At 31.8% G+C, this 57,671-nt stretch carries 56 protein-coding genes and 3 tRNA genes (1 of these 59 cut by a window edge); 32 read left to right on the top strand and 27 right to left on the bottom strand.

Features of this window, described 5'->3' with window-relative positions; all coding sequences use genetic code 11:
• Positions 1-68 precede the first annotated feature (68 nt).
• The 7 genes from B2U95_RS11595 (at position 69) to B2U95_RS11625 (ending at position 6,895) form a co-directional block, all read left to right on the top strand.
• Positions 69-851 carry a hypothetical protein gene (locus tag B2U95_RS11595; RefSeq protein WP_296316641.1) on the top strand — a complete coding sequence of 261 codons (783 nt, stop codon included), beginning with the start codon at positions 69-71 and terminating at the stop codon, positions 849-851.
• A gap of 426 nt (positions 852-1,277) precedes the next feature.
• Complete coding sequence (locus tag B2U95_RS11600; protein WP_296316643.1) at positions 1,278-1,802, top strand: ATP-binding protein; 525 nt, start codon at positions 1,278-1,280, stop codon at positions 1,800-1,802.
• Positions 1,799-3,301 carry a PIN domain-containing protein gene (locus B2U95_RS11605; protein ID WP_296316644.1) on the top strand — a complete coding sequence of 501 codons (1,503 nt, stop codon included), beginning with the start codon at positions 1,799-1,801 and terminating at the stop codon, positions 3,299-3,301. The genes B2U95_RS11600 and B2U95_RS11605 overlap by 4 nt, the downstream gene beginning before the upstream one ends.
• Entirely contained in the window at positions 3,279-3,650 is a 372-nt protein-coding gene (locus B2U95_RS11610; RefSeq protein ID WP_296316646.1) for a hypothetical protein, read from the top strand. Before B2U95_RS11605 ends, B2U95_RS11610 begins: the two co-directional genes overlap by 23 nt.
• Before the next feature lie 228 nt (positions 3,651-3,878).
• Positions 3,879-4,244, top strand: coding sequence for a hypothetical protein (locus B2U95_RS11615; protein WP_296316648.1), 366 nt, complete (start codon positions 3,879-3,881; stop codon positions 4,242-4,244).
• 200 nt (positions 4,245-4,444) lie between these two features.
• Positions 4,445-6,331 carry a CocE/NonD family hydrolase gene (locus B2U95_RS11620; RefSeq protein ID WP_296316651.1) on the top strand — a complete coding sequence of 629 codons (1,887 nt, stop codon included), beginning with the start codon at positions 4,445-4,447 and terminating at the stop codon, positions 6,329-6,331.
• A gap of 243 nt (positions 6,332-6,574) precedes the next feature.
• Entirely contained in the window at positions 6,575-6,895 is a 321-nt protein-coding gene (locus tag B2U95_RS11625; protein WP_296316653.1) for a YtxH domain-containing protein, read from the top strand.
• 134 nt (positions 6,896-7,029) lie between these two features.
• Here the strand turns inward: B2U95_RS11625 and B2U95_RS11630 are convergent, their stop codons facing one another.
• The gene (locus B2U95_RS11630) at positions 7,030-7,671 is read right to left on the bottom strand and encodes an alpha/beta hydrolase (RefSeq protein WP_296316655.1); all 642 of its coding nucleotides are present in this window, start codon (positions 7,669-7,671) and stop codon (positions 7,030-7,032) included.
• A 54-nt stretch (positions 7,672-7,725) separates the two neighbouring features.
• On the opposite strand from B2U95_RS11630, the gene B2U95_RS11635 reads away from it, so the two are divergent.
• The 5 genes from B2U95_RS11635 (at position 7,726) to B2U95_RS11655 (ending at position 12,436) form a co-directional block, all read left to right on the top strand.
• The gene (locus B2U95_RS11635; protein WP_296316657.1) at positions 7,726-8,151 is read left to right on the top strand and encodes a PaaI family thioesterase; all 426 of its coding nucleotides are present in this window, start codon (positions 7,726-7,728) and stop codon (positions 8,149-8,151) included.
• A gap of 3 nt (positions 8,152-8,154) precedes the next feature.
• Positions 8,155-9,270, top strand: a complete 1,116-nt coding sequence (locus tag B2U95_RS11640) for a chorismate-binding protein (protein ID WP_296316659.1) — start codon at positions 8,155-8,157, stop codon at positions 9,268-9,270.
• 31 nt (positions 9,271-9,301) lie between these two features.
• Positions 9,302-11,062, top strand: a complete 1,761-nt coding sequence (gene menD / locus B2U95_RS11645; protein ID WP_296316661.1) for a 2-succinyl-5-enolpyruvyl-6-hydroxy-3-cyclohexene-1-carboxylate synthase — start codon at positions 9,302-9,304, stop codon at positions 11,060-11,062.
• Between the two features lie 96 nt (positions 11,063-11,158).
• On the top strand, positions 11,159-11,497 hold the full coding sequence (locus B2U95_RS11650; RefSeq protein ID WP_296316663.1) for a DUF2853 family protein: 339 nt from the start codon (positions 11,159-11,161) through the stop codon (positions 11,495-11,497).
• Positions 11,498-11,605: 108 nt separating this feature from the next.
• Complete coding sequence (locus B2U95_RS11655) at positions 11,606-12,436, top strand: CvfB family protein (protein ID WP_296316665.1); 831 nt, start codon at positions 11,606-11,608, stop codon at positions 12,434-12,436.
• 2 nt (positions 12,437-12,438) lie between these two features.
• On the opposite strand, the gene B2U95_RS11660 is transcribed toward B2U95_RS11655, so the two are convergent.
• Positions 12,439-12,846 carry a hypothetical protein gene (locus B2U95_RS11660; protein WP_296316667.1) on the bottom strand — a complete coding sequence of 136 codons (408 nt, stop codon included), beginning with the start codon at positions 12,844-12,846 and terminating at the stop codon, positions 12,439-12,441.
• A 113-nt stretch (positions 12,847-12,959) separates the two neighbouring features.
• Here B2U95_RS11660 and B2U95_RS11665 point away from each other — a divergent pair, with 113 nt between their 5' ends.
• The 4 genes from B2U95_RS11665 to B2U95_RS11680 are packed head-to-tail and all read left to right on the top strand — an operon-like array spanning position 12,960 to position 16,172.
• A complete protein-coding gene (locus B2U95_RS11665; RefSeq protein ID WP_296316669.1) occupies positions 12,960-13,799 on the top strand; it encodes a 1,4-dihydroxy-2-naphthoyl-CoA synthase in 840 nt (279 codons plus the stop codon).
• A gap of 15 nt (positions 13,800-13,814) precedes the next feature.
• Positions 13,815-14,720 carry a 1,4-dihydroxy-2-naphthoate octaprenyltransferase gene (gene menA, locus B2U95_RS11670; RefSeq protein ID WP_296316671.1) on the top strand — a complete coding sequence of 302 codons (906 nt, stop codon included), beginning with the start codon at positions 13,815-13,817 and terminating at the stop codon, positions 14,718-14,720.
• Between the two features lie 36 nt (positions 14,721-14,756).
• On the top strand, positions 14,757-15,434 hold the full coding sequence (locus B2U95_RS11675; protein ID WP_296316673.1) for a metal-dependent hydrolase: 678 nt from the start codon (positions 14,757-14,759) through the stop codon (positions 15,432-15,434).
• Positions 15,435-15,464: 30 nt separating this feature from the next.
• Entirely contained in the window at positions 15,465-16,172 is a 708-nt protein-coding gene (locus B2U95_RS11680) for a TlpA family protein disulfide reductase (RefSeq protein WP_296316674.1), read from the top strand.
• On the opposite strand, the gene B2U95_RS11685 is transcribed toward B2U95_RS11680, so the two are convergent.
• The 3 genes from B2U95_RS11685 to B2U95_RS11695 form a co-directional block, all read right to left on the bottom strand.
• The gene (locus tag B2U95_RS11685) at positions 16,140-16,376 is read right to left on the bottom strand and encodes a hypothetical protein (protein ID WP_296316808.1); all 237 of its coding nucleotides are present in this window, start codon (positions 16,374-16,376) and stop codon (positions 16,140-16,142) included. The genes B2U95_RS11680 and B2U95_RS11685 overlap by 33 nt on opposite strands.
• 196 nt (positions 16,377-16,572) lie before the next feature.
• Entirely contained in the window at positions 16,573-18,192 is a 1,620-nt protein-coding gene (locus tag B2U95_RS11690; RefSeq protein WP_296316676.1) for a hypothetical protein, read from the bottom strand.
• A gap of 271 nt (positions 18,193-18,463) precedes the next feature.
• Positions 18,464-19,360, bottom strand: coding sequence for a sterol desaturase family protein (locus tag B2U95_RS11695; RefSeq protein WP_296316678.1), 897 nt, complete (start codon positions 19,358-19,360; stop codon positions 18,464-18,466).
• 147 nt (positions 19,361-19,507) lie between these two features.
• On the opposite strand from B2U95_RS11695, the gene B2U95_RS11700 reads away from it, so the two are divergent.
• Positions 19,508-20,191, top strand: coding sequence for a DUF2490 domain-containing protein (locus B2U95_RS11700; protein ID WP_296316680.1), 684 nt, complete (start codon positions 19,508-19,510; stop codon positions 20,189-20,191).
• On the opposite strand, the gene B2U95_RS11705 is transcribed toward B2U95_RS11700, so the two are convergent.
• Positions 20,192-20,386, bottom strand: coding sequence for a hypothetical protein (locus B2U95_RS11705; protein WP_296316683.1), 195 nt, complete (start codon positions 20,384-20,386; stop codon positions 20,192-20,194). It abuts the gene before it with no gap.
• 127 nt (positions 20,387-20,513) lie between these two features.
• On the opposite strand from B2U95_RS11705, the gene B2U95_RS11710 reads away from it, so the two are divergent.
• From B2U95_RS11710 to B2U95_RS11725, 4 genes are all read left to right on the top strand, one after another.
• Entirely contained in the window at positions 20,514-21,548 is a 1,035-nt protein-coding gene (locus B2U95_RS11710; protein ID WP_296316685.1) for an o-succinylbenzoate synthase, read from the top strand.
• Between the two features lie 2 nt (positions 21,549-21,550).
• Positions 21,551-22,510: a CPBP family intramembrane glutamic endopeptidase gene (locus B2U95_RS11715; protein ID WP_296316686.1), complete on the top strand. Its 960-nt coding sequence runs from the start codon at positions 21,551-21,553 to the stop codon at positions 22,508-22,510.
• The gene (locus tag B2U95_RS11720) at positions 22,511-23,593 is read left to right on the top strand and encodes an AMP-binding protein (protein WP_296316689.1); all 1,083 of its coding nucleotides are present in this window, start codon (positions 22,511-22,513) and stop codon (positions 23,591-23,593) included.
• An 89-nt stretch (positions 23,594-23,682) separates the two neighbouring features.
• On the top strand, positions 23,683-24,285 hold the full coding sequence (locus tag B2U95_RS11725; protein WP_296316691.1) for a hypothetical protein: 603 nt from the start codon (positions 23,683-23,685) through the stop codon (positions 24,283-24,285).
• A 60-nt stretch (positions 24,286-24,345) separates the two neighbouring features.
• Here B2U95_RS11725 and B2U95_RS11730 read toward each other — a convergent pair whose 3' ends face one another.
• The 3 genes from B2U95_RS11730 to B2U95_RS11740 all read right to left on the bottom strand — a co-directional run bounded on the left by B2U95_RS11730 (position 24,346) and on the right by B2U95_RS11740 (position 26,751).
• Positions 24,346-25,203, bottom strand: coding sequence for an OmpA/MotB family protein (locus B2U95_RS11730; protein ID WP_296316692.1), 858 nt, complete (start codon positions 25,201-25,203; stop codon positions 24,346-24,348).
• A gap of 105 nt (positions 25,204-25,308) precedes the next feature.
• Positions 25,309-26,301: a glycosyltransferase family 2 protein gene (locus B2U95_RS11735; RefSeq protein ID WP_296316694.1), complete on the bottom strand. Its 993-nt coding sequence runs from the start codon at positions 26,299-26,301 to the stop codon at positions 25,309-25,311.
• Positions 26,302-26,751, bottom strand: a complete 450-nt coding sequence (locus B2U95_RS11740) for a type I restriction enzyme HsdR N-terminal domain-containing protein (protein ID WP_296316697.1) — start codon at positions 26,749-26,751, stop codon at positions 26,302-26,304.
• 114 nt (positions 26,752-26,865) lie between these two features.
• Here B2U95_RS11740 and holA point away from each other — a divergent pair, with 114 nt between their 5' ends.
• The gene (gene holA / locus B2U95_RS11745) at positions 26,866-27,873 is read left to right on the top strand and encodes a DNA polymerase III subunit delta (protein WP_296316698.1); all 1,008 of its coding nucleotides are present in this window, start codon (positions 26,866-26,868) and stop codon (positions 27,871-27,873) included.
• A gap of 39 nt (positions 27,874-27,912) precedes the next feature.
• Here holA and B2U95_RS11750 read toward each other — a convergent pair whose 3' ends face one another.
• Positions 27,913-29,004 (bottom strand): T9SS type A sorting domain-containing protein, encoded by a 1,092-nt coding sequence (locus B2U95_RS11750; protein WP_296316700.1) that lies wholly within the window; start codon positions 29,002-29,004, stop codon positions 27,913-27,915.
• 141 nt (positions 29,005-29,145) lie between these two features.
• Here B2U95_RS11750 and B2U95_RS11755 point away from each other — a divergent pair, with 141 nt between their 5' ends.
• Positions 29,146-30,720, top strand: coding sequence for an NAD(P)H-hydrate dehydratase (locus B2U95_RS11755; RefSeq protein ID WP_296316702.1), 1,575 nt, complete (start codon positions 29,146-29,148; stop codon positions 30,718-30,720).
• A gap of 54 nt (positions 30,721-30,774) precedes the next feature.
• Here the strand turns inward: B2U95_RS11755 and B2U95_RS11760 are convergent, their stop codons facing one another.
• On the bottom strand, positions 30,775-31,815 hold the full coding sequence (locus tag B2U95_RS11760) for a TlpA family protein disulfide reductase (RefSeq protein ID WP_296316704.1): 1,041 nt from the start codon (positions 31,813-31,815) through the stop codon (positions 30,775-30,777).
• A 174-nt stretch (positions 31,816-31,989) separates the two neighbouring features.
• Between B2U95_RS11760 and hutH the strand changes: the two genes are divergently transcribed.
• Complete coding sequence (hutH, locus tag B2U95_RS11765; protein WP_296316706.1) at positions 31,990-33,519, top strand: histidine ammonia-lyase; 1,530 nt, start codon at positions 31,990-31,992, stop codon at positions 33,517-33,519.
• A 1-nt stretch (position 33,520) separates the two neighbouring features.
• Here hutH and B2U95_RS11770 read toward each other — a convergent pair whose 3' ends face one another.
• Both B2U95_RS11770 and B2U95_RS11775 read right to left on the bottom strand, forming a co-directional pair.
• Positions 33,521-33,895 (bottom strand): hypothetical protein, encoded by a 375-nt coding sequence (locus B2U95_RS11770; RefSeq protein WP_296316709.1) that lies wholly within the window; start codon positions 33,893-33,895, stop codon positions 33,521-33,523.
• An 83-nt stretch (positions 33,896-33,978) separates the two neighbouring features.
• A complete protein-coding gene (locus B2U95_RS11775; RefSeq protein ID WP_296316711.1) occupies positions 33,979-36,537 on the bottom strand; it encodes an ATP-dependent Clp protease ATP-binding subunit in 2,559 nt (852 codons plus the stop codon).
• A 260-nt stretch (positions 36,538-36,797) separates the two neighbouring features.
• On the opposite strand from B2U95_RS11775, the gene gyrA reads away from it, so the two are divergent.
• Complete coding sequence (gene gyrA, locus B2U95_RS11780; RefSeq protein ID WP_296316714.1) at positions 36,798-39,335, top strand: DNA gyrase subunit A; 2,538 nt, start codon at positions 36,798-36,800, stop codon at positions 39,333-39,335.
• Positions 39,336-39,362: 27 nt separating this feature from the next.
• Positions 39,363-40,655, top strand: a complete 1,293-nt coding sequence (locus tag B2U95_RS11785; RefSeq protein WP_296316716.1) for a tetratricopeptide repeat protein — start codon at positions 39,363-39,365, stop codon at positions 40,653-40,655.
• Between the two features lie 49 nt (positions 40,656-40,704).
• Here the strand turns inward: B2U95_RS11785 and B2U95_RS11790 are convergent, their stop codons facing one another.
• Together B2U95_RS11790 and B2U95_RS11795 are read right to left on the bottom strand one after the other, a co-directional pair.
• On the bottom strand, positions 40,705-41,454 hold the full coding sequence (locus tag B2U95_RS11790; protein ID WP_296316718.1) for a C40 family peptidase: 750 nt from the start codon (positions 41,452-41,454) through the stop codon (positions 40,705-40,707).
• A 9-nt stretch (positions 41,455-41,463) separates the two neighbouring features.
• Positions 41,464-42,642 (bottom strand): acetyl-CoA C-acyltransferase, encoded by a 1,179-nt coding sequence (locus tag B2U95_RS11795; RefSeq protein ID WP_296316720.1) that lies wholly within the window; start codon positions 42,640-42,642, stop codon positions 41,464-41,466.
• A gap of 114 nt (positions 42,643-42,756) precedes the next feature.
• Between B2U95_RS11795 and B2U95_RS11800 the strand changes: the two genes are divergently transcribed.
• Positions 42,757-44,808 (top strand): HD family phosphohydrolase, encoded by a 2,052-nt coding sequence (locus tag B2U95_RS11800; protein WP_296316723.1) that lies wholly within the window; start codon positions 42,757-42,759, stop codon positions 44,806-44,808.
• Between the two features lie 298 nt (positions 44,809-45,106).
• Here the strand turns inward: B2U95_RS11800 and B2U95_RS11805 are convergent, their stop codons facing one another.
• From B2U95_RS11805 to B2U95_RS11845, 9 genes are all read right to left on the bottom strand, one after another.
• The gene (locus B2U95_RS11805; RefSeq protein WP_296316726.1) at positions 45,107-45,670 is read right to left on the bottom strand and encodes a hypothetical protein; all 564 of its coding nucleotides are present in this window, start codon (positions 45,668-45,670) and stop codon (positions 45,107-45,109) included.
• 11 nt (positions 45,671-45,681) lie between these two features.
• Positions 45,682-46,092 carry a protein-export chaperone SecB gene (locus B2U95_RS11810; protein ID WP_296316728.1) on the bottom strand — a complete coding sequence of 137 codons (411 nt, stop codon included), beginning with the start codon at positions 46,090-46,092 and terminating at the stop codon, positions 45,682-45,684.
• 2 nt (positions 46,093-46,094) lie between these two features.
• Positions 46,095-46,367 (bottom strand): hypothetical protein, encoded by a 273-nt coding sequence (locus tag B2U95_RS11815; RefSeq protein ID WP_296316730.1) that lies wholly within the window; start codon positions 46,365-46,367, stop codon positions 46,095-46,097.
• A gap of 386 nt (positions 46,368-46,753) precedes the next feature.
• Complete coding sequence (locus B2U95_RS11820; protein WP_296316732.1) at positions 46,754-47,239, bottom strand: hypothetical protein; 486 nt, start codon at positions 47,237-47,239, stop codon at positions 46,754-46,756.
• Positions 47,240-47,375: 136 nt separating this feature from the next.
• Positions 47,376-47,606: a hypothetical protein gene (locus B2U95_RS11825; protein WP_296316735.1), complete on the bottom strand. Its 231-nt coding sequence runs from the start codon at positions 47,604-47,606 to the stop codon at positions 47,376-47,378.
• A complete protein-coding gene (locus tag B2U95_RS11830) occupies positions 47,603-47,887 on the bottom strand; it encodes a hypothetical protein (protein WP_296316737.1) in 285 nt (94 codons plus the stop codon). Before B2U95_RS11830 ends, B2U95_RS11825 begins: the two co-directional genes overlap by 4 nt.
• A gap of 422 nt (positions 47,888-48,309) precedes the next feature.
• Positions 48,310-48,383, bottom strand: a tRNA-Arg gene (locus B2U95_RS11835).
• 24 nt (positions 48,384-48,407) lie between these two features.
• Positions 48,408-48,482, bottom strand: a tRNA-Pro gene (locus B2U95_RS11840).
• Between the two features lie 23 nt (positions 48,483-48,505).
• Positions 48,506-48,589 (bottom strand) — tRNA-Ser (locus B2U95_RS11845).
• 208 nt (positions 48,590-48,797) lie between these two features.
• Between B2U95_RS11845 and B2U95_RS11850 the strand changes: the two genes are divergently transcribed.
• The 5 genes from B2U95_RS11850 (at position 48,798) to pdeM (ending at position 55,181) form a co-directional block, all read left to right on the top strand.
• Positions 48,798-49,391, top strand: a complete 594-nt coding sequence (locus B2U95_RS11850) for a hypothetical protein (RefSeq protein WP_296316740.1) — start codon at positions 48,798-48,800, stop codon at positions 49,389-49,391.
• An 80-nt stretch (positions 49,392-49,471) separates the two neighbouring features.
• Positions 49,472-50,497, top strand: a complete 1,026-nt coding sequence (locus tag B2U95_RS11855; RefSeq protein ID WP_296316742.1) for a ligase-associated DNA damage response exonuclease — start codon at positions 49,472-49,474, stop codon at positions 50,495-50,497.
• On the top strand, positions 50,494-52,083 hold the full coding sequence (locus B2U95_RS11860) for an ATP-dependent DNA ligase (protein ID WP_296316745.1): 1,590 nt from the start codon (positions 50,494-50,496) through the stop codon (positions 52,081-52,083). Before B2U95_RS11855 ends, B2U95_RS11860 begins: the two co-directional genes overlap by 4 nt.
• Positions 52,080-54,533: a ligase-associated DNA damage response DEXH box helicase gene (locus B2U95_RS11865; RefSeq protein ID WP_296316746.1), complete on the top strand. Its 2,454-nt coding sequence runs from the start codon at positions 52,080-52,082 to the stop codon at positions 54,531-54,533. Before B2U95_RS11860 ends, B2U95_RS11865 begins: the two co-directional genes overlap by 4 nt.
• Positions 54,534-55,181 carry a ligase-associated DNA damage response endonuclease PdeM gene (pdeM, locus tag B2U95_RS11870; RefSeq protein WP_296316747.1) on the top strand — a complete coding sequence of 216 codons (648 nt, stop codon included), beginning with the start codon at positions 54,534-54,536 and terminating at the stop codon, positions 55,179-55,181.
• Here pdeM and B2U95_RS11875 read toward each other — a convergent pair.
• The 3 genes in view from B2U95_RS11875 to B2U95_RS11885 are tightly spaced (at most 48 nt apart) and all read right to left on the bottom strand, a layout consistent with a single transcriptional unit that may run on beyond the window.
• Positions 55,171-56,349, bottom strand: coding sequence for a class I SAM-dependent methyltransferase (locus B2U95_RS11875; protein WP_296316748.1), 1,179 nt, complete (start codon positions 56,347-56,349; stop codon positions 55,171-55,173). The genes pdeM and B2U95_RS11875 overlap by 11 nt on opposite strands.
• Before the next feature lie 7 nt (positions 56,350-56,356).
• On the bottom strand, positions 56,357-57,445 hold the full coding sequence (locus B2U95_RS11880; protein WP_296316749.1) for an AI-2E family transporter: 1,089 nt from the start codon (positions 57,443-57,445) through the stop codon (positions 56,357-56,359).
• A 48-nt stretch (positions 57,446-57,493) separates the two neighbouring features.
• Positions 57,494-57,671, bottom strand: the end of a protein-coding gene (locus tag B2U95_RS11885) for a TrmH family RNA methyltransferase (RefSeq protein WP_296316750.1). 326 nt of this gene lie beyond the right edge of the window; only the last 178 of its 504 coding nucleotides appear in the window; the start codon falls outside the window, past its right edge; its stop codon occupies positions 57,494-57,496.

Raw genomic sequence — 57,671 nt, forward strand, 5'->3', positions numbered from 1 at the left:
ACTAATTTAGTTGCTTAACCACCCAATTAGCCATGCACCAAACGTTGTACACAATATAACCCAAGAGAATGCAAAGAAAAATAATTACACTTTTATTAATAGCAATGTTCATAAATTCTGGATATGCACAATCGGGAAAAATTAACATTAAAACAGACCATTTGATAGAGGCAAATTATCTAAAAATGGATGATTTTTATTTAACTCATTATTTATATATCGACTTGTTTTTAAGAGAAAACCTGTTTCCTGAAGCAAGCCCAAAAGATGTTTCATCAATTATCATAGCTCTTAAAAAGTATGTTTCAGTAGAAAACAAACTAGATGTTGAAATTGAAAAACCTGGAAAAAGAAATTATTTAATTCGATTTACAATTTTAAAGAAAGATGACGGAACTGAACTCTTAATTGCTTTCACAAATTGGAGTGTAAAGAAAAAGAAATTTGAAAAGGAAATTAAAACAGAAAATGATTCCTACACGAGATGGTATTTTCTTAATGGAAACAAAATGACTTATAGAAAAGATATGTCCAATGAAAATGATTATTCAACTATGAATAAATCTGACTTGGCTAACTCTTACCTATTTGATGAATTAACAGATAACGATTCCGAGATTAAAAAAACAATAGAGGAATATCTAAACCAAAGCAATTTAATTATTTCAGATAAAATAATGGCAAATTTAATTCTATTAAAATATCGAATTTTTAAAAAAGAGAGTGACAACGTGGAGAAGCAAACTGAATACTTAAATGAATTATTTGAAAAAAATAAGTCTGAATCTAATTTGAGAGGTTTAAAAGCAGCTTTTAATGCTACAAAGTTTCAAATAGAATTAGCGAAATAAATACGGGTTACAACACCGTATATAATTTATTGCTAGTCATAGCCTACTTACATAAGTCCTCGCACACTTTCTATCTGTGATTTGTTTACTTTACAACGCAACTAACAGACACATCACGTTCTAAAACATTAAAGTAAACCCTAATAATGAACATTATTTAAGCCATTACGGTAAAACATAACAAAACGCTTCTAAAATACTGTAATTTGCCTTCTTTTAACCTACAATGCGCTTTCATTTTAAAGCCATACTAGGTAATATAAAATACCTGCATACAATAGCACAGTATAGGTTTAATTAACTAAAATATACGTGATTACACGTATAGATAAGACTCATTTTAACGCTAGATTTGTTACTACAGTTATAACGTGGATATAGTTAATGACTATATTTAAATGTTGTGCAACATACTGAACCAACGTTATGAAAGATAGGAATATAATATTTATCGGAGGAATACACGCAGTTGGAAAAGGTACTGTTTGCGAAAAAATAACTCAAAAATTCAATTTTGAGCACTTATCCGCAAGTCAAGTTCTCAAATGGAATGAGATAAGCGATCTAAAGAATAAAAAAGTTGAAAATTTCAATACAACACAAGACAGATTACTAACTAATTTAGATAAAATTACACAGCCAAATAAAAGGTATTTGCTTGACGGACATTTTACATTACTAAACTCAAAAGGAGAGCCTGAAAAAATTGATGAATCTACATTTGTTGGAATCCAACCAAAATCAATAATACTACTTACTTGCGAGCCTAAAATAATCTTCGAAAGATTAAAAAAGAGAGATAACTCTACATACAAATTAGATGTTCTTGAAAAAATGCAAACAATGGAAATCGAACACGCCAAATACATTTCACGAAAATTAGATATACCCTTATTTACAGTTATCGACGGAGACACAACTTCAATTTTTGAATATTTAGAAAAATTATGAGAATACTTATTGACACTAACATAATAATTCATCGTGAGGCAAATCGTGTTTTCAACGAAGATATAGGGCTACTTTTTAACTGGCTTGATAAACTAAAATTTAATAAATGCGTTCATCCACTTTCAATTGAAGAAATATCAGGTTATCAGGATGAGGAAGTTGTTAAAACAATGAAAATTAAGATTGCCAACTACAATCTATTGAAAACTGAATCAGCCGATGACCAATTAATAACGCAAATTCGACAATCTGATAAATCACATAACGATTTTATAGATACGAGTATATTAAATGAAGTCTACAATAATCGTGTTGATTATTTAATAACTGAAGATAGAGGAATTCATAGAAAAGCCAACTATTTAGGTTGTTCGGAAAAGGTTTTCAAAATCGATGCATTTTTGGAAAAATGTATCGCTGAAAATCCCGAATTAAAGAATTATCAGGTATTAGCAGTAAAGAAAGAGTACTTCGGTAATATTAACATAGATGATACATTTTTCGACTCTTTTAAACAAGACTACGACGAATTTGGAAACTGGTTCAATAAAAAAGCTGACAACATTTCTTATGTGTGTATTACAGACGGAGACGTAAAAGCATTTCTATATTTAAAACAAGAGAACACCGATGAAATTTATAATGACATCGAACCTTCGTTTTCTCAAAAGAAAAGGCTTAAAATAGGAACTTTTAAAGTTACTTCAACTGGTTACAAATTAGGAGAAAGATTTATAAAAGTAATATTCGACAATGCTTTACAATATGATGTTGAAGAAATTTATGTGACAATTTTTGACAAAAGAGATGAACAATTAAGACTAATTTATTTACTTGAAGATTGGGGTTTTAAACATTGGGGAACTAAAACTACAGACAATGGAATTGAACAAGTCTTTGTTAGACAATGTAGACCAACACCTAACCTTAAGCAACCAAAATTATCCTTTCCGGCAGTTTCAAAAAGCACAACCAAATGGATTGTACCAATTTATCCAGAATATCATACCGAACTATTTCCTGATTCAATCTTAAATAATGAATCACCACAAGATTTTACCGAAAACGAGCCTTACAGAAATGCTATTAAAAAGGTCTATATATCACGTTCTTATAACCGAGGTTTGAATGGTGGCGATTTAGTACTTTTTTATAGAACAGGAGGACATTACGCTGGTGTGATATCAACGATTGGAGTCGTTGAAAACATAGTAACTGATATTCGGGACGAAAGCCATTTTATTGAACTCTGTCGTAAGCGTAGCGTATTTGACGATAAAGAATTAAAAAAATATTGGAATTGGAACAAAAATAATAGACCATTTATTGTTAATTTTTTATACATTGACTCATTCCCAATGCCAAAGGTTAATCTAAAGAAATTGAGGGATTTAAATATCATACAAAACGCACCACGAGGGTTTGAACCGATAAGTGATGTAAAATTTGAACAAATACTAAAACAAGCAAGAGCTAATGAAAGTTATATTATCGATTAAACCTGAATTTGCAAATAAGATTTTTAATGGAACGAAGAAGTTTGAATTTCGTAGAACCTTGTTTAAAAACAAAGAGGTTAAAATGATTATTGTTTATGCGTCTGCACCCATAAGTAAGGTAATTGGCGAATTTGAAATTGATAGAATTTTTCACGAAGAATTGGAATTACTATGGAACCAAACTTCTAAATTTTCTGGAATAACGGAAGATTATTATATGCAATATTTTAATGGTAAAGAAAATGGATATGCAATAGAAGTTAAGAATCCAAAAAAATATAAGACGAATCTTTGTATAAAACAGAATTATGGATTGAATCCACCACAGTCATTTGCATATTTGCGCTAAAGTACGTTGCACAACAATGTATATAAAACGTAGCTGTTACTGGATTTCCGAGAGGTTTTTGTGTATTTCCCAAGACCGCCAAATTTTTTAATTTGGCTTTTTAAGAAAATAAAATTAAAAGAAAATTAAAAAATTCAGCTCGTGTATAATCCGAAACGATAGCGTCTTTTTACACGCTACGTTTCATATACGGAGACGTTATATGCAATTTAAAAATTAAGTCTGATAATGAAAAAATATGCATTCATCATATTCATATCAATGTTAATTATTGGTTGTAATAATCAAGATAAACCGAATAAAAAAGTTTGGGTTTATCTTGAGTCACATAATATCATAAAAAATGATACAACAGCTCATTATAATTATGGTAAAATTCACCAAAGTGATCTGGATAAAATAAAATCTCAAAGCACTTCAAAAGGTTTGTTTGAATTAACTGATGGACGTTACCTAGATGACGATCAAAAAGTACATGATTATTCAGATGACATAGAAAATGGAGTTTTTTTCTTTCGATTTAAAGATGTGGTTTACATTGAAATTCAAAAATATGACCCTCTTAAAGCAAATACTGACACAATTACAGATTAAAAACTAAATACAACACGGTATATAATTAATTGCTTTGGCTAGTCCGTATTTGTTCACTAATTTAGTTGCTTAACCACCCAATTAACCATGCACATCACGTTATCCTTAATAATGACTAACAAATAATAAAATTCTTCAGAAGTACCCTAAAGTATTTTTCGATTTATAATAAATTTATTAAAACTAATAACTCTAACAAAATGAAAAAACGCACTATTTTAATTTCGTTTGTACTTGCTTATATCTTTGTAAGTAGTTTTAGCCTTCATGCACAAGAAAAAACCCTTCAAGAACAAGAAGACATTGCGATTGTAGATCAAAAAATAATGATGCCAATGCGCGATGGGATTCGTTTAGCAACTGATATTTACCGTCCTAAAACAGATAAAAAAGTGCCTATTATTTTTTCTCGTACTCCTTATAATTTCAATTCTTGGGGAGATGGAAAACAAAGAACAAGAACCGCGCAAAGAGCTTTAGAAGCCGTTAAAAGAGGGTATGCTTATGTGGTTCAAAATGAACGCGGACGCTATTTTTCAGAAGGTGAGTGGGATATTTTAGGAGTGCCACTAACCGATGGCTACGATGCCTTTAGTTGGTTAAAAGAACAAACGTGGTCTAATGGTAAAATTGGGACTTTAGGTTGTTCTTCTACTGCAGAATGGCAAATGGCTGTTGCAGCTTTAGATCATCCGTCTCATGCAGCAATGGTGCCTCAAGGGTATGGTGCTGGTGTTGGTAGGATTGGCAAAATTAATGAACAAGGCAATTGGTATCGTGGTGGTGTTGAGCAAATGTTATTTTTTTCTTGGTTATATGGTGTTGAGCATGATAAATTTAAACCTCGAATTCCGGCTGGTGCTACCCAAGAAGATTTAATAAGAATTTCAAGATTTTACGATTTAGCACCCGAAAATCCACGAGTAGATATGGCTGAAGCATTGAAGCATTTACCTATTCAGGATATCCTAAAAAACATCAATGGTAAAAATGAGATTTTTGATAAAATGATACGTCGTAAGCCAAATGATGAGGCTTGGTTTGAAGGAGGTATTTATCATGATAATATGGAAATTGGAGTTCCAAGTTTTTGGTTTACCTCGTGGTATGATGTGTCTATAACTCCGAATTTAGCTTTATTTAATCATGTGAGAAATAACTCTAAAGATGCCAACATTAGAGATAATCAATACTTGGTCATTGCACCAACGTTGCATTGTGCGTATACACGAGCAAGCGAAAATACTATTGTCGGTGAGCGCAGTGTTGGTGATGCGAGGCTTAACTATGAGGAGCAAATTTATGCTTGGTTTGACTTTTGGCTGAAGGGAGAAAAAAACGATTTTAAAGAGAAAACACCTAGAGTGCAATATTATACTATGGGAAGTAACAAATGGCAAGCCTCAGAAAGTTGGCCTCCAAAAGAAGCTAAATTAACAACCTATTATTTTAATAGTAATGGTGATGCTAATAGCTATTTTGGAGATGGAGAATTAACAACAGCAAAAGCAAATTCTGATAATGCAGATAGTTTTACTTATGACCCAATGAAACCAGTACCATCTTATGGAGGTAATGTGTGTTGTACTGGCAATGCAGTTAAAGGTGGTGCTTTCGATCAGCAACAAATGGAAACCAGAAATGATATTTTGGTGTACACCACAGATGTCTTAAAAGAAGGCGTAGAAATTTCAGGTTTTATTGAATCTACATTATATGTGTCATCAGATGTAAAAGACACTGATTTTACCATTAAATTAATTGATGTATATCCTAATGGTGAAGCCTATAATTTAGATGAAACGATACAACGTGTAAGATATCGCGAAGGTTATGATAAAGAAGTATTTATGGAGAAAGGTCAGGTCTATAAAGTAGATCTAACTCCGATGTCAACCAGTAATTACTTTAAGAAAGGACATCGTATACGTATTGAAATATCTAGCAGTAATTTCCCTCGGTTTGCTCGTAATTTGAATACTGGAGGTGATAATTATGATGAAAAAGAAGGAGTAACCGCTCATAATAAGGTGCATCATTCTTCAAAATTTACATCACAAATAAGACTGCCAATGATTTCTAATTAAAGTCTACCATCCTTAATAAAGACGACATTTTTTAAAACAGTTATTTTATGAAAAATGAAATAGCTCAATTTAAAAAAAGCATTGTTTTATAAGAAAACCTGTAAATTAGTAAGCTTTGATTTAGTAATTAATTTTACAATAATTGTAAAATACACATATTTGGTACTGCCTTTGTTTGTAACAAATCAGCAAGTTTTACGACACATAAATAGAATACGTTTAATTAAAAAAAAATAAAAAGTTATGATTCACAAAGGAGCCATAGTGCTAGGTTTAATTATAGGAGCAGGAGTTGGAGTATTATTAGCGCCAGAAAAAGGCAGCAGAACTAGAGATAATCTTAAAAAAGAAGGTAAAGACATAAAAGATCAATTAGTAACTGATTTTGCAGAAGTTAAAGATGACGTGTCTAAAGCTACCAAGTCTGCTAAAGAAAAACTAAAAGTAGAACTTAAGGATATTGCCTCTAAAACAAGTTATAAAACAGAGCAAGCCATTACGTTTATAGAAAAGCAATTAGCAATTCTTAAAGAAAAAAACAAAACGCTACAGCAGACAAGTTAAGAGTTTATAGAATTTGTCAGTTCGAGTGAATTTTACGATTGAAATGAGTAAAATTTGTATCGAGAACAAGAATTTCAGTTTAATTAGTTCTCGATACTATTTCTCGGACTTCGAAATCACTCGAACTGTCGTTATTACTTAACCAAATCATTTATATAACCTACATTAACAACATGCTTACCTTTAAAAGGAAGCACAGTCAATCTATTACCAAATAAGGCTGTTGCTCTCTCAGATTCTGCTAAAACTCGAGTATTATCTAAATACTCATCTTCAGTACCATAAATCAATTTCACTTTAGTGTTGGCATCTAAATAACTAAAATCATTAGCACTTAATTCTTTAGGGATTCCACCAGAATGTATAACCAACTGACTGCATTGTAATTGTCGTTTAGCCAAGTATCGCATCGCTACACTAACACCTTGCGAATACCCAAAAACAATAAGATTAACAGATTTAGGAATCTGCTCTGCATCTAGAATAGCATCAAAATAATTTAGAATATTTGCCATTCCGGCATCAGTGTTATTTCTAGTTAACCAATTGGCTCCAACATGCATTTTTGGTTGTATATAATATTTACTAGGTGCTTGTGGTGCTATGATGTAGTTTTCTTCAGAATTTAATGATTTAAAATATCTCAAAAAATACTGACTTAAATAGCCCATACCATGGCACACAAACCAAACAGTTTTAGTATTATTTGTAAGTGTATTTAAAGTAGAGTAGGAGTTATTAGTATGGTATGTGATTTCTTTTTCTTGTGAATTCATTATTCTAGGTCGTTTCAGTATCTTTGTATGAAACCATAAAACTACTGTTTTTCTATGCAAATGACTAAAGAAGAATTTCTACTAAAAGCGAACGCAGCTAGTAAAAATACATTGATGGAAACCTTGGATATAGAAATAATAGACTTTGGTGACGATTTTTTAATTGCAAGAATGCCAGTAACACCAAGAGTCCATCAGCCAGATGGTGTTTTACATGGAGGAGCTACTGCCGCTTTGGCAGAAAGCGTTGGGAGTTTTGCTTCACATATTTTTATTGATACCGAAAAATTATTTGTTAGAGGATTAGAGATTACAGCAAATCATTTAAAAAGCGTAAAAGATGGTTTTGTATATGCTAAAGCTACTTTTTTACATAAAGGACGTACAACACAACTTTTAGATATAAGAGTTACTGACGAGGCAGATAATTTGATTTCTATTTGTAGATTATCTACTATTTCACTTCCTAAAACTAAATAGAGAATGGATCTTAATTCATTTTTTGAGGCTTTAGAAAAACAATATGCCAATAAATTACCTTTTGTGGTGTATAGCAGACCTATTAATTCTATTATTAAATGCTGGTTGCAACAAAATGATGCGATGCATACCACAGATGCTTTTTCTGAAAGCGGCTTCGTGTTTGCTCCTTTTAATTTAAGTGATAAAAGTATTCTTTTGCCTCAAGACAAATGTGAGCATTATATTTTAGAGACTAATAAGTTAGAGGTTACAGAGCTTAATAGCCATTTTGAAATAGATACAAAAGATAGAGATGAGCATATTAACCTTGTTGAAAAAGGTATAGATAGCATAAATAAAGGGCAATTAGAAAAAGTTGTATTATCACGAAAGGTTGAGAAATCAACAGATGTGACATCTCCGTTAGACACTTTTAAAAGACTATTTAACACCTATGAAAATGCCATGGTCTATTGTTGGTACCATCCAAAAGTTGGACTTTGGTTAGGAGCTACACCAGAGCTGTTATTTAAAGTTGAAGGCAAACGATTAACGACAATCTCTTTAGCAGGCACACAACCCTATCAAGAACATAAAGATGTAGTTTGGACAAACAAAGAAATTGAAGAACAGCAAATTGTTACAGATTATATTACCAAACAAATAGAACCGTGTACCAAACAAGTCACTATTTCTAAGGTTGAAACTATTAGAGCAGGTAATCTCTTGCACTTAAAGTCGCGTATTATAAGTGTAATAGATGATAGCACAACTTTAAGAGCCGTAATAGAAGCGTTGCACCCAACTCCAGCTGTTTGCGGTTTCCCAAAGCAAGAGGCTAAGGATTTTATTCTAAAAAGTGAAAACTACAATCGCGAGTATTATACAGGGTTTCTAGGTGAGCTTAATCTAAAACAAGCCAAGACAAGAAATACGAATAGACGTAATGTAGAAAACAATGCATATGCAGTTGTAAAAACACAATCTAACTTTTATGTTAATTTACGTTGTACACAATTAAAGGATAATAAGGCTTTAATATATGTAGGAGGCGGTATTACCAAAGATTCTATTGCAGAAAATGAATGGGAAGAGACGGTTAACAAAACAAAAACTATTGGTAGTATCCTCAATTAGAAAGAAAGAGATTTCTTATCTTTGTCTTTAGATGAATCATTCCAAAATTCCCTTATCACAAACCGTAGTAATGTTATGCAAAGCGCATAATATTAGGCATATTGTAATTTCTCCAGGGAGTAGAAACGCACCTTTAACAATAGGTTTTTCTCACGATGATTTTTTTAATTGTTATAGCATTGTCGACGAGCGTTGCGCTGCTTTTTTTGCACTTGGAATTGCCCAACAATTAAAACAGCCAGTGGCTGTGGTTTGCACATCTGGTAGTGCATTGCTTAATTATTATCCTGCGATTTCTGAGGCTTATTACAGTCATGTTCCGGTTGTGGTTTTATCTGCAGATAGACCAAAACACCTAATAGATATTGGTGACGGACAAACCATAAAACAGAAGAATGTTTATGGGGACCATGTAATTTATAGTACAAATTTAAAATTAGATTTAAAGGATGAGCAAAAGTTGTCGTCTGATGAGGAATTACCAATTTTTAAAAATTTAGAACAGAAATTTGAACGCCTTTTAGGAATTCAAAAAGATATTCAGTCGTATAACGAATCAGAAATACATGATGCTTTAACCTTGTCTCACCTAAATTCAGGACCAGTTCATTTAAATATTCCATTTGATGAACCTTTGTATGAAAGGGTAGAAGAGTTAACGATTAACCCGAAACCTTTCAAAATTCAGAAAAGAATAGAAAAGATAGATAATTTTGAAATAAAAAGCGGCATTGATGTTTGGCAAAGTGCAAAACGAAAAATGATTCTTGTTGGTGCACTTCAACCAAATTCTATAGAAGAAAAGTGGCTACAAGAACTGGCAGATGACGATAGTGTTTTAGTATTTACAGAAACCACTTCTAATTTACATCACCAAGATTTTTTACCAGGTATAGATAAAATTATTGCTCCTTTGAATGAGGAAGATTTGAATGATCTTAAGCCAGATATTCTATTAACTTTTGGGGGTTTAATAGTCTCTAAAAAAATCAAAGTTTTTCTTCGCAATTTCCAACCAAAGCAACATTGGCATATTGATTTACATAGAGCAAATGACACGTTTTTTTGCTTAAGCAAACATTTTAAACTCACGCCAAATACATTTTTTAGTGCGTTTCTGCCTCAAGTAACGCATCATGCGAAGAGTGTTTATAAAACAACGTGGTTAGCGGTTAGACAGAAACGTCGTAAGCTCCACGAAGATTATTTAAAAACGATTCCTTTTTCAGATTTTATAGCGTTTAGTTTAGTAATAAAAAGTATACCTAAACAAAGTCAATTGCAAGTTGGTAATAGTTCTGCTATTCGTTACACACAATTATTTCAGTTAAGAAAAGATATAAAAGTATTTTGTAATAGAGGAACCAGTGGAATTGATGGAAGTACAAGTACAGCAATTGGTGCTTCAGTAGTTTCTAAAGAACGTGTAACTTTTATTACTGGTGATTTGAGTTTCTTTTATGATAGTAATGCACTTTGGAATAATTACATTCCTAAAAACTTCAGAATTATAGTTCTTAATAATGGAGGTGGTGGAATTTTTAGAATTTTACCAGGTCATAAAAACACAGAAAATTTCGATACTTATTTTGAAACCAAACATCATCTAACAGCTGTGCAATTGGCAGAAATGTATGATTTTGAATATCAAAAAGCATCTAATATCGAGTCTTTAGATAATACTTTAGATAGCTTCTTTAATGCATCTAAGCGACCAAAACTTCTAGAAGTGTTTACTCCATCTACATTAAATGACGAAATTCTTTTAAATTACTTCAACTTTATAAAATAAAGTGATTCTTAAAATGTGACCTACTCAGTTTTTATGTGTCTAAAAAATAATTACCTTTAGGAAGTAAATAAATTTTAATCATATAAAAACAAAACAATGAGTAAAAGAGACGACTTAATCGCAAAGTATGCGGCAGATTTAAAAGATAAGTGTGGCGTTAACCCAGATATGGATTTATTAACTAAAGTTACAGTAGGTTTAGGTCCTTCAATTTACAATGCAGACTCTTCTACAGTTTCTGGTTCTGATGATAAGGAGTTAGCTACAGTAAAGAACAATTATTTAATCAAAAAATTAGGATTAAGTGATAATGCTGACTTAGATAAAGCTATAGATTCTGTGATGGATTTGTACGGCCGATCTAACAGAAGTAAATATAGAGCAGTTGTATATTATTTGTTATGTGTACATTTTAAAAAATCATCTATATACTAGTATATAGATTTCAAACATAAAAAAGCGTTATAATGTATACAGTTATAGCGCTTTTTCTTTGTCTTAAATTGTTTTAGTATCTGATTAAAATATCAATATCTTTGCAGCATGATAAATTTAGGCGAATACAATACACTCGAAATTTTAAGAGACACAGAACCAGGATTATTCTTAGGAGATGGTGATGAAGGGGAAGTTTTATTACCCAACCGTTATGTGCCAGAGGTATTTGAGATTGGTGATAAATTAGAGGTATTTGTCTATTTAGATAATGAAGAACGACCAGTAGCAACTACAGACAGGCCTTTTATTAAAAACGGAGATTTTGCGCTACTGCGATGTAATCAGGTAACTGATTTTGGAGCATTTTTAGATTGGGGATTAGTTAAAGAATTATTTTGTCCATTTAGAGAGCAAGCTTTTAAAATGACAAAAGGAGGTTGGTATTTAGTGCACTGCTACTTAGATGATGAAACACAGCGTCTTGTAGCATCGAGTAAAACCAATCGTTTTTTAGATAACAAAGAATTGTTTGTAGCACAATTTGATGAAGTAGACTTAATAGTATCACATCCTTCGGATTTAGGAATGAATGTCATTGTTAATAAAATACACTTAGGTTTAATCTTTAGAGATGATATTTATAAAGACCTTAGTGTTGGTGATAGACTTAAAGGTATTGTCAAAAAAGTTCGTGATGATAATAAATTAGATATCTTATTAAATCAAATAGGCTATAGAAATATTGAGCCAAATGCAGAACATATCCTCAATGAATTGCATGATAATAGTGGTTTTCTGCCTGTGAATGACAAATCAGACCCAGAGCAGATTAAAGATTTACTTCAGATGAGTAAAAAAAGCTTCAAAAAAGCAATAGGGTCGCTTTATAAAGAGCGTCAGATTGAAATAAAAGAAGATGGTATTCATCTTAAATAAAACTAGCTATTAATAGAAAGAGTTTTCTCTACCCATTGGACCGCATGTTCAAGGTTTTTAAATGCTTCTCTATTAAATGTAAATAAGTGATTCTCTAATTCAAAAATACGTTGTGTCATCTCAGTATAAGCTACTATAGTATAAGCTACTAAATTTGCGAAATAGGCATTGAATTTTGGAGCATCCATAATATTAATAGAGTAGGATTTTAAACGATTTGCAATAAAACCAAAAGGTTTATCAATAAATTGTTTTTTGATAATCTCAGTGACTTCACTAAAGATATCAAAGTTAATATCTACTCTTTCTTTAAGTTCTACAACTACATAATCATCAAAAAGATACAAACTCCCTAGGTTTACTTTAAGGAGAGTAAGTTCTTTTCTATTAAAGTTAGGGTTATTTTTCATTTGTATTATAAAAGGGTTCTAAATGTACTATGCTTGCATAGTAAAAACTAATAAAAATTACACTTAAGGCATTATTATTAATTCCTTATTTTTGTTTCCAAAATATTAAATAAATGAGCCAAATTGACTGGAAAGTTGCCAAGTCTTACGAAGATATAACATATCATAAGTGTGATGGAGTAGCAAGAATTGCTTTTAATAGACCAGACATTAGAAATGCATTTAGACCAAAAACAACATCAGAGCTTTACGATGCCTTATACAACGCCAATGAAGATGTTAATATCGGAGTGGTACTTTTAAGTGCAGAAGGACCGTCAACTAAAGATGGGATTTGGAGCTTTTGCTCGGGAGGAGATCAAACAGCAAGAGGCAAGCAAGGTTATGTTGGTGAAGATGGGTATCATCGTTTAAATATTTTAGAAGTTCAGCGTTTAATTAGGTTTATGCCAAAAGCAGTAATAGCTGTTGTACCAGGCTGGGCAGTTGGTGGAGGTCACAGTTTACATGTTGTTTGCGATTTAACTATAGCGAGTAAAGAGCATGCTATTTTTAAGCAAACAGATGCAGACGTAACTAGTTTTGATGGAGGCTATGGTTCTGCTTATTTAGCAAAAATGGTAGGGCAAAAAAGAGCAAGAGAAATCTTTTTTCTAGGTAGAAATTATTCTGCACAAGAGGCTTACGATATGGGAATGGTAAATGCAGTAATTCCACATGCTGACTTAGAGACTACAGCTTATGAATGGGCTCAAGAAATATTAGCTAAATCACCAACATCTATAAAAATGCTAAAATTCGCAATGAATCTTACAGATGATGGTATGGTTGGTCAGCAAGTATTTGCTGGTGAGGCAACCCGTTTAGCATACATGACAGATGAAGCAAAAGAAGGTAGAGATGCCTTTTTAGAAAAAAGGAAGCCTAACTTTCCTAAAAAATGGATTCCTTAATCGAAGTTTATATAAATGAAAAAAATTAAACCGTGGCTTTCAGCCATGAGGTTAAGAACCTTACCACTTTCTGTTTCTGGTATTATATTGGGTACTTGCTTTGCGTATTATAATGGTCATTTTAGTCCATGGGTTTTAAGCTTAGCAATTCTAACAACCATAAGTTTACAGATATTATCTAACTTAGCTAATGATTATGGTGATGGTGTAAAAGGCACTGATAATGATGAAAGAGTAGGGCCAATGCGTGCTATTCAAAGTGGAGAGATTACACCAGATGAAATGTTTGATGCTATTAAATTTAATATTATTATTGTCATTATTTTAACTTTAGCTCTAATATGGGCAGCCTTCGGACCAACTAATTTTCTATTTCTATTACTTTTCGTTTTTCTTGGTGGTTTATCTGTTTATGCAGCATTAAATTATACTATGGGAGATTCACCTTATGGCTATAGAGCTTTAGGTGATGTTTTTGTTTTTATCTTCTTTGGTCTTATGAGTACTGTAGGAAGTTATTTGCTTTATATGCATACTATAGATCATGTTGTTATACTTCCTGCAATTGCACTTGGCTTATTAAGTGTTGGAGTATTAAACTTAAATAATATGCGAGATATAGAATCTGATACCAATGCAGGTAAAATCACTTTAGCCGTAAAATTAGGTTTGAGTCGTGCAAAGCAATATCATTTCTTTTTGATTATTGGAGCTATGGTTATTGCCGTGATTTTCTCAATTCTCTATTATGTAGAGCCTTATAATTTAATGTATTTTATTGCATTTGTACCACTAATAATTCATGTTAAAAAGATAAAAGCTGCAACATTACCAAACGATTTTGATAGTCAATTAAAAGTCTTAGCTCTATCAACATTTCTCTTCGCACTGCTTCTAGGTATTGGCTATATTTTATATTAAATTTATGGCTAACTTTGGTTTATAAATTTTTATAAAATGAAAATCACATTCTACGGTCACGCATGTTTAGGCATACAAATTAAAGATATTCATATTTTAGTTGATACTTTTATAAGTGGTAACGAAAAAGCTTCTAGCATTGATATAGAGAGTCTAAAAGCAGATTATATACTAGTTACACATGCACACCAAGATCATACTTTAGACGTTGAAGCTATAGCAAAACGTACAGGGGCTATAATTGTCTCTAATTATGAAATCGTAGCACACTATAAAAGTTTAGGTTTAGAAGGTCACCCAATGAATCATGGTGGATCTTGGGATTTTGAATTTGGGAAATTAAAATATGTAAATGCAATCCACTCGTCTTCTTTTCCAGATGGTAGTTATGGTGGTCAACCAGGAGGATTCATAATAGAAGGTGAACATAAAAACATCTACATAGCAGGAGATACAGCTTTGACTATAGATATGAAACTTATACCAATGCAGACCAAACTAGATTTAGCCATTTTGCCAATTGGCGATAATTTTACAATGGGAATAAACGATGCTATTTTAGCGAGTGATTTTGTAGAATGCGATAAAATCTTAGGCTATCACTTTGATACATTTGGCTATATTGAAATAGATCACGAAGTCGCTAAGCGCAAATTCTTTGATAAAGACAAAGATTTGATGTTGTTGGATATAGGTGAGAGTATTAATTTATAGATAAATAAAAGCCTAATTCAATTCACTTGTATGACTAAAAAAAAAATAATCCGATTTTTTAAACGCTACTTGTTAGGTTTAATAGTTTTATACCTATTGTTAGCTATTACTGCTTATATCATGTTAACTAAAGTGAGCAATATAGATTATAATGAAGAAATTCCACAACTCGTTTTAGAAAATCATTTAGGCGAATCAAAGACATTTAGTGATTATAAAGGTAAAGTACTCTTGGTAGATTTTTGGTTTCAAGGTTGCCAACCTTGTTTAGAGGAAATGAAATATTTTCCTGAGCTTTTAAAGAAATATGATTCTGAGTTGGCTATAATGAGTATTAGTATAGACCCTGAAAAAAGAACAAAATTCTTGCTAGAAAACAAACCAAAACCTTGGGATTTTCTTGAGGCTGACAATGAAAATTGGACCTTCTATAATGACAATATGAGCGATTATAGTTATGTAAAACAACTAGGTATTACTTCTTATCCTACATATTTATTATTTGATAAAGAAGGTAACTTTATTAATACCCCTTTTAGTGGAGTGGCAGCTGTAGAAAATAAGTTGAGTGGCATATTTGGATTAAATCTCGCTTATGATTTAGGAAAGGATACTATTAAAAAATTACCAGTGCTAATAATACTCTACACGGTACTAGTTTTTATAATTCTATTTATTCAATTTTTAATTTATCAACTAAAAAGATTATTCCGTAAAACGAAAACAAATAAGCTTTAAACCCATTAATGTTTTTAGATTACCTTTTATCTTAAAGTACTCTGCTAAATCAAAAGGCAATACTTCTCTGTTTTCAGGATGTGAACATTCATTTTTAACGTCTAATAAAGCCTGTTCTCTTCGAGAAGATACAACCAATTTGTAGTTCTGTTTAGATAATTTTAAAGCTAGTGCTTTCCCAATAGCTTTATACGCGCCTGTTATCCAAAATTATTTTGTTACTAAAAATTCATCTTTCTTATTTGTAGAATACTGATTACTAATGTAGCCATCATTTACTCTAGTTATAAGTTACTTTGCTAAAACTCCCAACATGCTAAAAAACTGGTTAAAAAAGTTGGTGTATTTTTTTAGCTTGATCTTATATTAGTCATTAAAGTTGACACTATCACAAAAAAAATTATTTTAACATAAAATGGCATATTCTATTAAAGATATGTTCAATTTCACTGTCTTTACCACCCCAAATAGGTACTTTAGAACCAGCCTTGGCGCTAAATGAATAAATTATAAATTTAGATAATTTATTTCTTCGACCTTTACTTTGGTAAATTAATTCGGCAGGGTAAGCTAGGTTTCCTATAACTGGAAACAAACCAACTATTAGTGCTATAATTGGGAACTGAGGTTTAGAACTAATAAGACTATTAGACATTCTCCAAACGGTATATAATGTTCTTGCTAAAGGACCTGCCGCTAGAATGATAATTGCACCATTTTGTATGCTGAAGACACCACTAGCAATTAAAATTGGCATTATTATAAAACTAAAAACTTTTACAAATGGTTTTATACCAATATGAATACTGAAGTCGGTTAAATAAGAACTTTTATCATCATTTTGCAACTCGCCTTTGAGAAATTTTGACTCTGATTCCGTTAAAAACTTTCTAGAATGCCACTTATCAATTTCTTTTTTTAGATACCATCGTACCAATCTCCAGCGATAGCTGACACTTGAAAAATAGCGGTATACGCGTTTAATAAATTTTTGATATCGAAAATTATATATTTTTTTTAAAAGTTTAACGACATTATTTTTTACACTTTGAATAGCTCTTTTTAAAAAGTTCATACTGTTTTTTAAAAACCAGGGTAGAGGTTTGTTTTCATAATATAATTTCGATTCTTCAGTAATCTTTTTTTGCGAAGCTGCATAGTATAAACTTTTTTGATGTCTTGATAAACCTTTCCAATTCTTTTGCTTTTTCGATAATATGTCTACATCATCACATAGGTTTTGATAAGTTTTTTTTCCTAATTCTGAAGTAATTATATCTTTATACTTTTTAAGATAATCACTAAGTTTTGTAGAATCTACATGATCAAAAAGCCAATCTCTATGTTTAATGCACTTCGGAATATAATAGAATAACGTTGATAATGGGTTCATTGCAAACAGCGCAGGAAGACCAGATTCTAAATCAATCCAAATCCATTGTCTTGTACCGTTCTCTTTATTAAGCATCATAAAGTTACTAACTGCTACAGGATTTCCTTTACCTGCTTGCCATACCAATCCGTCAAATCCAGATTCAATTAATTTATCCTTCAGAGGTTTCATAATCTCATTTTTTAACTCAGACATATAATTCACCTGGTCTATATCTAATGGATTAAATAAAGGCGCATGCTTACCAGGAATATACTCTGCATCAATTTCAAATGCTTTATGCTCTTCATTCCAACGGTAACCGAATGTTTTGGGTAATCTTAATTTGTCTTTAAACCAAATTTGACATAGAGACGACAAAATTCTTCGTCTTATCATGGCACATTCAATAGCATCTTCACACCAAGTATATGGGTTTGCAGATCCTGTTAGAATAAAAAGAATTAATTTACTTACAGGCTCACCAGTGAAAGTTTTTGTAGCGATGCCTTCATTACCAGAATAAGAAAGGTATACTTTTGCAGAACGACCTTTGCCTATATATTTTTTTTGAACTATTTCTTGAGGAATAACTTCTACATATTCATCTTTTAATTCCCATTTCTTATGCTTAAGTTTATAATGCATTTTGGTTAGATTAATTGCAAACTGATATAACTACAAGTCAAACATAGTTCTAACTTGTAAATACTATTAGGTGCTAAAAATCTTTAAAATAAAAGTTTGCTTTATTGGCTTAAATAATTTTAATATTCTGTTATACAGAAAGATATATTTAATTTGATTACTTGGTGCTAAAATCCCTTTAATCGTAATTATAATCGTTATAAAACTGAATATTGAGGTTTTTTTACAAAAAAAAAGTTAGTGCTCTTCAGTAAGGACTGCGGATATTTAATTATTTAATCGTATTATTTTTTAACCATTTATTTCTTAAATCATCACTAACTTCTCCGCTACCATCATGTTTCCAACCAGGTGGTTTAAATAGATAAAGAATTCTATTTCTTAATGACTTCCGTCCTAAAAGTGCGTCTTTAAACATCAGCCACCATTCTATAAATGCAATTTTAATAGGGTTATAAGTTTCGATGTTAGCCACCAAACCATATTTCACCTTTTCCTCTTTTAATTCAGGTTGAAAGGTGCCAAATAGTCGGTCCCAAATAATTAAAATCCCAGCATGATTACGATCTAAATATATTGGATTACTACCGTGATGCACGCGATGGTGAGATGGAGTATTAAAAATGGCTTCAAACCATTTTGGCGTTTTGTTTATGGCTTCAGTATGAATCCAAAATTGATACAATAGACTTACAGACATTTGTAATAATATCATAGCAGGATGAAAGCCTAATAATGGTAACCACAACCAAAAAATAAACGTATAAAATCCGCCAGACCATGATTGGCGTAAGGCAGTGCTTAAATTATAATGTTTAGAAGAATGATGCACAACGTGAGATGCCCAAAATATACGACACTCATGCGAAACACGATGAAAACAATAATAAGCAAAGTCATCCGCAAAGAATAAAAGCACAAAAGACCACCAAACTATAGGAACAGTAAACAGTCTAAAGTTATTATAAACCCAAAAGAAGACCATTAAAACGAGTGCTTTACTAGCAAACCCTAATAACACATTTCCTAAACCCATTGCAATAGATGAAAATGCATCCTTAGCTTCATAGGCTTTAATGTGTTGTTTTGCAGTTATATATAATTCCAATAGCATTGCTAATACAAAAAACGGAATAGCATAGAGAATGATATTTGGAAAATCTGGCATTTTTTTTCTTTAAAAATAGGCTTTTTTTATAAATATATGCTTAGTTAATTATTAGTTAAAAAATTTATAGGAATATAAAAAATGAAAGTATTACTATTATATTTGCAATCAAATTGACTATATCTGAAACTAAAACTTTTAACACTTGTGATTGTAGTCTCTTTTAAAAGTGTGTTTGCTCAAATTGATGAGTCACAAACAGGTGCTTGGTACATGTATTTTTACAACCACCAATTTGAAGATAGCCAATGGGGAATTCAAGGGGATTTTCAGTATCGTGATTGGCAAGGAGTAGGAGATATGGAACAGGTAATTTTACGTTCTGGTCTTACTTTTACACCAAAAGATAGTGGTGTTATGTTTACCCTTGGATATGCCAATATAACATCAGGTCAGTTTAATGATAGTGATGAAACATTTGGTGAAAATAGAATTTATCAAGAAGCTTTAATTCCTCAAAAATTAGGGAGTCGTTTTTATTTAACACACAGGTTTAGATATGAGCAAAGATTTGTAGAAAGTCAAGATTTTAGAACTAGATATCGTTATAATCTATTTTTGAATGTGCCTATAAATAAAAAAGAATTAGCACCAAAAGCCATATTTGCAGCCTTTTATAACGAACTTTTTATAAATGGTGAAACACAAATAGGTGATAACAGAACTGTTGAATTATTTGATAGAAATAGAACTTATTTAGGAATGGGTTATGTTCTAAACTCTACGATTCGTTTTCAATTGGGTTGGATGAACCAAAAAACAGATAATTGGGGGAAAAGTCAGTGGCAAATAAGTATGCATCACAATTTTAAAATAACAAGTAATAAATAATTATAATATGAAAAATGTATTTAAATTATTAGGTATTTCAGTATTAACAGTTGGTCTTATTGCGTGTGAAGGAGCGGTAAAAGAATAATCTAGCGAACTTAAAGAATCTGTTGAAGATATTCGTAAAACATCACCAAAAATGGCAGCCTTAGAAAAAGAAGGTAAAATTAAAATTGTAGCCGCTGTATATAACATGGCTACAAGTAAAGTAAAGTTTATGTAATTGGTTGTTGCATAAATTTTGATTGATTGGTTAGAGACGTTGGCATCATGAAAATGATGCCAATGTTGTTTTTAATAATTGTAGTTTTGTGTACTGATTATGAAAGCAAATTATCAAAAATATATTCTCAATTTTAAACAGCCTAGTGGTACTTCTAGAGGAGTCATGTCTATGAAAGAGACTTGGTTTATCATTATAGAAAAAGAGGGGAAAAGAGGTCTTGGTGAGTGTGGTATTTTAAGAGGTTTATCTATTGATGATATACCTAGTTACGAAGATAAATTGAAGTGGACTTGTGCGAATATTAGTCTAGGTTTAGATAAATTATTAGAATATTTAATTGAATTCCCTAGTATTCAATTTGGAATAGAAACTGCTTTTAAGTCTTTAGAAAGTAAAGACGAGTTTGTGTTATTTCCTTCAGCTTTTACCCAAGAGTATAATCCTATTTCTATTAATGGTTTGGTTTGGATGGGAAGTGAAGCTTTTATGCGAAAGCAAATTAAAGAAAAGATAAAAGCAGGTTTTGATTGTATTAAACTAAAAATCGGCGCTATTGATTTTCAAACAGAACTGAATATTCTAAAATCAATCCGGAAAGAATTTTCAATATCAGATATTGAATTGCGCGTTGATGCCAATGGGGCTTTTACACCAGACACTGCTTTAGAAAAATTAAAACAACTTTCAGAGTACCAATTACATTCTATAGAGCAACCTATAAAACCTAAGCAATTTGAGATTATGGCTCAGCTTTGTGAAGCTACTCCTTTACCAATTGCACTAGATGAAGAATTAATTGGTGTATTCTATTTAAAAGAGAAAGCACATATCCTTAAAACCATAAACCCACAATATATTATATTAAAACCTAGTCTTGTAGGTGGTTTTAAAGGCAGTAAGGAGTGGATTGATTTGGCTGAAGCGCTAAGTGTCAAATGGTGGATTACTAGCGCATTAGAAAGTAATGTAGGTCTTAGTGCTATAGCACAATGGACCTATACTTTAAATAATAAAATGCCACAAGGCCTAGGTACTGGGAGCCTTTTTACTAATAATTTTGATTCGCCATTAATTGTAAAAAATGGTACTTTACACTACGATATAAACCAAAACTGGAATTTTAATTTATAACTATGAATTATATACAACAAGCATACAAAGGTCTGCATGAAGGATGGAGATATTTAGCAGGTACTGTTATCATTATACTCTTTGTATTTGCAGGTCAAATACCATTTACGGTGGTAGCTTTGCTAGAAGCTAAAAACCAAGGGATGAATATGCTTGGATTAGATGAGAGCACCATTATGTCTCTTTTAGAGCCTAACTTAAATCTGTTTTTAATGCTTTTGTCATTTGCAGTAGGCCTATTAGGTATATTCTTAGTGAGTAAGTTTTTGCATAAATTATCTATAAAGAATTTAACTACTGCCAGAGAGAAAATAGATTGGCAACGTTTTTGGCTTATATTTTTTGGTTGGGGCATATTGTCTTCGGGTTTAGTTTTACTAGATTATTACATGTCACCCGAAGATTATGTTTGGAATTTTGATCTCACTAATTTTCTTATCCTAGCAGTAATAGCCTTAGCCCTAGTGCCATTACAAACTAGTTGCGAAGAATATTTATTTAGAGGGTATTTGATGCAAGGAATTGGTATTGTGGCAAAAAATCGTTGGGTACCACTTATTGTAACATCTGTCATCTTCGGAATGCTCCATATTGCCAATCCAGAGGTAGATAAATTGGGTTACGTTATTATGATTTATTATATAGGCACAGGTTTCTTTCTAGGTATAATGACACTAATGGATGACGGTTTAGAATTAGCCTTAGGCTTTCATGCGGCAAACAATTTATTTACAGCACTTTTGGTAACTGCAGATTGGACCGCTTTTCAAACCTATTCAATATTAAAAGACACATCAGATCCTTCCGCTGCTGCTTTAGTAGATATTGTGGTGCCTGTGTTTGTAATATTTCCCATTATACTTTTAATACTTTCAAAAATATATGGTTGGAACAATTGGAGAGAGAAATTATTAGGAAAAGTAACAGCACCGCCAAAAGAAGATTATAAAATTATAGAATAAGTGACACCTTCATATAACCATATACACAATAGCTTTAAGTTAAATGGAACTCATTTTAATCGTAAATATTTAGAGGAAGTAGCTTATAGTTTTATAAAAGAAGGTCAGCCTTATGAATCTGTTATAGGTAACTTTCTAATAGATTGGTTAGATGATAAAGATTTTGTTTCAGTTAACACATCGGGTTCTACAGGCAAACCAAAGTCTGTAGAATTAAAAAAGCAAGCCATGGTGAATTCTGCTATAGCAACAGGTGATTTTTTCAATTTAAAACCAACCGATTCAGCACTACATTGTTTACCTAGCGAATATATTGCAGGTAAAATGATGTTGGTTCGCGCTATGATTTTAGGTTTAGAATTAGACTTTGTAAAGCCTAGTGCTAGGCCTTTCATAAATCAAGAGAAACAGTATCAGTTTTGTGCTATGGTGCCTTTACAGTTAAGTAATAGCCTTGATGCAATTCAAAATATTGAAACACTTATTATTGGAGGCTCTAAAGTATCACAATCATTACAAGAAGAATTAAAAATGAGTTCGTCTAAGTTCTATGAAACTTATGGAATGACAGAAACAGTAACACATGTTGCTGTACGACAACTCAAATCTCTGTATGGAAAAGCAGATGTATATTTTAACGCAATGCCTAAGGTTAACTTCTCACAAGATGAACGACAATGTTTGGTTATTAATGCTCCAAAAATTATAAATGAAGCTTTAGTAACTAACGATATTATTAATTTAATTTCTACTCACAGTTTCGAATGGTTAGGACGTTACGACAACGTCATTAACTCTGGAGGAGTAAAACTTTTCCCTGAACAAATAGAGCAGAAGTTACAGCCTATATTTAAGGACCGTTTTATAGTAGTAAGAATTAAAGACAAAATACTTGGCGAAAAATTGGTACTTATAGTTGAGAACCCTTCCGATACTATAGACACTATAACTGCTAAAATTCATAAACTTAAAACACTTCATAAGTTTGAAATTCCAAAAGCTATTTATTGTTTAGATGCTTTTGTTGAAACAGATTCAGGTAAAATTCAACGTAGTAAAAGCTTAAAAAAGGTATTGGGGTAGTTTACTCGCTCAAAGTTATACTTCACTCATTATCAGTTTTATATTCTTGGTAAGCTTATTAGTTTTATAATAACTAAAAACACCATACCATGAAAACACTAGTCATAATTGTACTTGTATTGATGCTATCAGTAGCAAGTAACGCGCAAGAAAAAAACATAGAAACTGAATCTGTTACTATAGATAATCTCATAACATTTATTGTAGAACATTACAATACTAAAACTGATTCTACTAAAACAAAAAACATCATATTTCTTATAGAAACCTATGCTGATAATTTTAATACTGAAGATAGTGTAATACTTAAACAAGCTTTCAAACTACTAACTAAACGAGTTACATCAGACGATATAATAAGTATTGTTACCTATTCAAATTTTAACGGTATTGCACTTAATAAAGCAGAAGCAACAGATATAAAAAAATTACTTTATGTTATAGAGCATCCGAAATCTAGCGTTAAAACATTTGAAGAAGACGGTATAGAGCTTGCTTATCAGTTTACAAATGAGAATTTTGTAGAAGATTCTGAAAATTCTGTCGTAATGATACGTATGCCTAATCGTAAACCTAGGTTCGCAAAAACGGAAATAGCAGATACCAACACTAAAACCAAGCCCAAAAGTAATGCAGTTGTATTAACAGCAATTGCATTATTACCAGAGTTGATTGCTATTATTAAAGATTAGATATAAACAAAAAACCCAATGCAGTTGCATTGGGTTTTAATATTTTAAAATCTAAAAGAATTAATTCCCTTCAGATAAATTTTTCATTTCTTCTTCAATCATTTCATAAAACTCATCAATTTTAGGTAAGACAACAATACGTGTACGTCTATTTTTTGATTTGTTTTCAGCAGTATCGTTTTCTACTAATGGTACATAAGAACTACGACCAGCGGCAATTAATTTTTGAGGATTTACACCTAGGCTTTCTAAAACTCTTACAATAGAAGTTGCACGTTTTACACTTAAATCCCAGTTGTCTATTAATGGAGGCTTACTGTAAGATACATTATCTGTATGAGACTCTACCATAGCTTCAAAATTTGGCTTGCCATTAATAACTTTAGCGACTTTAGCTAATACTTCATTAGCTCTGTCCGTTACATTATAACTTCCACTTTTAAATAATAGTTTATCAGCGATAGATATGAATACAACACCTTTCTCAACGTTTACTTCAATATCTGGATCGTTAATACCAACTTCTTTCTTAAGACTTGTAACAATTGCTAATGTCACACTGTCTTTACGTGTTAATGCGTCTTGTAAGCGCGTTATTTTTAGGTTACTCTCTTTCAGACTCTCTAAAGAAGCCTCTATGTTTTTTGCACCTTGACTGGTAAGCTCTGTCATATCTTGAGAGTTTTTTATCAAGGCTTCATTGCTTCTTCGCATATCCGATAACTGATCTCTCATTGTTTCTACTCTAGCGTTAGAAGCAGCTGCATCAGAAAGACACTTGTTTAACTTTACAGTGGCTGTATTTAATAAATCTTCAGTAGATTCTTGTTTTGCTTCAAGTGCTAAATAGTCCTTCTTCGATACGCACGAGGCGAACAACAGCATTGAGCAAACACTTAATAACATTAATTTTTTCATAATTGAAATCTGATTTTACATTGTTAATTATAACAAATCAAAATTATACAAAAGTTTAGAGGGTATAACAGTGATTAACAAAAATTTTAACACTTTTATAAACAATTAAAATTTAGTTTGCTTTTTAATAAAATAAGACCATACTATTGAGTTAGACTCTTGATAATTAGAACGTTTACTGAGTTGTTTACGGTGCTGTAATACACGCCTTAAATTAGCGTAAAAAGAGATGTGTGCTTTAAATATGGCAAGAAAATAGTTAGGTTTTAGTTGTAGTAAAAATCGTAGCGCAGTAATACCATCTAAACTCATTCTTATAATAGTCCTTATAAAGACCTGTTTATCAGTGTTTTTTACTAAAGTGAATAGACTATTTCTAAAATTTAGATATGTTTTTTTAGGATTCGAGTTGCTTAAAGTTGCACCACCTACATGGTATACTGTAGAAGTTCCGATATACTTTGTTTTATAATTTGTATTAAAAGCACGCCAACACAAATCAATTTCTTCCATGTGCGCAAAGTAAGATTCATCAAAACCATTTAAGGTTTTAAAAACGTCGTTTCTAATAAATAAGCAAGCACCAGAAGCCCAAAAAATATCTTTTGTATCGTTGTATTGCCCTTCGTCTTTTTCAATAGTTTCAAAAATACGACCACGACAATATGGATAGCCATATTTATCTATAAAACCACCTGCTGCACCAGCATATTCAAAGTAAGACTTGTTTTTAAAGTCTAATATTTTAGGTTGAATAATTGCTGTGTTTACGTCTTCGTTAAATTCATCTAATATTGATTGAAGCCAATTTTCGGTAACTTCAATATCACTATTCAATAAGCAGAGTAGTGGTTCTTCAATCTGTTTTAAAGCATCATTATAACCTTTAGCATAGCCTCCATTTTCTGAATTCTGAATTATTTTTACTATTGGAAAATGTTCAGAAACAAAAGCAACAGAATCATCGGTTGATGCATTATCAGCAACATAGATTTTAGCATTTTGCGAATGTTGTATAACTGAAGGTAAAAACTGTTCTAAGAGTGCTTTACCATTCCAGTTTAATATAACAATAGCTATGTCCTTTATTTCTAGCATTTATTTACTCTTGTAATGAGGAATGTTTTCTAAAAACGCATACCGTTCTTCGTCTAAGTCCATTTCACAATAATAGTGATTTAAACCGTTAGTTACCATTAAGTAAGATGCATTTAAGACTAAATTGTAACGTGCGATTTGATCAAAAGTAGTTTGATCTATTTTTATTTTATGTGATTTACACTCTACTATGAGATGAATACTTCCATCAGAATTAAAAATGACGATGTCATAACGTTTCTTAAGTCCATTAATAGTTAATTCCTTTTCAACATTTATTAATGATTTAGGATACTTCTTTTCATTTATTAAATAATGAACACAATGCTGTCGTACCCATTCTTCGGGCTGAAGAATGATGAATTTTTTCCGAATGACATCAAAAATAGAAACTTTATTTTCTGTACTTTTGAAACGGTATTCAAACTTAGGAAAGTTGAGTTTTTGCACTACACAAAATTATAATTATAATGTCACTTTGAGTGATTTTCGTGTAAAATTTTATCGAGAATCTCTAGATACTTTAATATAATTTAAAACTCGAACTCACAAACAGAGCATATAGTGGACGACGTAAAACAATTAGTTACAGCGATAAAAAAAGGTGATCTTAAACCTATCTATTTTTTAATGGGTGAGGAGGCTTATTATATTGATAAGATTTCAGACTTTATTGAAGCAAATGTTTTGGATGAAGCAGAGAAAGGTTTCAACCAAATGGTGCTTTATGGAAGAGATGTAACTATTGATGATATTGTAGGTAATGCCAAGCGTTACCCAATGATGGCAGAACGTCAAGTTATTATTGTAAAAGAAGCCCAAGACTTAAGCAGAACTATAGAAAAGTTGGTGCAATATGCTGAAAATCCGCAGCCATCAACTGTCTTAGTCTTAAATTATAAATACAAAAAATTAGATAAGCGTAAAGCGTTATATAAGGCCATAACTAAAAATGGAGGTCTCGTTTTTGAAAGTAAAAAACTTTACGAGAACCAAGTTCCAGATTGGATTAGACGCGTATTAAAGGGGCAAGATTATGATATCTCGCCAAAGGCTGCACAAATGCTTGTGGAATTTTTAGGAACAGATTTAGGTAAAGTAAATAACGAACTTAATAAATTGAAAATAGTTTTACCCAAAGGTACACTCATTACACCAGAGCATATTGAGGAAAATATAGGTATTAGTAAAGATTTTAATAATTTCGAATTACGAAAAGCTGTTGGTGAAAAAAATATTGTTAAGGTTTTTCAAATAGCAAAGTATTTTGCAGATAACCCAAAGGACAATCCTATGGTGGTAACGGTTGCATTACTTTTTAATTTTTTCTCACAGATATTACATATTCATGGTATGAATGATAAGTCACCAAGATCTGTTGCGTCTGCTATAAGAGTAAGTCCATATTTTGTAAATGAATATATTACTGCTGCTAGAAATTACCCTATGAAAAAAGTGAGCCAAGTTATTGGTTTACTTCGCGAGTTTGATGTTAAAAGTAAAGGTGTTGGCTCTAAGGCAATGCCAGAACGTGACTTGTTAAAAGAATTGTTAGTTAGGATAATGGAATAGTTCTTATAACTAAATTATAAACTTGTTTCATAACCCCAATTAATGATTTATAATCAATCGCTTGGTTATAAATTCACTAGTACTTTTTCCTTGAATCTTAATCAAATGAATTCCAGAATTCAGATCAGAAATATCAATATGTTTGTCTGTTGATGTTTTTACCAATTGTCCGGTAATTGTATAAAACTCTGTTTTACAATTAGTATGACTTAAGATGATAGTGTTATTTGCCGGGTTTGGATAAAAAGAAAATGAAGCCTCATCCTCTTGCTGAATATTTAATGTAGAAACATTAAAGCTGTATAAGGCTTGTGTGTCAGAACCATTTTCTTCGCCAGAAATATAATATTCCGTAGCATTAATTGGTATTACAGCTTCTATCTGTGAAGAACTATTGGCAGGAACAGTTACCGCTGTTTTCGTAATAGTTCCATTAGAAAATAGACCACTACTAAATGTATCTAACTGAACGATAAAAGCTCCGTTTAAATCATAGCCACAAAGTAGAATTTCATTAGCAATAGTATTGTAAGATCCACTTGTAATTAGCCCTTGACTATCAAAATTATCAATTAACGTCGCTGTTTGTGTTCCAGGTTCTTTAGATAGTTCATAGATGTTAGTTCTTCCATCTATCCAATTCTTACTAAATATATAAAGCTGATTATTAAAATATAATAAAGCTTCAGCATCAAAATTTGTTACAAATGGATTTGTTGAAAAATCTGTTTGATCATTATAAGTGTAATTAATAACTTCTGCAGTAATAGATGTACTATTGAAATAGTCAGAAATTAAAATACGATATATTTTTAGGTCTGTTCTATCTCCTTCAAAATTGCCAAAATCACCAATGTATATGTAAGTGCCATCTTGTGTGAGATCTTCCCAGTCTATATTTGTAGCATTCGTTATTGTAACGGTTCTAGTTACATTACCAGTAGTGATGCTAACATCAAATAATTGATTAGTTGTGCCAGAATCATTATGTGTTATTAGCGTGTTGTTTATAAATAATAACCCTGAGGTTTCATTAACAGTAGCGTCGAGATTAGTCTCTAGTATTAGCTGTTGCGCAGAACTAATTAAGAAAGAGCAGGCAATAAGTATATTAACAGCTATAAATTTCATAATAAAAAATTAGAAAGTATAAATGTAGCTATTCTCTAGATTTATAGTGTAAAAACATTTTAAAGGTAATTTATTTTTAGTCGTAACTTTATAAAAGTATTATTTTTACGGTGCTACAATATATACAACAAGAATCATTACATGAAAGTATTTTCGAAAGAACAAATTTACGAAGGAGATAAATTAACGACTGAGCGTCAAAAAATAGCGTCAACTGATTTAATGGAGCGTGCAGGAACTCAAATTTTTAATTGGATTCATACGCGTATGCAAGGTGCGCAAGTGCCTATTCATGTTTTTTGTGGTATAGGTAATAATGGAGGAGACGGTTTGGTTTTAGCACGTCATTTAATTACACATGGTTATAATGTAGTGACTTATATTATAAACTGCAGTGATAAGCGCTCTAAAGACTTCTTAATTAATTACGATCGTATTAAAAATGTGACAAAAGAGTGGCCAAAGATGTTGAGTTGCAAAAATGATTTTTCTGAAATTATAATTGAAGAAAAAGATATTATTGTAGATGCTGTTTTTGGTATTGGTCTAAACAGACCACCAAATGATTGGATAAAAGAGTTATTTACAAGATTCAGAGCTTCTAAAGCATTTACGCTAGCCATAGATATTCCTTCAGGTTTACACACAGATAAACATGTAGAAGATGAAGATTCTATTGTGCACGCAAATTATACGTTGAGTTTTCAATCTCCTAAGTTGGTGTTTTTCTTACCAGAAACTGCAAAATATAGCATTCAGTGGGAAGTTTTAGATATTGGTATAGATCGCGATTATTTAATGCAGACTGAAACAGAAGTTGAATTAATTTCAAAATTAGAAGCGTTACCATTGTATAAACCAAGAGATAAATTTGCCCATAAAGGTGATTTTGGTCATGTTTTAATTTTAGGTGGAAGCTATAGTAAAATAGGAGCTGTAAATTTAGCGAGTAGTTCAGCATTAAGTTCTGGTGCAGGTTTAGTCACAGCTTACATTCCTAAATGTGGTTACCACAGTATGCAAGCAGCATTACCAGAAATAATGGTGATTAGTGATGAAAATGAAACGACTATTTCTAATATTAATTTTGATATTGATCCAACAGTTATTGGTGTTGGTGTAGGTCTTGGTACTGATGAAAAAACAGCTAAAACATTTGAAGATTTTTTAAATAATAATAAAAGACCTTTAGTCATAGATGCTGATGCATTAAACCTTTTATCTAAAAAGAAATCATTATTAAAACGATTACCAAAGCAAACTGTTTTAACACCACATCTTGGAGAATTAGAACGATTAGTAGGGAAGTGGTCAGATGATTTTGATAAATTAAAGAAGGTTAAAGCATTTTCAAAAAAGCACGATGTTATTGTATTAATAAAAGGAGCCAACTCTATAACGGTATATAATGAAAAGCTATATATAAATACCACAGGAAATCCTGGTATGGCAACAGCTGGTTGTGGTGATGTTTTAACAGGAATTATATCTGGTCTAATTGCGCAAACTTATGAACCATTAGCTGCAACGTTACTGGGTACTTATTTACATGGCAAAGCAGCAGATATTGCTTTAGAAGATTACGGTTATCAGAGTTTGATAGCTAGTCATATTATAGCGACTATTGGACATGCTTATCTAGATTTATTTAAGCAGCCAGAAAAAGAGATAGAAGTTGAAGAGCATCAGCAAGAGCTTGAGGAAGAACAACGGTAGTAATAAAAAAAGCCTTCAATTATTGAAGGCTTTTTTTATTACTAAAGATTTATGTTAGATATTTAAATCATTAAATAAAGCTACTAATTGAGAGCTTGATGGTCTTGGTGCATCTGCATTAACAATATTCCCATCGGGATCTATGAGTAAAAATCTTGGTATGCTATTAATTTTATAATCTTGTATAAATTGAGATCTAAAACCGTTATCAGCTATTAGTTGAATACCACCTAAGTTTTTATCTGCAATCATTTTTTTCCATCCTTTGTAGGCTTCAGCAGAATTTCCTTTATAACCTCTTCCTTCATCTACAGAAATACTAACAAAAGTTATATTTTTACCTTCAAATTGTTTCTCTAATTTTTGAAGAGATGGAATTTCTCTAATACACGGACCACACCATGTTGCCCAAACATCTATATAAATATATTTTCCTCTTAAATCTTCAAGAGACATATTACCTCCCGAAAAATTTTCATATTCCCTAAAAGTAGGTGATGTTTGACCTTTAGCAAATAAGGTGCGCATAGCAATTTTAGGAGATAAAAATTTACGCATTTGTTGTATTGTGCCAACAATATTATTATCCATAGCCACGACTTGAGCGGAATCTACTTCTGTATATTTTGTTTTTAGTCCTTCGTACGCAGATCTGTAATTTTCAATAGCGCTGTCTAAATCTTTTTGAGTTCCGTTAGATATCAGTTCATCTGTAAAATAATTTCTAGAAATTAAATAAGATTGAACAGAAAAGTTATTCATATCTGATGCATCACCACCAAAAACCATAGCTTTATCAAAATCTCCGTAATTAGTATTTAAAGTAGATTCGTTGTTATTTTTTAAATACATAATACCATATTTATCACCATGTTGAAGGCTATAATCACCTTCATCAACTTTTAAAGTATCTTTAAAAATGCCGTCATCACCAAGCGTAATTATTTTTTCAAAGACTTTTCCTTTAAAAACTCTTAGAGTTTTATTTTCATGGGGGTTTTCAATTTTTCCAGAAAGTGTAACATAATCTTTGGGTGCTTTCTCTTTACATGCGATAAGGGTGATTACGATGCTAAGTGTTATTAATCTTTTCATATATTTTAATTTTTCAAAAATCAAAAATAAACATTTTAATTATGGCGATGTTTATTAAAGCAGAAAGCCTTCGGATGATTACAGTTTATTTTGATTGCATTTAAATGATTTATGAATATTTTGCCGTAAAACCCAAAAATATTCTCATTTTTGAAAGAATATAAACTATAAGGCATGTCATCATATCATATCATATCTTCAGAAGCTTTAGACATTGTAACGATTTACAATATTTTTGAAGACAACAAAAAATTAAAACTCTCTGATAAGTCTAAGCAGAAAGTGATTGCTTGTAAAACATATTTAGACACTAAATTAGCGGATAACAAAAAGCCAATGTATGGTATTAATACAGGTTTTGGATCATTATATAATGTCAAAATATCAGATAATGATTTATCCCAATTGCAAGAAAACTTAGTAATGTCTCATGCTTGTGGCACTGGTGAACGTGTGCCAGAGTCTGTAGTAAAAGTAATGTTGCTTTTGAAAATTCAGTCTCTAAGTTATGGACACAGTGGTGTGCAGTTAGATACAATTAATAGACTTATAGACTTTTTTAATAATGATATTTTCCCATTTGTTTATACTCAAGGCTCTTTAGGTGCATCTGGCGATTTAGCGCCTTTGGCACATTTAGCTTTACCACTTTTAGGAAAAGGAGAAGTAGTACATAATGAGAAAGAATATAACTCAGCAGATATATTAAAGGAGTTTAATTGGGTTCCAATAAAACTTGAAGCTAAAGAAGGTTTAGCCTTATTAAACGGTACTCAGTTTATGAGTGCTTATGGCGTTTATTTGTTATTAATGTCTCATAAAACATCATATTTAGCAGATATAATAGCAAGTATATCTTTAGATGCTTTTGATGGAAGATTAGATCCTTTTCATGATTTAGTTCATCAGGTAAGACCTCATCCAGGTCAAAGAAAAGTAGCGAGACGTTTTAATGAGTTTTTAAAAGGAAGTGAACTTATTAAACGCGAAAAAGAACATGTACAAGACCCATATTCTTTTCGTTGTATTCCGCAAGTTCATGGTGCAACAAAAGATACTTTAGATTTTGTGGAGAAGGTCATTTTAACTGAGATTAATTCGGTTACTGATAATCCTAATATTTTTCATGAAGAAGATTTAATTATTTCTGGCGGAAATTTTCATGGGCAACCTTTGGCTTTAGCTTTAGATTATTTAAAGATAGCCATGGCAGAGATTGGAAATATTTCTGAACGACGCGTTTTTCAATTGGTTTCTGGTTTAAGAGGTTTACCTGCATTTTTGGTGGATAATCCTGGATTAAATTCGGGTTTTATGATACCTCAATATACAGCAGCTAGCATAGTAAGTGCTAATAAACAATTAGCATCACCAGCGAGTATAGATAGCATTGTTTCTAGTAACGGACAAGAAGATCACGTAAGTATGGGAGCAAATGCTGCAACACAAGCTTATACATTAATTAGAAATGTAGAACGTGTTGTTGCTATTGAATTGATGAATGCATCACAGGCATTAGAGTTTAGAAGACCTCTAAAAACATCTCCTTTTTTAGAATCTTTTTTACAGCAATACCGAAGTGTTGTACCTTTTGTTAAAATAGATAGAGTATTACATTACGATATAGAAGCGTCTATTCAGTTTTTAAAAGATGTAGATATTGAAATTGAAGAGTTATTTCTAAATCATTATGATTTAAAATAGATTAAGAATCAATTTTTAAAATAGTATCAGCCCAAGAAATAGCATTGTCTAAATCTGTAAATATTTCAAAAGGCTTATTAAAAAACATTTTTTCAATCTGAGCATTAATCTTAGCTTTATAATTGCTGGATACTACAGCAAAACCCTTTAAGGTTTCTATTTGAGACGTTTCATAATATATTTTAGGATCTACAGAATATGAATTTATTCTATGAGTTATATAAACAAATGGTTTTTCCGAGAAATATTTATCAGCAACTTCCAAAAGCACATTATTGTGATTTGGTGTGATATTTACTCCTTCTTTTATGACAACGACCAGATAATTATCATAAATCGTCATATCACAAAAATCAAACTGAAGGGATTCTTTCATAGTTAAATAGCTGTTATAGAACAGTTAAGGTACAAAAAAACTCCCCTAAAATAGAGGAGTTTGTATAAATTATTTAAAACAAGTTAAGATTTGGTAGTTTTACCTGGTGATTTTATCTTAATTTTTAATTCATCAGCTTTAGTGTCTAAATCCATTGTAATTACATCACCTTCGTGGATTTTAGCATTAATTATTTGTTCTGCTAATACGTCTTCTACATACTTCTGAATAGCTCTATTTAAAGGTCTAGCTCCATATTGCTTATCAAAACCTTTTTCTGCTATATAGTCCTTAGCTTTATCAGTAAGCTTTAATTCGTAACCTAAATCTTTTATTCTTGTGAATAGTTTTGCTAATTCTATATCAATGATTTTATGAATGTCTTCTTTCTCTAAAGCATTAAATACAATAACATCATCTATTCTATTTAAAAACTCAGGGGCAAAAGCTTTTTTAAGTGCATTTTCGATTACAGCTTTAGCATAATCTGTTTCTTGTGCTTCTCTTGCAGAAGTACCAAAGCCAACACCAGCACCAAAATCTTTAAGTTTACGAGCACCTATATTAGACGTCATAATAATTATTGTATTTCTAAAATCAATTTTACGACCTAAGCTATCTGTTAGGTAGCCGTCGTCTAATACTTGTAATAGCATATTAAACACGTCTGGATGCGCTTTTTCAATTTCATCTAAAAGTACAACAGCGTAAGGCTTGCGTCTAATTTTCTCAGTCAACTGACCACCTTCTTCGTAGCCAACATATCCTGGAGGTGCACCAATAAGGCGAGAGATTGCAAATTTCTCCATGTATTCACTCATGTCTATTCTAACCAAAGAATCATCACTTTCAAATAGCTCACGTGCTAAAACTTTAGCTAACTGCGTTTTACCAACACCTGTTTGACCTAAAAATATAAATGAGCCAATCGGCTTATTAGGATCTTTTAGACCAGCTCTGTTTCTTTGTATAGCCCTTACGACTTTAGTTACAGCTTCATCTTGTCCAATCACTTTACCTTTTATAAGATCTGGTAATTGAGACAGCTTGGTAATTTCTTTTTGTGCTATTTTATTTACAGGAATTCCTGTCATCATTGAAACGACGTCTGCAACGTTATCTTCTGTTACTAATTCTCTATGTTGTTTGGTGTCCTCTTCCCACTTTTCTTGAGCTGTAGCTAGCTCTTTCTCAATACGTTTTTCGTCATCACGAAGCCTTGCAGCCTCTTCATATTTCTGCTTTTTAACAACACTATTCTTAGTTTCTTTAACCTCTTCAAGCTTTTGTTCTAATTCTAGTATTTGCTTAGGTACATCGATATTTGTAATATGCACGCGAGATCCTGCTTCATCCAAAGCATCAATGGCTTTGTCTGGAAGAAAACGTTCTGTCATATAGCGGTTTGTTAACTTAACACAAGCCTCAATCGCTTCATCAGTATAATTTACATTATGATGTTCTTCGTATTTACCTTTAATATTATTAAGAATTTCAATCGTTTCTTCAACAGTAGTTGGTTCAACTATCACCTTCTGAAAACGACGTTCTAAAGCCCCATCTTTTTCGATATATTGTCTGTACTCATCTAAAGTAGTTGCTCCAATACATTGTATTTCACCTCTTGCTAACGCTGGTTTAAACATGTTTGAAGCGTCTAAACTTCCTGTAGCTCCACCTGCTCCAACTATGGTGTGAATCTCATCAATAAAAAGAATAATATCATCATTCTTTTCTAGCTCATTCATAACAGCTTTCATTCGCTCTTCAAACTGGCCTCTATATTTGGTGCCAGCGACCAAGCTCGCTAAGTCTAAGGTTACAACACGCTTATTAAATAATGTGCGTGAAACTTTACGTTTTATAATACGTAAGGCGAGGCCTTCTGCAATTGCAGATTTACCCACACCTGGTTCTCCTATTAATAGAGGATTGTTTTTCTTTCTTCGACTTAAAATTTGAGAAACACGTTGTATTTCTTTTTCTCTCCCAACAACTGGATCTAATTTCCCTTCTTCAGCAAGAACAGTTAAGTCTCTACCAAAATTATCTAAAACAGGTGTCTTAGATTTTTTATTGGTTTTACCAGACTGTTTGCCACCAAATGGACTTTGTTTTGCATCGTTATCCTCTTCATTTGTATCATCATCATCAGAGAACGACTCTGCTTTAGGAGTATCTAGGTAATCATCTTCGCTAGTAATCATAGATTTAAATTCTTCTTTTACGTTATCATAGCCCACTTTTAACTTATTTAAAAGCTTAGTTGTAGGATCGTTTTCATTTCTTAAAATGCACAATAACAAATGTGCAGTATTTATAGAGGTGCTTTGAAATAGTTTTGCTTCTAAAAACGTTGTTTTTAAAGCGCGCTCAGCTTGTCTTGTTAAGTGCAAGTTCTTTTTTTCATTAGAACTAGTAATAATATTTGGGTTTGCAGGACTTAAAATCTCAACTTTGCGCCTTAGATGATTAAGATCTACATCTAAAGCACTCAAAATATCAATAGCTTTGCCATCACCATCTCTTAGTAAACCGAGCATTAAATGTTCTGTCCCAATAAAGTCGTGGCCCAATCTTAGAGCTTCTTCTTTACTGTAAGCAATTACATCCTTAACTCTTGGGGAAAAATTATCATCCATAGTAAAATCCTTTCTGCATTAAAAGTAATAAAAACATATTATTAGTAAGTCAAAAACTATACCTTTTTATAACCTTTAAACGAATAGACTAAAAAAGCATTATAATTCAAAGTAAATTAGCATTTACTTATTAACGAAAAAGATATTAAAGATTGTTAATAAAAACTCCCAAATATCATATTTAAACTACCTGCAAACGCTTATGAATTGGTTATATTAGCACGTTATGAAAACCTACAAAAAAACTAATTAATTTATATATGGCAGAAGGAGAAAAACTCATTCCAATTAACATTGAAGATGAAATGAAATCGGCTTACATTGATTATTCAATGTCGGTCATTGTGTCACGTGCTTTACCAGATGTAAGAGATGGTTTAAAGCCAGTTCATAGACGTGTACTTTATGGTATGCACGAGCTAGGCATTAGAGCAAGTGGTGCACATAAAAAATCAGCAAGAATAGTCGGTGAAGTTTTAGGTAAATATCACCCACATGGAGATACATCTGTTTATGATGCTATGGTTCGTATGGCTCAAGAATGGAGTTTGCGTTACATGTTGGTTGATGGGCAAGGTAACTTTGGTTCAGTAGATGGTGATAGTCCGGCCGCAATGCGTTATACAGAAGCGCGTATGCGTAAGATATCTGAAGACATGCTAGCAGATATTGACAAGGAGACTGTAGATCATAAATTAAATTTTGATGATACTCTTCAAGAGCCAACGGTTTTACCAACTCGTATCCCAGGGCTTTTAGTAAATGGAGCATCTGGTATTGCTGTAGGTATGGCAACTAATATGCCACCACACAACTTAACAGAAGTTGTAAATGGTACAATAGCATATATTGAGAATAACGATATTGAAATCGATGAATTAATACAACACGTTAAAGCACCCGATTTTCCAACAGGTGGAACCATTTATGGTTATGATGGTGTAAAAGAAGCATTTCACACAGGTCGTGGACGAATTGTAATGCGTGGTAACGCTATTATCGAAGAAGTACAAGGTAGAGAATGTATTATAGTTACCGAGATTCCTTACCAAGTCAATAAGGCAGACATGATTAAAAAGACTGCTGATATTATTAATGATAAAAAATTGGAGGGTATTTCTACCATTAGAGATGAATCTGATAGAAACGGAATGCGTATCGTTTACATTTTAAAACGTGATGCTATTCCTAATATTGTACTTAATAAGTTATACAAGTATACAGCATTACAGTCATCTTTTAGTGTAAATAATATAGCACTTGTTAATGGTCGCCCACAACTATTAAACTTAAAGGAGTTAATTCATTATTTCGTTGAACACAGACATGAGGTTGTTGTAAGACGAACTACTTATGAATTGCGCAAAGCGGAAGAACGTGCGCATATCTTAGAAGGTTTAATAATTGCTTCGGATAATATTGATGAAGTGATTAAGATTATTCGTGCATCATCCAATGCAGACGAGGCTCGAAATAATTTAATTGAGCGATTTAAACTCTCAGAAATACAGGCTAAAGCCATTGTTGAGATGCGTTTACGTCAGTTAACAGGTTTAGAGCAAGACAAATTACGTTCTGAATATGACGGCATCATGAAGACAATTATAGATCTTAAAGACATCCTTGACAACAAAGAACGTCGTATGGATATTATTAAAGGTGAGTTAGAAGTTGTTAGAGATAAGTATGGAGATGAGCGTCGTTCAGTTATAGAATATGCAGGTGGTGACTTGAGTATTGAAGATATGATACCAGACGAGAAAGTTGTAATAACAATTTCGCATGCTGGATATATTAAGCGTACATCACTTACTGAGTACAAAACTCAGCACAGAGGTGGAGTTGGACAAAAAGCATCAACGACACGTAATGAAGATTTCTTAGAGCATTTATTTGTTGGTACTAACCACCAATATATGTTATTCTTTACCCAAAAAGGAAAATGTTTTTGGATGCGTGTTTACGAAATCCCTGAAGGATCAAAAACGTCTAAAGGAAGAGCAATACAGAATCTAATAAATATAGAGCAAGATGACAAAGTGATGGCCTTTATTTGTACTCAAGATTTAAAAGACGAAGAGTATATTAATAGTCATTATGTAATAATGGCAACCAAAAAAGGTCAGGTTAAGAAAACATCTTTAGAGCAATACTCTAGACCAAGATCTAACGGGATTAATGCTATTACTATTAAGGAAGACGATGTTTTATTAGAGGCTAAATTAACTACAGGTGAAAGTCAAGTGATGCTGGCATTAAAATCTGGTAAAGCGATTCGCTTTGAAGAAGCTAAGACTAGACCAATGGGTAGAAATGCTTCTGGAGTTCGTGGTATTCGTCTTCAAGATGAAAAAACTGATGAAGTTATAGGCATGATTGCTGTTGATGATATGGAAAGTAATATTCTTGTGGTTTCAGAAAATGGCTACGGAAAACGTTCAAGTTTAGAAGATTACAGAATTACCAATAGAGGCGGGAAAGGTGTAAAAACCATTTCTATCACAGAAAAAACAGGTAATTTAGTGTCTATTAAGAATGTAACAGACGAAGATGATTTAATGATTATCAATAAATCTGGAATTGCAATTCGCATGGCAGTAGCAGATTTACGAGTTATGGGAAGAGCAACTCAGGGTGTTAAACTTATTAACTTAAAAGGTAGTGATTCTATTGCTGCAGTTGCAAAAGTTATGAAAGATGACGAAGAGGATGCTGAAGATATAGATTCTGAAGTTGCTGATAACCAAGATTCTAATGATGATGGCACAGCTATTGATAATAATGAAACTGAGAACTAAAATTAACAATAAAATATTTATTACAATATGAAAAAATTAATAACATTAGTGTTACTCTTGATTCTTTCGTCAATCTCTTTTGCACAGAAGAGCGAAGTGAAAGCAATCGAGAAAGCACTTAAAAATTCAAATTTTGCTGATGCAAAATCAGCAGTTTCTACAGCCGATGCCTTAATAGGCAGTATGGATGATAAAACAAAATCTAAGTTTTATTACCTAAAATCACAGGCGCTGTATGCTAACGGAGCTGGTACAGATGCGAGTATTGACGAGGCTATTACGACTTTAGATAAGCTAAAGGACTTAGAATCTTCAATGGGTAAATTGAAGTACACTGATCAAGCCAATGCAATGAAGTTGAGGATGACTAAATCTTTCTTAACTAAGGCTAATAATGCTATTAGTAATAAGAATTTTAAAGCAGCAGCACAACGTTTTGAAAAAGTATATAAAATGTCACCACAAGATACTATATATCTTTATTACGCTGCTTCATCTGCGGTAAATGGTAAGGATTTTGATAATGCTTTAGATTATTATTTAAAGCTAAAAAACATGGGATATACTGGTGCTTCAATGGAATATTACGCTACAAATAAGGAGAATGGTGAAGAAGAACCATTTGCAAATAAATCTGAAAGAGACTTAACTGTTAAAATTGCTAAAACTCATAACAATCCACAGGACAAAAGAGGAGATTCTAAAACATCAGAAATTGTAAAAAATATTGCTTTAATTTATGTGTCTCAGGATAAAAATGAAAAAGCTTTAGGTGCAATGGCAGATGCAAGAGCAGAAAACCCAGATGATTTAGGATTATTATTATCAGAGGCTAATGTATATCTTAAAATGGGTAATCGCGAAAAGTTTAAAAGCTTAATGGAAGAAGCTACAGAAAAAGACCCAGACAATGCTGAGTTACAGTATAACTTAGGTGTGCTTGCGGCTGATGGTGGTAATGCGGAAGAGTCTATAAAATATTATGAGAAAGCTATTGCTATTAATCCTAGTTATACGGATGCTTATAATAATTTAGCTGTAGTTATATTAGAAGGAGAAGCTGGAATTGTAGAAGAAATGAATGGTTTAGGGAATAGCTCTGCTGATAATAAAAAATATGATGAGCTAAAAGAGAAACGTGCTCAATTATATCAAACGGCTATACCATATTTAACGAAATCTTTGGAGCTAAGAAGTGCAAATATAAATGCAGCTAAAACGTTGATGAATATTTATAGTGCTATTGGTGAAACTGAAAAGTATAAAGAAATGAAGGCTAAAGTTGAAGAGATTGAAGCTGCTGAAAGTGGTAATAACTAGTAGTATATTACTTATATAAAAAAAGCGACTTAATATTAAGTCGCTTTTTTTATATGATTTTTTTAATTACTCGGAGTTTGTGAGTATGAATATTCTTATCAGTATTATAAATGCCACTATGGTCTAATCGATCTATTCGTACTTTACCATGTGCATGTATAATATAATTATCTTCCATAATAATTCCTACGTGTATAATATTCCCTTCTGCATTATCAAAAAACGCTAAATCACCTGGTTCACTTTCTTCTATAAAGCTTAAAGCTTCTCCTTGGCTAGCTTGTTGAGATGCGTCTCTAAGTAATTTATAACCATTCAATTTATATACCATTTGAGTAAAACCAGAACAGTCAATACCAAAAGGTGTTTTTCCTCCCCACAAATAAGGGGAGTTTAGGAATAAAAAAGATGTATCAATGACTTGAGGTTTCTTGTTTTTCTGAGAAATAATATTTCCCTCAAAAGTATGATTTAATAGTTCTATCCCGTTTAAATTGGAGCCAATTGGAATTGGGTATAAATTATTTGAAGTATCTGAAACAAATTCAATTAAATCTGAAGACAATTTAATTTCACACTTTGATATTTCAGTATAATTAAATTCATCAATTTCTAGATATTGCTTGTTATCTATCCATCCTTCGTAATTATCAAAATCAAAACGAATACGGCTCCATTTTTTTCGCTGCTCTAAAACTTTAAAATTATCTCCGTACAAAGCTTGCGTTACCATTTCACTGGTATCGCTAGGCTCTAATCGTATAGGTACAATTCCTAAATTGCAAATGCCGTATTGCATAAATTGTGTTTAAGCGCGTTCTATTATAATTGCAGAAGCACCACCACCGCCATTACATATTGCAGCAGCACCTATTTTAGCATTATTTTGATGCAGCACATTAATAAGAGTTACCACTATTCTTGCACCAGAGCAACCCAAAGGATGACCTAATGAAACAGCACCTCCGTTTACATTAACATTACTATCATTCAATCCTAAAATTTTCATATTTGCTAATCCAACGACAGAGAATGCTTCGTTAAATTCAAAATAATCAACATCATTAATATCTATATTAGATTTAGCTAGTGCTTTAGGTAAGGCTTTTGCCGGTGCAGTTGTAAACCATTTTGGCTCTTGCGCAGCATCTGCGTAACCTTTTATAATTGCAATAGGGGTTAGTCCTAGTTCATTAGCTTTTTCTCTACTCATTAAAACCATAGCAGCAGCACCATCATTTATTGTAGAAGCATTTGCAGCTGTTACGGTACCATCTTTTGTAAATGCAGCACGTAAAGCTGGAATTTTTTCCATCTTTACATTTGTGTATTCTTCATCTCTATCTACAACAATAGCATCACCACGGCGCTGAGGTACTTCGATAGGAATAACTTCGTTATCATATTTGCCAGAATCCCATGCTGCTTTTGAACGTTCGTAAGATTGAATAGCAAATTTATCTTGGTCTTCTCTAGAAAATTTATATTCGGTAGCGCACGTGTCTGCTGAAACACCCATCGCATTTTTATTATAAGCATCAACAAGTCCGTCTTTCTGCATACCATCTTCAAGCGTAGCAGGGCCAAATTTAGTTCCGCTTCTTGCATGATAATAGTGAGGAATAGCGCTCATGTTTTCCATTCCACCCGCAACAACAATCTCTGCGTCTCCAAGTTTAATACTTTGAGCAGCTTGCATAATGGCTTTCATACCAGAGGCACACACTTTATTTATTGTAGTACAAGGAACGGTGTCAGGTATACCAGCAAATATTGCTGCTTGCCTTGCTGGAGCCTGACCAGTACCTGCTTGTACGACATTACCCATCAATACTTCATCTATCAATTCGGGCTTCAAGTTTATTTTATCTAAAGCACCTTTAATTGCTGCTGCACCAAGCCTTGGGGCTGGTATTGACGATAAAGCACCTAAAAAACTTCCTATAGGTGTTCTTACAGCTGATACGATTACAACCTCCTTATTCATTACTATAAAATTTGAAATTAGTTGGGACGAATTTAATCAATTTTTGATAGATTTAGGAATGAATTATACATTATAGGGCTCTAAAATTTTAATATTTATTACATTTGATTGTATATGAATAATCTTTTAAATAAATGGTATAAGAATCATGCACTAGTATATAAAATACTTCTGTTTATAGCAACCACGCTTTTTATTGTTTATTTATTTCCTAAGACAGGAAAGTTTAGGTTTTCGTTTGAAAATGGAAAGCCTTGGCAATCTGAAATTTTATATGCGCCCTTTGATTTTGCTATTAAAAAGTCAGTAGATGAACTTAAAGAGGAACAACTAGAAATAGAAAATAACTCATCTATTTATTTTGAAATTAACCTTAAAATAAATGAACAGTTAAAATCTGAATATCTTAAACGCTTTAACCAAGCCTTTAAGGACACATTGGGTTCAGGGCCGCAAAACTTAATACTCTATGAAAAAGGGAAGTCTTTTTTAGATGAACTTTATAACAATGGAGTTTTGGACTCAGATTACAATTATTCTGTCAATCGACAAGTCATTTTGGTATCCTTAAACACCATTCAGAAGCAATTGGAATACGGAGATTTTGTTGAGATTAATCAGTTAAGGCCTTTATTAGAAGATTATTTCAGTGTTTCTGTTTCAACTGATAATAGAAATAGAATGATATCCTTGTTTTTTGATATTGTTAAATCGAATATCACTATTAATCAAGGCTTAACGCAAAAATCACTAGAAGAGCAGCTTTCCCAAGTATCACAAACACGTGGAAGTATAGAAAAGGGGCAATTAATTATTTCTAAAGGGCAAATTGTTGGTGACGAAGAGTATACTATTTTAAATTCTCTTAAGTCAGAGTATGAGTCTCAAGTATGGAATACTGCCAATTATAATTGGGTACTTGTAGCATACACCTTACTTGTAGCTTTAGCTCTTTTAATGTTATTGTTATTCCTAAGAAAATATAGAATTGAGGTCTTTCTTAACAATACGAAAGTAACCTTTATCTTTTTCAACATTGCTCTAATGATATTTTTAACCACATTGGTTATAAACTATAATTCGCAATATATTTATGTGGTACCGTTATGTATTTTACCACTGGTTCTAAAGGCTTTTTTCGATGCTAGGTTAGGACTTTTTGCTCATGTATTAACCGTGCTCTTACTAGGGTTTATCGTGCCTAATAGCTATGAATATATGTTTCTCCAGATTATTGCAGGAATTGTGACTATACTTACAGTTTCCGAATTATATAAAAGAGCGAATCTATTTATATCTGTAGGTCAAATAACTTTTATTTATATCATAGCTTATTTTGCTTTCTTTGTTATTCATGAAGGGCAATTAACAGGGTTGAAATGGGAAACCTTTGGCTTGTTTATTCTTTGTGGTTTAGCCACGCTTTTCGTACAACCATTAATTTATATTTATGAAAAGATATTTGGTCTAGTATCAGATGTGTCGTTATTAGAACTTTCTGATACTAACTCTAAATTACTTAAAGAGTTATCTAACCGAGCTCCTGGTACTTTTCATCATTCACTAAATGTGGCAAATCTAGCCGAAGCATCTGCAAATGAAATAGGTGCTAACGCAATGTTAATAAGAGTAGGTGCGTTATATCACGACATTGGTAAGATGACCAATCCAACATATTTCACCGAAAATCAGAGTACAGGTATTAATCCACACGATGAGTTGTCGAGTAAAGAAAGCGCTAAAATTATTATTGGCCACACATTAAATGGTATTGAAATCGCTAAAAAGAATAATTTACCTGATCGTGTCACAGATTTTATAAGAACACACCATGGGACTAGTTTGGTCTATTATTTCTACATGAAAGAGAAGGCTGAAGATGAGAATGCAAATATTGAAGATTTTATGTATCCTGGACCGAAACCATTTAGCAAAGAAACAGCGATATTGATGATGTGCGATAGTGTAGAGGCAGCATCTAAGAGTTTAAAGGAGCCTACAACTACAAAGATTAATGAGTTTGTGGAAAATATTATAAATAAACAAATGGAAAATGGGCAGTTTCTTAATGCTGATATTACGTTTAAAGAAATTCAATCTATTAAAAAGGTATTAAAACATAAGTTAGCTAATATCTATCATTTAAGAATAGAGTATCCAGAATAAGAATTCTCACTGTATTTAATCAACAAAAAAGCCTTAACATAAATGTTAAGGCTTTTTGTGATCGCACTAGAATTCGATATATCACTAAAAAACCGACCTATTTACACTAAAAACGTCATATTTATTTGTTTTTTGGTGTAAATCATACATATTGCTAGTGAGATTTAGTGATATAGATATACTAATTGTATAACAATGGTATAACAAATTTGTGATATATATTTAATTAATTAACTTTTGAAATAGCCAATATTAAAATATCAATTTTTAAGGGTTTAGTTCAATAAAAAAATCAAAATCAAATAACAATATCATTGTCGTAATATGTTGGGTATATTACTTTATAATCTTTGAATGTAACTTTAGATAACTCAAAAATACAAATTTGAATAGGAGGTTTATACTCGAAATGTGCTTTTGTATTTGAAAGGAAGCTCATTTGATAATTTGGTTGAATATGAACAGATTTTGAATTAATTGGATTTATTCTGATAGCATTATATGTAAATGAACCAGATTTTATAATAAATTCTAAAACTCTAGAAACTGTAGTCGTTTCATTAATTAATCCATTTTCCTCCATTAGCTTTAGCGCAGCTTCAAACTCTAGCATATGAGCTGTATTTCCAACTAAATCAAAACAATTTGTATCATTTAATTCTATTGTTGCTTTACAAATCATATAGTTATCTGCCAAGCTAACTTCACCCCACCATTTAGCATTTTCTATAAATGTGTCCCAAAAGTAATAGCCACTACCAAGCCATGAATTAGTATGGGTACATTTGAATGGTCCATTACTTTCCACAAAATCCGGATTATCTCTATCTGCTAGAGTTTGGTATATTATAGTGTTAATCAAAAGAGATACTTTTATATTTCTTTTGTATTATTCTTAAGAGGTTCTTCTAATGAAACTAAATTCATCGTTGGTAAAATTAGTGGTGGAATATTAGCTTGATTAGTTACCAAACTTACATAAGCTCTTAAATAAGGAAATAGTAGTGCAATACTATTACGATAAAAATATGTTGGAATATCTTCTATTGTTTTAGCATTTTCGAATATGAACTCACCTATACAGCGTATTTTAATGAAGTTCTTTCCTTTATTAGAATTTGACATAGCATAAAAAGTAAATGTCAATTCAAATTTTGATTCATCTTTTATAAAAACACCTTTTGGTTTAAAATCAATCATTAAATCACCATCTGAGTAATTTTTTAAATCTATCTTAACTAAATCAAAGTAATAATGCTTAATTGAAAAACTAGCTTTCTCCATAATTATATAAGTGAATATTTTGTAAATAAAAAGTCCGAAGTAAATTTCGGACTTTCTATTATATTAACAAAATTTTGTTGATTATTTTCTGGTGGAGGATTTTTTATTTTAAAGGTACTTCCAGAGAATCTTAAAAATTCTTCCACTGTTGGGCTGTTTATGGAATCAAATTTTGATGTTGCTTTCCATAAATCATTTACTTCCTCTTCTGAATGGGAGAGAAAATATTCTTTCAATTTCTCAAACATTGTTGCCATCTTTTTGCGATCTTTCATTGGTTAATTATAACAAATGTATTTATTTTAGTTCAATTTTTAGAACAACTACTGAATATTCTATTTAGTATATTATTATTTATAATGGTTCTAAATAGAAATATCCCATTAAATCTTCTAATAGTAAGACGCATAATTATTCAATTTATTACAATTAAAAGCGTTTATTTTTTGATTATTATTATTTAATGCTCAAAAACTATACCAATTCTTAAATTGAGTTAATGAAATGTAATACTTGTTTAGATGTTAATTAAGTAAAGTTAATACTAAGTATCTTCATTTTTTTAAAACTGATAATATCAATTATTGAATTTGTTACTTCTATATAAAAACGTGTCACAGGTTCAAAAGGGCTAAAAAAATAAAAAACACTGAAAATAGATTTATTTAATATTTGATTTTTTTTTAACTTGTATGGGATTATAAGCTTTTTTAAATATAGATATAGTAGAGATTGAATCTTTGAGTATTTCTATTTTTTCTTCCATTCGAATGTATGCGATATCCTTATTGTACCTTCCAAAGACACCACCTATAAAAACTAAAGCTGTTACGATTGGAATTATTGACCAATCTGGGATCCTATTTAGAATATTCTGTTTAGGATCTTTTTTGATTCCAATGTTATCAATAGTATTAATGCAGTCGTTAACAAATGCTTTAATACCCTCTCTCTTATCAATTGGTCTATCAGCTATTGTTGGTTGCCAATCAAAATATTTTATATAAGATTCTTGAGGTGAGTCTTTACCAAAAAACTTTACTATATATGTTTTAGTTTCTAATGTCCAACTATAGTTTAAGTTTTGTTCATTTTCTAGCTTCTTAATTTGATTTTTTAATATGTGAATAGCCTTTGATTTCTTCATTTAAATTGGTTTTATATTATAAAACTATAATTTTAATACATTCATATTCCAAACAATAATTATAAAGTTGAAAATGATTATAGATAACAATATAGCTATGGTAATTTGCTCTCTTTTATTGAATGGTCTTTTCATCTTAGAAATTAAGGCTTGAATATTTATCTAAGTTCTTACCAGTCTTAAAAGCTGTCACGTCCGTTACGGTATTATGTTCTGCATCATAAACAACTTCAACAAAAAACCTATCTATTGCATAGCAGTTGATTTTAACGTCTTTTGTAACGCAGTTGTCTAAAAATGTGCCTATTTCCCAAACCTTTGCTTGTTTGTTTTCTAGTGAGAGTAGGTTAAATTCGTATAAAGTCATTTCATCTGTTTTTTGCTATAACTATATGCGTATCGTTCTGCAATATAGATATACTTATTTTTTAGTTGATTTACGATTCTAAATTGAGCTTCTGAGTAACTGTGGTTATCCAGATACCATTTGTAAACCTTAGTTCCTGCTTTCATCTTCATGTCATTCAAATGAATGTCATAAATATTTTCGTTTAATTCAAATAATGGATTATCAATAAAGTGTTTAAAGTCATCATAAGCGCTTTTTGTAGCTTTTTTGCACTGAGTATTTAGTAGGTCAAGATTCATACTCTCAAAGTTATAAAGAAAGGTTTCTGATTATATACTTTTAAGAACTAAGTAATTAACAAATGTTGTTTTTTTGCATTCTTAATTTGAAAATGCTAATAGAATACAAGTGCCAATAACCCAAAAAATAAATATGAAAATTTCATCTTTACTCCAGTCATTTTCTTCAATATTTTCAACTAGAAATTAGGTCGGTTTGAATCGGGATTTTATTATATCCAAAAACATATATAAATATGGTGAAATAGGTGTGTTTATATTTGTTAATTGATTTTCTCGTAAATTGTAAGTTGCTTATTATCAATAATTTATTTTTTTAGGTGAAAACAAAAAAATAAATTGAATGGTATAACAATGGTAGTACAAATGAAAACAAAAAAGCCCATATATAGTTGAAAATCAACTACTTACGGGCTTAAAAGTGATCGCACTAGGATTCGAACCTAGGACCGCCTGCTTAGAAGGCAGGTGCTCTATCCAACTGAGCTATGCGACCATTCAAGAGTTTTAGCTCTTAAAGTCGGGGTGGCAGGATTCGAACCTGCGGCCTCCACGTCCCAAACGTGGCGCGATAACCGGGCTACGCTACACCCCGAATTGGTCATCATAAAAATATTGCGGAGAGACAGGGACTCGAACCCTGGCGACAGTTACCCGTCGACAGATTAGCAATCTGCTCCATTACCACTCTGGCACCTCTCCAATAATTAAAAGAACATTCCTTGAAATGCGGTTGCAAATGTAAGTTTTCATATTAAAGAACGCAACAATTTTTTCGAGTTTTTTATCATCAAATTCTTTAGTGTTTAATCTTAGAGGGTTACAACCATATTTTTCTATTTTAATAGGAGACTTTAGTTGTTAATCTGATTTTACTTAAATTTATAATAGCAAAATAATTTATTAAATAATGTCTACATATAAAAACGATAGAGCCTTTACAAATTATGTTCATAATAATCTTGCGTTGCCTTTAATATATAAGAAGATTGAATGGAAAGAAGTAAAACTCAAAACTGATTATGCTCAATTTATAGACATGACTGATGGTATTGACTATATTTTCAGGAAAGACGATGCTATAATGACCATTCAAGAGCGTTTTAGAGAGGAAAAGTATCAGAATTATTCAGATTTTACGATTCGTTATCGTAGAGATGAAAATAAGATTGAAAATCGTCGCGAGTCTGAATATTATAAAATGAAAGCTCATTATTTTACTTATGGTATAATAGATAGTGCTAAAAATAAAGTTAATAGAGATTCTTGTTTTATAAAATTCGCTATTATAGATTTAAAGAAAGTTTATGAAAAGCTAGATTCAAAAGCCATATTTATTTCAGATAATAATAAAAATAAATGTGAGATAGTAGATGGAAATCGAATTGAATGCCCAATTAAATATAATTCAGACGGTTCTTCATCCTTTTTTCCAATTGATATTGCATTTTTAGTGAAATTATGGGGAAGTGATATGGTGATTTTTCAAAAGGGGTTTTTCTAAAAAGCACTAAAATTTAACGTTATTTTACTAATTAAAGTTCTACTTTTTTAATAGCTTGTACAAGCTTCAAAAAAATAAAAATGCAACTCATAAAATTCACTAAAAAAGGAATTTACTGTCCACAAGGTGAATTCTATTTAGACCCCTGGTTTCCTGTTGATTATGCTGTTATTTCTCATGGACATGCAGACCACGCTAGATGGGGAATGAAACATTATTTGTGTCAGCACGATTCTAAAGCAATTTTACAACACAGAATAGGTGCAGATATAAAAATTGAAAGTTTAGGCTATAATGACCCAATAAATATCAATGGCGTAAATGTTAGTTTTTATCCTGCAGGTCATGTTATCGGTTCTGCTCAAATCCGATTAGAACATAAAGGCTTTGTGGTCGTTTTTTCTGGTGATTATAAAACACAACCCGATTTTATAAGTACACCCTTTGAGTCCGTTAAGTGTAATACGTTTATTACAGAAAGCACCTTTGGATTACCCATTTACCATTGGAAATCAGAAAAAGAGCTTCAAAATGAATTACAGCAATGGGTAATTAATAACCAAGCGAATAATCGAACCTCTGTATTTTTAGGTTATTCTTTAGGAAAAGCTCAGCGTTTAATGTCGCTTTTAGAAGGAGCTGACCATATTTATGTACATCGTGCTATTCATAATTTAAACGAAGCGATTTCAAATTCTGGTATTCAACTCCCAGAAACAACATTATTAACCAATGATTTTGATAAGAAAGCACTTCAAAATAAAATAATCATTATGCCACCAGGCCTTTTAGGCTCACGATTATTAAAACGTGTTCCAAATGCAGCGACTGCAATATGTTCTGGTTGGATGCAAATACGTGGTAATAAACGCTGGCAAGCTGTAGATGCAGGTTTTACAGTGAGCGACCATGCCGATTGGAATGGTTTAATTTCAGCAGTTAAAGATTCCGAGGCAGAACAAGTCTATGTAACACATGGTTCGCAAGCCATATTTGCAAAATATTTAAATGAAATCGGTATTAAAGCAGACGAGCTAAAAACAGAGTATGGTGAAGAAGTTATGGCAAAAGCAGAACAAGAATATGAAAAAGTTGTAGCACAATGAAGCAGTTTTCAGAACTTATAAGCACCATAGAAATCACCAATAAAACCAATGCTAAAATTGATGCATTGGTTGATTATTTTAAAACAGCTCCCGAAAAAGATAAACTTTGGTTAATCGCATTATTTACAGGAAAACGACCACCTCGACCAGTAAAAACCACTTTGATGAAACAATGGTGTATGGAAATTACCCAATTGCCAGAATGGTTGTTTTTAGAAAGTTATAGCACAGTTGGTGATTTGGGTGAAACACTCGCATTACTATCACCAAAACCATCATGTCAAATAGATAGGTCTTTAAGTGAATGGATGGCTGAGTTGAAGACTTTAAAACCAAAGGAAGAAGATGAGAAAAAAGCTTATGTTCTTAATGCATGGTCTGGCTTACATCAGCAAGAGCGTCTTATTTTTAACAAACTTATAGGCGGAAGTTTTAGAATTGGTGTATCCAAGAAAACATTAGTAAATGCACTTGCTAAACTCACTGGGATTCATGCCAACCAATTAATGCATAGTATTATTGGTAACTGGGATATTGATTCTATTTCTTTTGAGGATTTAATAAATGGCTCCCATATTAATTATGATAATTCTAAACCTTATCCATTTTCTTTAGCGTATGCTTTAGAAAAAGAATTACTAGAACTAGGTGAACCAAAAGATTGGATGGTCGAGCAAAAATGGGACGGAATTCGTGGACAAATTGTTAAACGGAATAGCGAAATTTATATCTGGTCTCGTGGAGAAGAATTGGTCACACAACAGTTTCCAGAATTGGTAGAGGTGATGTCTAATTTTAAAGATGATTTTGTCATTGATGGTGAAATTTTAGCTATGAAAGATAACACCATTTTATTATTCAACGATTTACAAAAACGTCTCAATCGTAAAAATGTAACAAAGAAATTACTACAAGAAGTACCTGTTGGCTTTTATGCATATGATCTTTTAGAATTTAATAATGAAGATGTACGTGAGAAAACTATGAAAGAAAGGCGTTTAATTTTAGAGCAATTATTTGGTTCAATTATGCTTCCAGAGTATTTAAAGCTATCTTTCATTATAGATTTTGAAAAGTGGGAAGAGCTATACAATGTCAGAGCCAATTCAAGAATGCTAAATAGTGAAGGTTTAATGCTAAAGCAAAAAGCCTCTCCGTATCATACAGGTCGAAAAAAGGGAGATTGGTGGAAATGGAAAGTAGACCCGTTAACTATTGATGTGGTTATGATATATGCTCAAAAGGGTAGTGGTCGTCGCAGTTCTAAATATACCGATTACACCTTTGCTGTTAAAAAAGATGATAAATTGGTAACCGTTGCAAAGGCTTACTCCGGATTAACAGATAAAGAAATTACAGAAATATCTAAATGGGTAAATAAAAATGCCATTGAAAAATTTGGACCAGTACGAACCGTAAAACCCGAATTGGTTTTTGAAATTGCCTTTGAAGGTATTGCGCTTAGTAATAGACATAAATCTGGTGTCGCCCTCCGTTTTCCGAGAATAGTACGTTGGAGAAAAGACAAACCTGCTTCAGAAATTGATACTATAGAAACCGTTAAACAATTAATAACTGCAACTTGAGTAATTTTAGAGACAGTGTTGGCTTACAGTTAATTAATAATTGGATGGCAGAAAAAGGACAAACACCTTTTCCGTTTCAAACCCAAACATGGCAGCGTTATAGTAATGGTTACAGCGGTATGGTGATTGCACCTACAGGTTTTGGTAAAACATTTTCTGTGTTTCTTGGAGTGGTTATCGATTACCTTAATCATCCAGAAAAGTATCCAAAAGGTTTAAAATTATTATGGATTAGTCCATTACGATCTTTAGCAAAAGATTTAGCTAAAGCAATGACCCAAGCTGTAGATGAGATTGGTTTAGATTGGTCGGTACAAGTACGTAATGGCGATACACCAATAAATATTCGTCGTAAGCAAGAACGTTTAATGCCAGATGTATTATTAACGACGCCAGAAACTATGCATCTTTTGTTTTCAATGAAAAAGAATTTGCGTTTTTTTAAAGGAGTAAAGTGTGTAGCGATTGATGAGTGGCATGAATTGTTGGGGAATAAAAGAGGTGTACTCACCGAATTGGCAATTTCTCAGTTGAGACAGTATTCACCTAAACTTCAGATTTGGGGAATAACGGCTACGATTGGTAATTTAGAAGAAGCAAAAGCAGTTTTGTTACCGTATTCCAATTTAAAAGTCACGCAGATAAAGACGAAGGATAAAAAGAACATAGATATTATCTCGGTTTTGCCAAACGAAATAGAAGTTCTGCCTTGGGCAGGACACCTAGGTGGTAAAATGGTGGATAAAATTTTACCAATTATCGAATCAAACACAACAACTTTAATATTCACAAATACAAGAGGTCAAGCGGAATTATGGTATCAGTTACTTTTAAATGCAAATCCAGAATTAGCAGGTTTGTTAGCCATACATCACGGCTCTATAAGCAAAGAACTCAGAAACTGGATTGAAGATAGCATTTCAAGTGGTTATTTAAAAGCTGTGGTTTGTACATCATCATTAGATTTAGGTGTCGATTTTAAACCTGTAGATTGTGTGATTCAAATAGGGTCTGCTAAAGGCATAGCACGTTTTATGCAACGCGCAGGTCGCAGTGGGCATTCTCCTTATGAGCGTTCTAAGATTTACTTTATTCCCACTCATTTATTAGAATTGGTAGAAGTAGCTGCTTTAAAAGAAGCGGTAAAACAAAACCAGATTGAAACGAGAGACCCAATGGTTTTAACGTTTGATGTTTTAGTACAATTTATGGTGACTTGCGCAGTTGGGATAGGGTTTGATTCGGAAAAGTTTTTTCAACAAATACAAGAAACACATGCTTTTAGTTATATAACTGAAGATGAATGGCAATGGTGTTTGCATTTTATAACCAAAGGTGGGAAAACATTGCATTCTTATGAAGAGTTTCATAAAGTTATACTAGATGAGGATGGACTTTATAAAGTAAAAAGCAGGCGCATAAGTATGCTGCATCGTATGAATATTGGTGCTATTGTTAGTGAAGTCAACTTAATGGTAAAGTTCTTATCAGGAGGTTATATTGGTATGATTGAAGAATTCTTTATTTCGAAATTAAAACCTGGAGATAGTTTTATTTTGGCTGGTCGTGTCTTAGAGTTGGTAAAACTTAAAGATATGACTGTTTTGGTAAGAAAAAGTAAAGCTAAAAAAGCGGTTTCACCAAGTTGGATGGGAGGACGCTTACCGTTAACCTCACATTTAAGTCATTTTTTAAGATTGAAATTATCGGATGCTTTAGAGCCAGGACGATTAGAAAAAGAGTTACGATTTCTAAATCCTTTGATTTCGAGACAAGCTGAATATTCTCATATTCCAAAAGCAGACGAATTCTTAATAGAGTTAATTGAAACTAAAGACGGTTACCATGTATTTATGTATCCTTTTGAAGGGAGATTGGTTCATGAGGTCTTTTCAGCATTAATTGCTTATCGCATTAGTAAGCTTAAACCACTTACGTTTACTATAGCAATGAATGATTATGGTTTTGAGTTATTGAGCGATCAGTCAATTCCGATTTCTGAAGCAAATATTACCGAATTATTAAGTAAAGAAAATTTAATGAATGACGTGGTTGCGAGTATAAACGCGTCAGAAATGGCATCACGAAAGTTCAGAGATATTGCTGTTATTGCAGGTTTGGTTGTTCAGTCGCAACCAGGTACTCGGAAAAGCAACAAAAGCTTGCAGTCGTCATCTGGGCTTATATTTAGAGTTTTAGAAGATTACGAACAAGATAATTTATTGCTTCGCCAAGCGTATACAGAAGTTTTTAATCAGCAATTAGAAGAAGTACGATTACAGGCTGCTTTTGAACGTATTTCTAAGAGTAAGATTATTATTAAACATGCAAAATCGTTTACACCATTAAGTTTTCCGCTTAAGGTAGATAGTTTGCGTGGCACTATGAGTAACGAAAATTTAGATAAGCGTATTCAGCGTATAAAAGCACAAACCTTTAAAATTGATTAGATGAATATTGCTGAAGAATTTATAAAAATCAGAAATGAAGAATTGGTTTTAACCAATCAGCGTGCTATATACTGGAAACGAGAGAATGCTCTAATTTTATCAGATTTGCATATTGGAAAAACTGGGCATTTTAAAAAACACGGCATCCCAATGCCAGATGCTATTCTTCAGAAGGATTTAGAACGGCTAGAAGCTCTGACTCTTCACTTTAAAGCTAAATATTTATTCGTTGTTGGTGATTTGTTTCATGCAGAAGCTAACGAGGATATGACCACCTTTAAAAATTGGTTATTGAAGTTTGAATTTTTGAAAATTATACTGATTAAAGGAAATCACGATCGACTTTCAAAAACGATGATGGTAGATTTTAATATTCAAGTTGAAATAGAATTAGAAATAGACCCTTTTTTATTAGTTCATGAGCATCTAGAAATTCATAAAGAAAATTTTACGATTTCTGGACATACTCATCCTGGTGTTTTACTTAAAGGAAAAGGAAGGCAAAGACTAAAATTACCTTGTTATCAGGTGGCTTCAAATCAAATTATTTTGCCAGCTTTTAGTTTATTTACAGGTCTTAATACTAGAGCTCAGCTAAAAGATACGGTTACATATGCCTTTACAGAAACCTCGATTTTTAAGTTTTAGAACACACCAAGATAATTTTCTCATCATTCAAATCAGTTGTAAAAAATAAGTAGATATTACCACCATCTTTAATCCTAAGTTTCTTACGAATATCACCTACTGACAATGTGAAATTACGAGTAGTAACATTTGCTTTTGTAATCTTTTCTTTAGCAAAGGCTTTTTTGTTGAAAGGCAGTCGTTTTTCAATTTTAAACCGTCTTCCTGGAAAGTCAACTAAAAGGTCTGAAGTATATAAATGAGAATGTTTGTGAAGTTTTGATATGTTTAATTCCGAACTAACCGAATTAAATGCGCCAGCTTTTAAAACTACTGAATTTGGTTCGTACAAATAGGTGAGTGGTTGAGTATATTCTGCTACTGATGCAGATTCATTATTATATTGAAAGTTAAAATTTTGAGCAGCCTCCTTTTGAAGGTTGGTTGTTTTAATAGAAACCTCACCAAGATAGTCGCGCTCTAAAATCCAAAGCAATTCTTTAACTTCATTATTTAAAGCTACGATGTGTATGTCTTTAACATGTTTTAAATCCTTTAAAGTAGCTGATAAATCTAATAATGGTGACGTCTTTATCATTACGTTTTTAGCATGCTTTAAAAACAGGCCTTGAAAGGTTTTAATGTTAGGAGTACAATCGAACAGTAAGAAAACTTTTTGTTTGGCATCATCTCGTCTTGATGGATCTATATAAATCCAATCGAATGGTTGGTCAATACACTTTAGTGCATCAATGCCATTCTGATTCAAACATTCAATATTATTAGAGTTTAAAGTTTTGTAATTTTGTTTTACGATTTCTGAGAGTTCAGCATTTATTTCGCAATATGTAATATTTTCAATCTGTTTTGAAAAATAATAGGCATCAATTCCGAATCCGCCAGTAAGATCTATTAACGATTTTCCTGAAGTTAGATGAGCTTTGTGTTTTGCAGTAATTTCAGATGAGGTTTGTTCTATATTTAGCTTATTTGGATAGTAAATATTTTTAGTATTAAACCAAGTTGGTAACTTGTTTTCAGAACGTTTTTTAGACTCAATTTGTTCTATAATTAACTTAGAATCTAAATGTCCAAAGGGCATACCCTTAAACAGTAAACTAGAAATATCTGATTTTAAATTTGAATTTATAAACTTCTGAATTTCAATATGTAGTAGGTCTAAGTTCAAACTAATTTTACAAACCTTTTGTGAGTTTTTGTACAAAATTATATTCAGATAAAAATTCTTTCAGAATCACTTTTATAGCGGTGTAAGTTGGTATAGCTATAATCATGCCCACAATACCGAATAATATTCCTGAGATAATAATAATTAAGAAAATTTCTAAAGGATGTGATTTTACACTTTTAGAAAAGATATAGGGTTGGCTAAAGAAATTATCGACCAATTGTGCTACCACAAAACCTATCATTACATACGTGGTTTTTGGTAAAATAACTTGGCTAAAACTTTCACCTAAATTACTAGACATACTTAATAATAACATTAAAAAACCACTAACTAAAGGACCTACGTAAGGTACTAAATTTAGTAGTGCGCATAAAAAGGCAATGACGACTGCATTATCAATATCGAAAATGAGAAGTACTATAGTGTAAATTATAAATAGAATAAGAATTTGAAAAATAAGCCCAACAAAATAACGAGAGAGTAAATCTTTAATTTTAGTGAAAGACCGTTTTGTGCCTGTTTCTTTTCCTGTTGGAATAAAGGTCATAATTCCATCTTCAAATAACTTGCTGTCTTTTAAAAAGAAGAATGAAATAAATAACACTGAAAATAAGCCTATACTAAAACTACCAAGTCCGCTTATAAAACTATTGAGAAAGTTAGGGATAACGGCAAAATCTAATTTTGAAAGTAAGTTAGAGTCTTTAAGAGATTGCTCTACATCGATATTCTGAAATTCAAAATAAGTCACAATTTGGTTGTATAAATCTTCAACATTTGTTTGCAACTGTTCAATATTAAGCAATGCTAAATTCTGACCTTGTTCTGCAACAAGCGGAATAAACATAACTACTAAACCTATCAGTACACCAATGAGCAAAACCATTGTTGTAACTACTGCAATTGTGTTATTAAATTTTAATTTTCGTCTTAGAAATAATATAATTGGGCGACCGATTAATGAAATTACCGCAGCAACAGCGATGTAAACAATTACGGATTGAATCTTGTAAAAAAAGAAGACAACCAAAATAATGGCTAATAGAATGCCAAGTGCTCTTAAAATACCGTTTGCAATAATTTTTGAGTTCATCTCAATTAATTTAATCAAAGATGCTGAAATAAATTCAGCACCACAAATTTAAGAATTTAGTTGTTTAGTAAGCTCGTAGAGCGCAATACTTGTAGCTTGCACAACATTCATACTACTATTATTACCATACATGTTAATCTGAACAGTGGCATCACATTGTTTGAGGAGTGTTTCTGAAACGCCAAAATTTTCATCTCCAAGGATTAAAGTTATGGGTTGTTTGGTT

Source organism: Winogradskyella sp. UBA3174 (assembly GCF_002364335.1).
Taxonomy (GTDB): Bacteria; Bacteroidota; Bacteroidia; order Flavobacteriales; family Flavobacteriaceae; genus Winogradskyella.

What these genes read in the sequence shown, in the direction of transcription:
- B2U95_RS11595 (WP_296316641.1), top strand. Translation starts at nt 69, where the DNA reads ATGCAAAGAAAAATAATTACACTTTTATTAATAGCAATGTTCATAAAT.
- B2U95_RS11600 (WP_296316643.1), top strand. Translation starts at nt 1,278, where the DNA reads ATGAAAGATAGGAATATAATATTTATCGGAGGAATACACGCAGTTGGA.
- B2U95_RS11605 (WP_296316644.1), top strand. Translation starts at nt 1,799, where the DNA reads ATGAGAATACTTATTGACACTAACATAATAATTCATCGTGAGGCAAAT.
- B2U95_RS11610 (WP_296316646.1), top strand. Translation starts at nt 3,279, where the DNA reads ATGAAAGTTATATTATCGATTAAACCTGAATTTGCAAATAAGATTTTT.
- B2U95_RS11615 (WP_296316648.1), top strand. Translation starts at nt 3,879, where the DNA reads ATGAAAAAATATGCATTCATCATATTCATATCAATGTTAATTATTGGT.
- B2U95_RS11620 (WP_296316651.1), top strand. Translation starts at nt 4,445, where the DNA reads ATGAAAAAACGCACTATTTTAATTTCGTTTGTACTTGCTTATATCTTT.
- B2U95_RS11625 (WP_296316653.1), top strand. Translation starts at nt 6,575, where the DNA reads ATGATTCACAAAGGAGCCATAGTGCTAGGTTTAATTATAGGAGCAGGA.
- B2U95_RS11630 (WP_296316655.1), bottom strand. Translation starts at nt 7,671, where the DNA reads ATGAATTCACAAGAAAAAGAAATCACATACCATACTAATAACTCCTAC.
- B2U95_RS11635 (WP_296316657.1), top strand. Translation starts at nt 7,726, where the DNA reads ATGCAAATGACTAAAGAAGAATTTCTACTAAAAGCGAACGCAGCTAGT.
- B2U95_RS11640 (WP_296316659.1), top strand. Translation starts at nt 8,155, where the DNA reads ATGGATCTTAATTCATTTTTTGAGGCTTTAGAAAAACAATATGCCAAT.
- menD (WP_296316661.1), top strand. Translation starts at nt 9,302, where the DNA reads ATGAATCATTCCAAAATTCCCTTATCACAAACCGTAGTAATGTTATGC.
- B2U95_RS11650 (WP_296316663.1), top strand. Translation starts at nt 11,159, where the DNA reads ATGAGTAAAAGAGACGACTTAATCGCAAAGTATGCGGCAGATTTAAAA.
- B2U95_RS11655 (WP_296316665.1), top strand. Translation starts at nt 11,606, where the DNA reads ATGATAAATTTAGGCGAATACAATACACTCGAAATTTTAAGAGACACA.
- B2U95_RS11660 (WP_296316667.1), bottom strand. Translation starts at nt 12,846, where the DNA reads ATGAAAAATAACCCTAACTTTAATAGAAAAGAACTTACTCTCCTTAAA.
- B2U95_RS11665 (WP_296316669.1), top strand. Translation starts at nt 12,960, where the DNA reads ATGAGCCAAATTGACTGGAAAGTTGCCAAGTCTTACGAAGATATAACA.
- menA (WP_296316671.1), top strand. Translation starts at nt 13,815, where the DNA reads ATGAAAAAAATTAAACCGTGGCTTTCAGCCATGAGGTTAAGAACCTTA.
- B2U95_RS11675 (WP_296316673.1), top strand. Translation starts at nt 14,757, where the DNA reads ATGAAAATCACATTCTACGGTCACGCATGTTTAGGCATACAAATTAAA.
- B2U95_RS11680 (WP_296316674.1), top strand. Translation starts at nt 15,465, where the DNA reads ATGACTAAAAAAAAAATAATCCGATTTTTTAAACGCTACTTGTTAGGT.
- B2U95_RS11690 (WP_296316676.1), bottom strand. Translation starts at nt 18,192, where the DNA reads ATGCATTATAAACTTAAGCATAAGAAATGGGAATTAAAAGATGAATAT.
- B2U95_RS11695 (WP_296316678.1), bottom strand. Translation starts at nt 19,360, where the DNA reads ATGCCAGATTTTCCAAATATCATTCTCTATGCTATTCCGTTTTTTGTA.
- B2U95_RS11705 (WP_296316683.1), bottom strand. Translation starts at nt 20,386, where the DNA reads ATGTTATATACAGCGGCTACAATTTTAATTTTACCTTCTTTTTCTAAG.
- B2U95_RS11710 (WP_296316685.1), top strand. Translation starts at nt 20,514, where the DNA reads ATGAAAGCAAATTATCAAAAATATATTCTCAATTTTAAACAGCCTAGT.
- B2U95_RS11715 (WP_296316686.1), top strand. Translation starts at nt 21,551, where the DNA reads ATGAATTATATACAACAAGCATACAAAGGTCTGCATGAAGGATGGAGA.
- B2U95_RS11725 (WP_296316691.1), top strand. Translation starts at nt 23,683, where the DNA reads ATGAAAACACTAGTCATAATTGTACTTGTATTGATGCTATCAGTAGCA.
- B2U95_RS11730 (WP_296316692.1), bottom strand. Translation starts at nt 25,203, where the DNA reads ATGAAAAAATTAATGTTATTAAGTGTTTGCTCAATGCTGTTGTTCGCC.
- B2U95_RS11735 (WP_296316694.1), bottom strand. Translation starts at nt 26,301, where the DNA reads ATGCTAGAAATAAAGGACATAGCTATTGTTATATTAAACTGGAATGGT.
- B2U95_RS11750 (WP_296316700.1), bottom strand. Translation starts at nt 29,004, where the DNA reads ATGAAATTTATAGCTGTTAATATACTTATTGCCTGCTCTTTCTTAATT.
- B2U95_RS11755 (WP_296316702.1), top strand. Translation starts at nt 29,146, where the DNA reads ATGAAAGTATTTTCGAAAGAACAAATTTACGAAGGAGATAAATTAACG.
- B2U95_RS11760 (WP_296316704.1), bottom strand. Translation starts at nt 31,815, where the DNA reads ATGAAAAGATTAATAACACTTAGCATCGTAATCACCCTTATCGCATGT.
- hutH (WP_296316706.1), top strand. Translation starts at nt 31,990, where the DNA reads ATGTCATCATATCATATCATATCTTCAGAAGCTTTAGACATTGTAACG.
- B2U95_RS11770 (WP_296316709.1), bottom strand. Translation starts at nt 33,895, where the DNA reads ATGAAAGAATCCCTTCAGTTTGATTTTTGTGATATGACGATTTATGAT.
- B2U95_RS11775 (WP_296316711.1), bottom strand. Translation starts at nt 36,537, where the DNA reads ATGGATGATAATTTTTCCCCAAGAGTTAAGGATGTAATTGCTTACAGT.
- gyrA (WP_296316714.1), top strand. Translation starts at nt 36,798, where the DNA reads ATGGCAGAAGGAGAAAAACTCATTCCAATTAACATTGAAGATGAAATG.
- B2U95_RS11785 (WP_296316716.1), top strand. Translation starts at nt 39,363, where the DNA reads ATGAAAAAATTAATAACATTAGTGTTACTCTTGATTCTTTCGTCAATC.
- B2U95_RS11790 (WP_296316718.1), bottom strand. Translation starts at nt 41,454, where the DNA reads ATGCAATACGGCATTTGCAATTTAGGAATTGTACCTATACGATTAGAG.
- B2U95_RS11795 (WP_296316720.1), bottom strand. Translation starts at nt 42,642, where the DNA reads ATGAATAAGGAGGTTGTAATCGTATCAGCTGTAAGAACACCTATAGGA.
- B2U95_RS11800 (WP_296316723.1), top strand. Translation starts at nt 42,757, where the DNA reads ATGAATAATCTTTTAAATAAATGGTATAAGAATCATGCACTAGTATAT.
- B2U95_RS11810 (WP_296316728.1), bottom strand. Translation starts at nt 46,092, where the DNA reads ATGGAGAAAGCTAGTTTTTCAATTAAGCATTATTACTTTGATTTAGTT.
- B2U95_RS11815 (WP_296316730.1), bottom strand. Translation starts at nt 46,367, where the DNA reads ATGAAAGATCGCAAAAAGATGGCAACAATGTTTGAGAAATTGAAAGAA.
- B2U95_RS11820 (WP_296316732.1), bottom strand. Translation starts at nt 47,239, where the DNA reads ATGAAGAAATCAAAGGCTATTCACATATTAAAAAATCAAATTAAGAAG.
- B2U95_RS11825 (WP_296316735.1), bottom strand. Translation starts at nt 47,606, where the DNA reads ATGACTTTATACGAATTTAACCTACTCTCACTAGAAAACAAACAAGCA.
- B2U95_RS11830 (WP_296316737.1), bottom strand. Translation starts at nt 47,887, where the DNA reads ATGAATCTTGACCTACTAAATACTCAGTGCAAAAAAGCTACAAAAAGC.
- B2U95_RS11850 (WP_296316740.1), top strand. Translation starts at nt 48,798, where the DNA reads ATGTCTACATATAAAAACGATAGAGCCTTTACAAATTATGTTCATAAT.
- B2U95_RS11855 (WP_296316742.1), top strand. Translation starts at nt 49,472, where the DNA reads ATGCAACTCATAAAATTCACTAAAAAAGGAATTTACTGTCCACAAGGT.
- B2U95_RS11860 (WP_296316745.1), top strand. Translation starts at nt 50,494, where the DNA reads ATGAAGCAGTTTTCAGAACTTATAAGCACCATAGAAATCACCAATAAA.
- pdeM (WP_296316747.1), top strand. Translation starts at nt 54,534, where the DNA reads ATGAATATTGCTGAAGAATTTATAAAAATCAGAAATGAAGAATTGGTT.
- B2U95_RS11880 (WP_296316749.1), bottom strand. Translation starts at nt 57,445, where the DNA reads ATGAACTCAAAAATTATTGCAAACGGTATTTTAAGAGCACTTGGCATT.